General features: G+C 42.1%; 43 protein-coding genes and 1 tRNA gene. 35 read left to right on the top strand and 9 right to left on the bottom strand.

Annotated elements, in window-relative coordinates; all coding sequences use genetic code 11:
• Nucleotides 1–231: 231 nt before the first annotated feature.
• From rplJ to E5N72_RS00610, 16 genes are all read left to right on the top strand, one after another.
• A complete protein-coding gene (gene rplJ, locus E5N72_RS00685) occupies nt 232–726 on the top strand; it encodes a 50S ribosomal protein L10 (RefSeq protein WP_135922809.1) in 495 nt (164 codons plus the stop codon).
• 81 nt (nt 727–807) lie between these two features.
• A complete protein-coding gene (gene rplL / locus E5N72_RS00680) occupies nt 808–1,170 on the top strand; it encodes a 50S ribosomal protein L7/L12 (RefSeq protein ID WP_135922808.1) in 363 nt (120 codons plus the stop codon).
• 272 nt (nt 1,171–1,442) lie between these two features.
• Nucleotides 1,443–5,468, top strand: a complete 4,026-nt coding sequence (gene rpoB, locus E5N72_RS00675; RefSeq protein ID WP_135922807.1) for a DNA-directed RNA polymerase subunit beta — start codon at nt 1,443–1,445, stop codon at nt 5,466–5,468.
• Nucleotides 5,469–5,565: 97 nt separating this feature from the next.
• Nucleotides 5,566–9,738: a DNA-directed RNA polymerase subunit beta' gene (gene rpoC / locus E5N72_RS00670; RefSeq protein ID WP_135922806.1), complete on the top strand. Its 4,173-nt coding sequence runs from the start codon at nt 5,566–5,568 to the stop codon at nt 9,736–9,738.
• Nucleotides 9,739–9,931: 193 nt separating this feature from the next.
• A complete protein-coding gene (gene rpsL, locus E5N72_RS00665; protein ID WP_002958885.1) occupies nt 9,932–10,306 on the top strand; it encodes a 30S ribosomal protein S12 in 375 nt (124 codons plus the stop codon).
• A 97-nt stretch (nt 10,307–10,403) separates the two neighbouring features.
• A complete protein-coding gene (gene rpsG / locus E5N72_RS00660) occupies nt 10,404–10,874 on the top strand; it encodes a 30S ribosomal protein S7 (RefSeq protein ID WP_054554834.1) in 471 nt (156 codons plus the stop codon).
• Nucleotides 10,875–10,901: 27 nt separating this feature from the next.
• The gene (gene fusA, locus E5N72_RS00655; protein ID WP_135922805.1) at nt 10,902–13,016 is read left to right on the top strand and encodes an elongation factor G; all 2,115 of its coding nucleotides are present in this window, start codon (nt 10,902–10,904) and stop codon (nt 13,014–13,016) included.
• A 60-nt stretch (nt 13,017–13,076) separates the two neighbouring features.
• Entirely contained in the window at nt 13,077–14,261 is a 1,185-nt protein-coding gene (gene tuf, locus E5N72_RS00650) for an elongation factor Tu (RefSeq protein ID WP_135922804.1), read from the top strand.
• 478 nt (nt 14,262–14,739) lie between these two features.
• Nucleotides 14,740–16,329, top strand: coding sequence for an alkaline phosphatase (locus tag E5N72_RS00645; protein WP_135922803.1), 1,590 nt, complete (start codon nt 14,740–14,742; stop codon nt 16,327–16,329).
• 11 nt (nt 16,330–16,340) lie between these two features.
• The gene (locus E5N72_RS00640) at nt 16,341–18,140 is read left to right on the top strand and encodes an alkaline phosphatase (RefSeq protein ID WP_135922802.1); all 1,800 of its coding nucleotides are present in this window, start codon (nt 16,341–16,343) and stop codon (nt 18,138–18,140) included.
• Between the two features lie 71 nt (nt 18,141–18,211).
• The gene (locus tag E5N72_RS00635; RefSeq protein ID WP_135922801.1) at nt 18,212–18,928 is read left to right on the top strand and encodes a hypothetical protein; all 717 of its coding nucleotides are present in this window, start codon (nt 18,212–18,214) and stop codon (nt 18,926–18,928) included.
• 185 nt (nt 18,929–19,113) lie between these two features.
• Nucleotides 19,114–19,908, top strand: a complete 795-nt coding sequence (locus E5N72_RS00630; protein ID WP_135922800.1) for a VOC family protein — start codon at nt 19,114–19,116, stop codon at nt 19,906–19,908.
• A gap of 117 nt (nt 19,909–20,025) precedes the next feature.
• A complete protein-coding gene (locus tag E5N72_RS00625; protein WP_135922799.1) occupies nt 20,026–20,691 on the top strand; it encodes an SDR family oxidoreductase in 666 nt (221 codons plus the stop codon).
• Between the two features lie 138 nt (nt 20,692–20,829).
• Nucleotides 20,830–21,210 (top strand): hypothetical protein, encoded by a 381-nt coding sequence (locus tag E5N72_RS00620; protein WP_135922798.1) that lies wholly within the window; start codon nt 20,830–20,832, stop codon nt 21,208–21,210.
• Nucleotides 21,207–23,543, top strand: coding sequence for a fatty acid cis/trans isomerase (locus E5N72_RS00615; protein WP_135922797.1), 2,337 nt, complete (start codon nt 21,207–21,209; stop codon nt 23,541–23,543). Before E5N72_RS00620 ends, E5N72_RS00615 begins: the two co-directional genes overlap by 4 nt.
• A 97-nt stretch (nt 23,544–23,640) precedes the next feature.
• A complete protein-coding gene (locus E5N72_RS00610) occupies nt 23,641–25,392 on the top strand; it encodes a response regulator (protein WP_135922796.1) in 1,752 nt (583 codons plus the stop codon).
• Nucleotides 25,393–25,400: 8 nt separating this feature from the next.
• Here E5N72_RS00610 and E5N72_RS00605 read toward each other — a convergent pair whose 3' ends face one another.
• Nucleotides 25,401–26,024, bottom strand: coding sequence for a hypothetical protein (locus E5N72_RS00605; RefSeq protein ID WP_135922795.1), 624 nt, complete (start codon nt 26,022–26,024; stop codon nt 25,401–25,403).
• A 129-nt stretch (nt 26,025–26,153) separates the two neighbouring features.
• Between E5N72_RS00605 and E5N72_RS00600 the strand changes: the two genes are divergently transcribed.
• Complete coding sequence (locus E5N72_RS00600; protein WP_135922794.1) at nt 26,154–27,611, top strand: ATP-binding cassette domain-containing protein; 1,458 nt, start codon at nt 26,154–26,156, stop codon at nt 27,609–27,611.
• Nucleotides 27,612–27,636: 25 nt separating this feature from the next.
• On the opposite strand, the gene E5N72_RS00595 is transcribed toward E5N72_RS00600, so the two are convergent.
• Nucleotides 27,637–28,515 (bottom strand): TraB/GumN family protein, encoded by an 879-nt coding sequence (locus E5N72_RS00595; RefSeq protein ID WP_135922793.1) that lies wholly within the window; start codon nt 28,513–28,515, stop codon nt 27,637–27,639.
• A 535-nt stretch (nt 28,516–29,050) separates the two neighbouring features.
• On the opposite strand from E5N72_RS00595, the gene ilvG reads away from it, so the two are divergent.
• The 7 genes from ilvG (at nt 29,051) to can (ending at nt 37,504) form a co-directional block, all read left to right on the top strand.
• Entirely contained in the window at nt 29,051–30,700 is a 1,650-nt protein-coding gene (gene ilvG, locus E5N72_RS00590; protein ID WP_135922792.1) for an acetolactate synthase 2 catalytic subunit, read from the top strand.
• On the top strand, nt 30,697–30,942 hold the full coding sequence (gene ilvM, locus E5N72_RS00585) for an acetolactate synthase 2 small subunit (RefSeq protein ID WP_135922791.1): 246 nt from the start codon (nt 30,697–30,699) through the stop codon (nt 30,940–30,942). The genes ilvG and ilvM overlap by 4 nt, the downstream gene beginning before the upstream one ends.
• A gap of 115 nt (nt 30,943–31,057) precedes the next feature.
• The gene (gene ilvD / locus E5N72_RS00580) at nt 31,058–32,914 is read left to right on the top strand and encodes a dihydroxy-acid dehydratase (RefSeq protein ID WP_135922790.1); all 1,857 of its coding nucleotides are present in this window, start codon (nt 31,058–31,060) and stop codon (nt 32,912–32,914) included.
• A 2-nt stretch (nt 32,915–32,916) separates the two neighbouring features.
• Nucleotides 32,917–34,470, top strand: coding sequence for a threonine ammonia-lyase, biosynthetic (ilvA, locus tag E5N72_RS00575; RefSeq protein WP_135922789.1), 1,554 nt, complete (start codon nt 32,917–32,919; stop codon nt 34,468–34,470).
• Between the two features lie 124 nt (nt 34,471–34,594).
• On the top strand, nt 34,595–35,602 hold the full coding sequence (locus E5N72_RS00570; protein WP_135926197.1) for an ABC transporter substrate-binding protein: 1,008 nt from the start codon (nt 34,595–34,597) through the stop codon (nt 35,600–35,602).
• 41 nt (nt 35,603–35,643) lie between these two features.
• The gene (locus tag E5N72_RS00565) at nt 35,644–36,822 is read left to right on the top strand and encodes a methyltransferase (RefSeq protein ID WP_135922788.1); all 1,179 of its coding nucleotides are present in this window, start codon (nt 35,644–35,646) and stop codon (nt 36,820–36,822) included.
• A 19-nt stretch (nt 36,823–36,841) separates the two neighbouring features.
• Nucleotides 36,842–37,504 carry a carbonate dehydratase gene (can, locus tag E5N72_RS00560; RefSeq protein ID WP_135922787.1) on the top strand — a complete coding sequence of 221 codons (663 nt, stop codon included), beginning with the start codon at nt 36,842–36,844 and terminating at the stop codon, nt 37,502–37,504.
• 45 nt (nt 37,505–37,549) lie between these two features.
• On the opposite strand, the gene E5N72_RS00555 is transcribed toward can, so the two are convergent.
• A complete protein-coding gene (locus tag E5N72_RS00555) occupies nt 37,550–37,813 on the bottom strand; it encodes an accessory factor UbiK family protein (protein ID WP_054561163.1) in 264 nt (87 codons plus the stop codon).
• 111 nt (nt 37,814–37,924) lie between these two features.
• Here E5N72_RS00555 and rep point away from each other — a divergent pair, with 111 nt between their 5' ends.
• Entirely contained in the window at nt 37,925–39,937 is a 2,013-nt protein-coding gene (rep, locus tag E5N72_RS00550; protein ID WP_135922786.1) for a DNA helicase Rep, read from the top strand.
• Here the strand turns inward: rep and E5N72_RS00545 are convergent.
• The 3 genes from E5N72_RS00545 to elbB all read right to left on the bottom strand — a co-directional run bounded on the left by E5N72_RS00545 (nt 39,927) and on the right by elbB (nt 43,917).
• Nucleotides 39,927–42,491, bottom strand: coding sequence for a diguanylate cyclase (locus E5N72_RS00545; protein ID WP_135922785.1), 2,565 nt, complete (start codon nt 42,489–42,491; stop codon nt 39,927–39,929). The two genes, rep and E5N72_RS00545, sit on opposite strands and share 11 nt — an antisense overlap.
• Before the next feature lie 200 nt (nt 42,492–42,691).
• Entirely contained in the window at nt 42,692–43,084 is a 393-nt protein-coding gene (locus tag E5N72_RS00540; protein ID WP_062568504.1) for a cytochrome c5 family protein, read from the bottom strand.
• 182 nt (nt 43,085–43,266) lie between these two features.
• The gene (elbB, locus tag E5N72_RS00535) at nt 43,267–43,917 is read right to left on the bottom strand and encodes an isoprenoid biosynthesis glyoxalase ElbB (RefSeq protein ID WP_135922784.1); all 651 of its coding nucleotides are present in this window, start codon (nt 43,915–43,917) and stop codon (nt 43,267–43,269) included.
• Nucleotides 43,918–44,431: 514 nt separating this feature from the next.
• Between elbB and polA the strand changes: the two genes are divergently transcribed.
• Nucleotides 44,432–47,167 (top strand): DNA polymerase I, encoded by a 2,736-nt coding sequence (gene polA / locus E5N72_RS00530; RefSeq protein WP_135922783.1) that lies wholly within the window; start codon nt 44,432–44,434, stop codon nt 47,165–47,167.
• 323 nt (nt 47,168–47,490) lie between these two features.
• Here polA and E5N72_RS00525 read toward each other — a convergent pair whose 3' ends face one another.
• Nucleotides 47,491–48,411 carry a triacylglycerol lipase gene (locus E5N72_RS00525; RefSeq protein ID WP_135922782.1) on the bottom strand — a complete coding sequence of 307 codons (921 nt, stop codon included), beginning with the start codon at nt 48,409–48,411 and terminating at the stop codon, nt 47,491–47,493.
• A 421-nt stretch (nt 48,412–48,832) separates the two neighbouring features.
• On the opposite strand from E5N72_RS00525, the gene E5N72_RS00520 reads away from it, so the two are divergent.
• Nucleotides 48,833–49,420, top strand: coding sequence for a YceI family protein (locus tag E5N72_RS00520; RefSeq protein ID WP_135922781.1), 588 nt, complete (start codon nt 48,833–48,835; stop codon nt 49,418–49,420).
• On the top strand, nt 49,420–49,938 hold the full coding sequence (locus tag E5N72_RS00515; protein ID WP_135922780.1) for a DUF1285 domain-containing protein: 519 nt from the start codon (nt 49,420–49,422) through the stop codon (nt 49,936–49,938). The genes E5N72_RS00520 and E5N72_RS00515 overlap by 1 nt, the downstream gene beginning before the upstream one ends.
• Here the strand turns inward: E5N72_RS00515 and yihA are convergent.
• A complete protein-coding gene (gene yihA, locus E5N72_RS00510; protein ID WP_135922779.1) occupies nt 49,935–50,582 on the bottom strand; it encodes a ribosome biogenesis GTP-binding protein YihA/YsxC in 648 nt (215 codons plus the stop codon). The two genes, E5N72_RS00515 and yihA, sit on opposite strands and share 4 nt — an antisense overlap.
• Nucleotides 50,583–50,866: 284 nt before the next feature.
• On the opposite strand from yihA, the gene E5N72_RS00505 reads away from it, so the two are divergent.
• The 3 genes from E5N72_RS00505 (at nt 50,867) to E5N72_RS00495 (ending at nt 53,413) form a co-directional block, all read left to right on the top strand.
• Nucleotides 50,867–51,499, top strand: a complete 633-nt coding sequence (locus tag E5N72_RS00505) for a c-type cytochrome (RefSeq protein WP_135922778.1) — start codon at nt 50,867–50,869, stop codon at nt 51,497–51,499.
• Between the two features lie 802 nt (nt 51,500–52,301).
• Nucleotides 52,302–52,901 carry a Der GTPase-activating protein YihI gene (gene yihI / locus E5N72_RS00500; protein WP_135922777.1) on the top strand — a complete coding sequence of 200 codons (600 nt, stop codon included), beginning with the start codon at nt 52,302–52,304 and terminating at the stop codon, nt 52,899–52,901.
• Nucleotides 52,898–53,413 carry a DUF2489 domain-containing protein gene (locus E5N72_RS00495; RefSeq protein ID WP_135922776.1) on the top strand — a complete coding sequence of 172 codons (516 nt, stop codon included), beginning with the start codon at nt 52,898–52,900 and terminating at the stop codon, nt 53,411–53,413. Before yihI ends, E5N72_RS00495 begins: the two co-directional genes overlap by 4 nt.
• Before the next feature lie 60 nt (nt 53,414–53,473).
• On the opposite strand, the gene hemN is transcribed toward E5N72_RS00495, so the two are convergent.
• On the bottom strand, nt 53,474–54,847 hold the full coding sequence (gene hemN, locus E5N72_RS00490) for an oxygen-independent coproporphyrinogen III oxidase (protein ID WP_135922775.1): 1,374 nt from the start codon (nt 54,845–54,847) through the stop codon (nt 53,474–53,476).
• A gap of 272 nt (nt 54,848–55,119) precedes the next feature.
• Between hemN and E5N72_RS00485 the strand changes: the two genes are divergently transcribed.
• The 4 genes from E5N72_RS00485 to E5N72_RS00470 all read left to right on the top strand — a co-directional run bounded on the left by E5N72_RS00485 (nt 55,120) and on the right by E5N72_RS00470 (nt 57,256).
• A tRNA-Ile gene (locus E5N72_RS00485) sits at nt 55,120–55,196 on the top strand.
• Nucleotides 55,197–55,446: 250 nt separating this feature from the next.
• Complete coding sequence (locus tag E5N72_RS00480) at nt 55,447–56,154, top strand: hypothetical protein (protein ID WP_135922774.1); 708 nt, start codon at nt 55,447–55,449, stop codon at nt 56,152–56,154.
• Nucleotides 56,155–56,175: 21 nt separating this feature from the next.
• Nucleotides 56,176–56,679: a sigma-70 family RNA polymerase sigma factor gene (locus E5N72_RS00475; protein WP_135922773.1), complete on the top strand. Its 504-nt coding sequence runs from the start codon at nt 56,176–56,178 to the stop codon at nt 56,677–56,679.
• Nucleotides 56,680–56,683: 4 nt separating this feature from the next.
• Nucleotides 56,684–57,256: a hypothetical protein gene (locus tag E5N72_RS00470; RefSeq protein ID WP_135922772.1), complete on the top strand. Its 573-nt coding sequence runs from the start codon at nt 56,684–56,686 to the stop codon at nt 57,254–57,256.
• Nucleotides 57,257–57,671: the final 415 nt, after the last annotated feature.

Here is a 57,671-nt window from a genome sequence, read left to right as displayed (position 1 = left end):
GAAGTCCATAATTTCGTAATGCCTTCGGGTAAAAACGATAAATTGGGCTTCCGTCCAAGACCGTAGGCGGCCCTAGGCCTTAATCATTTTACCTACGTAGACGGTGTGAATCCCCAGATAGATTTTTCCTAATCTTCTGGCTCTCGCCGTAAAAAGCATCTCCATCATTGATGGGGAAGAGTAGAACAGGGAAGCCAATATCGGCGACCCATTAAACCAGGAGTAACACCCATGGCTTTAAATCTTCAAGGCAAAAAAGCAATTGTTGCTGAAGTCAACGAAGCAGCCACTGGTGCTCTTTCTGCAGTTGTTGCAGATTCTCGTGGTGTAACAGTTGGTGCTATCACTGCCCTTCGTAAAGAAGCTCGTGAAGCTGGTGTATGGATGAAAGTTGTTCGTAACACTCTAGCTAAACGTGCTGTTGAAGGTACAGATTTTGAGTGCCTTTCTGACTCATTTGTTGGTCCAAGCTTAATCGCTTTCTCTTCAGAGCACCCTGGTGCTGCTGCGCGTATCTTCTCAGATTTCGCGAAGAAGAACGAGAAATTCGAAGTTAAGACGGCTGCATTTGAAGGTAACGTAGTAGACGCAGCTATGCTAGCAACTCTACCTACTTACGACGAAGCTGTTGCACGCTTAATGAGCGCTATGAAAGAAGCGTCTGCAGGTAAATTGTGTAAAACAATTGAAGCAGTACGTGTACAGAAAGAAGAGCAAGCTGCTTAATTTTAAGCTGTTTTTTTGTTCACTTTCGGTGTAATATTTTTTTTGGACTAAAATTAGTCCGTAATAATTAGGAAATTTGTAATGTCTGTAACTAAAGACCAAATCCTTGATGCTATTGCTGAAATGTCAGTAATGGACGTTGTTGCTCTAGTTGAAGCAATGGAAGAAAAATTCGGTGTAACTGCAGCTGCTGCTGTTGTTGCTGGTCCAGCTGCTGAAGCTGCTGAAGAGAAGACTGAGTTCGACGTAATCCTTGCTGGCGCTGGCGCTAACAAGGTTGCAGCTATCAAAGCTGTACGTGGTGCAACTGGTCTTGGCCTTAAAGAAGCTAAAGCACTTGTTGAATCAGCTCCTGCACCTATCAAAGAAGGTGTATCTAAAGAAGAAGCTGAAGCACTTAAGAAAGATCTTGAAGAAGCTGGTGCTGAAGTTGAGATCAAGTAATCTAGCTTACGCTAGGTTCGCTGCCTGAGAAATCAGGCAAGGGCTGGTGATTATTTAATCACCGGCCTTTTTGCGCTATAGAGCGACACAATCCTGTAGCGCAAATAAAATCTAATTTTCTCTTTACTTTCAAGTTGTTACCTCTTTTGGTGTTGAAAGTGGCAGAGCAAAATAGAACAACAATTTAATGTTGTACATCTTGGCATAGATGCCAGTTAAGTCTGTTCTTACAAGAACAGGTCGGGTCAAAGATCAGCAAGCTGAGGAACCCCATGGCTTACTCTTATTCTGAAAAGAAACGTATCCGTAAGGATTTTGGTAAACGTCCACAAGTTTTGGATATACCTTTCTTACTGTCGACGCAGTTAGAATCGTTTAAAAAATTCTTAGTCCCTGACGCTGATGGCGATCACGGTTTGGAAGCTGCTTTCCGTTCTGTGTTTCCGATCAAAAGCTACTCGGGAAATTCTGAGCTTCAATACGTAAGTTATCGTATTGGTGAGCCAGTATTCGATGTAAAAGAATGTCAAATTCGCGGTGTGACTTATTCTGCTCCACTTCGCGTAAAATTGCGTCTTGTGGTGATGGACAAAGAAGCACCAGGCACAGTTAAAGACATTAAAGAGCAAGAAGTTTACATGGGCGAAATTCCGCTCATGACTGATACCGGTACCTTTGTAATTAATGGTACAGAGCGTGTTATCGTTTCTCAGCTACACCGTAGCCCTGGTGTATTCTTTGATAACGACCGCGGTAAAACTCACTCGTCAGGTAAAGTACTTTATAACGCGCGTGTAATTCCTTACCGTGGTTCATGGTTAGACTTCGAGTTTGATGCAAAAGATAACCTATATGTACGTATTGACCGTCGTCGTAAATTACCGGCGTCTATTATCTTACGTGCACTAGAGTTCTCTACAGAAGAAATCCTAGATATCTTCTTTGATACTACTGCGTTTGAAGTTACTGACGGTAAAGTTCTTATGGAACTTGTACCTTCACGTTTACGTGGTGAAACTGCCGCTTTTGATATCAAGAGCGATGACGGTGAAGTCCTTGTTGAAGCGGGTCGTCGTATTACTGCGCGTCACATCAAGAACATCGAGAAAAAAGGTATTAACCAATTAGAAGTACCTCATGAGTACATCATTGGTCGTGTTGTAGCTAGAAACTACGTTGACGAATCAACGGGTGAGATCATCGCAAATGCGAATGATGAGCTATCACTTGAGCTAATGGCTGAATTGGTTAAAGCAGGTCACACTAAGATTGATACACTATATATCAACGAAGTGGACAGCGGCGCCTACATGTCAGATACATTACGTATCGACACAACAAGCAACCGTTTAGAAGCATTAGTAGAAATTTATCGCATGATGCGCCCAGGCGAGCCACCGACGAAAGACGCGGCTGAAGCCTTATTTGATAACTTGTTCTTCTCTGAAGAACGTTACGATTTATCAACAGTTGGTCGTATGAAGTTCAATAGCCGTGTAGGTTATGACACTGATACAGGCCCTGGCACATTATCGAAAGAAGACATCGTAGCTGTTATGAAAGTGCTTATCGCTATTCGTAACGGTGTTGGCGATGTTGATGATATCGACCACTTAGGCAACCGTCGTATCCGTAGTGTTGGCGAAATGGCTGAGAACCAATTCCGCGTTGGTCTAGTACGTGTTGAGCGTGCTGTACGTGAGCGTTTAAGCTTAGGTGACCTTGACGCTGTAATGCCACAAGATCTAATTAACGCTAAGCCAATCTCGGCAGCGGTTAAAGAGTTCTTCGGTTCATCTCAGTTATCACAGTTCATGGACCAAAATAACCCGCTTTCAGAAGTAACGCACAAGCGTCGTATTTCTGCATTAGGCCCGGGTGGTTTAACACGTGAACGCGCTGGCTTCGAAGTTCGAGACGTTCACGTAACTCACTATGGTCGTGTATGTCCAATCGAAACGCCTGAGGGTCCAAACATCGGTCTAATTAACTCATTGTCTACGTACGCACGTACGAATGACTATGGTTTCTTAGAAACACCTTACCGTAAAGTGGTAAATGGTGTAGTTACTGATGAAGTAGATTACTTATCAGCCATTGAAGAAGGTCAGTTTGTTATCGCTCAGGCGAACTCAAACTTGAACGAAAACAATGAGTTTGTTGATGAACTAATTCCATGTCGTCACAAAGGTGAATCAACCTTTATGGGCAAAATGGATCAGCAATATATGGACGTATCACCACAACAGGTGATCTCTGTAGCGGCAGCACTTATCCCGTTCCTAGAACACGATGATGCTAACCGTGCATTGATGGGTTCAAACATGCAACGTCAAGCAGTACCAACACTTATCGCGGACAAGCCGCTGGTAGGTACAGGTATTGAGCTTACACTAGCAAAAGACTCTGGTGTAACTATCGTTGCTAAGCGTGGTGGTGAAGTAATGTATGCGGATGCAAGCCGCATCGTTGTAAATGTACATGAAGATGAGCGTATTCCAGGTGAAGCGGGCATCGATATTTACAACCTTACTAAGTACACACGCTCAAACCAAAATACATGTATTAACCAAAAGCCAACTTGTATGGTTGGTGAGCCGGTAACACGTGGTGACGTATTAGCAGATGGTCCTTCGACTGACTTAGGTGACTTAGCACTTGGTCAAAACCTTCGCGTGGCATTCATGCCATGGAACGGTTATAACTTCGAGGATTCAATCCTACTATCTGAGCGCGTAGTTCAAGAAGATCGTCTAACGACTATCCACATTCAAGAACTACAATGTATCGCACGTGATACTAAATTAGGTCCAGAAGAGATCACAGCAGATATCCCTAACGTAGGTGAATCTGCACTAGGCAAGCTTGATGAATCAGGCGTTGTTTATATCGGTGCTGAAGTTAAAGGCGGCGATATCCTAGTAGGTAAAGTGACTCCGAAAGGCGAAACGCAATTAACACCTGAAGAAAAGCTACTACGTGCTATCTTCGGTGAGAAAGCGTCAGACGTTAAAGACAGCTCTTTACGTGTACCAAACTCTGTAACTGGTACTGTAATCGACGTACAAGTTTTCACCCGTGACGGTGTTGAAAAAGATAAGCGTGCGTTAGAAGTTGAAGACATGCAGCTTCGCGAAGCGAAGAAAGACTTCAACGAAGAGTTCCGTATCTTAGAAGCTGGTGTATTAGACCGTGCTCGTAAGTTACTTATTGACGCAGGTCTGAGCGCAGATTCAATTGCATCACTAAATGCTGAAAAGCTGCTTACGCAAAGCCTTGCTGAAGAAGACAAGCAAGCTGAACTTGAGCAACTAGCTGCTCAGTACGATGAGCTTAAAGCTGAATACGATAAGAAGTTTGAAAACAAACGTCGTAAGATCACTCAAGGTGATGACTTAGCACCAGGCGTACTTAAGATTGTTAAAGTATACCTAGCTGTTAAACGTCGTATCCAACCGGGTGATAAGATGGCGGGTCGTCACGGTAACAAAGGTGTTATCTCGACTATCGTACCAGTAGAAGATATGCCATACGATGACAAAGGTCGTACGGTAGACATCGTTCTGAACCCGCTAGGTGTACCATCACGTATGAACATCGGTCAGATCCTAGAAACACATATGGGTCTTGCTGCACGTGGTGTGGGTGAGCGCTTAGAAGAAATGATGAAAGAGCAGCGTGAACTGCACGAAATCCGTAGCTTCGTTAAGAAAGTTTACGAATTAGGTGATTGTCGTCAGAAAGTTGATATCGACTCGTTCTCTGATGATGAAGTTCGTCGCTTAGCTGAAAACTTGAAAGGTGGTTTACCGATCGCAACTCCAGCCTTTGATGGTGCTCGTGAAAGCGAGATCAAAGACTTACTAGAGCTTGGTGGTTATCCAAGAAGCGGTCAAGTTACACTTTATGATGGCCGTACTGGCGATCAGTTTGAACGTCAAGTAACTGTTGGTTACATGTACATGCTGAAACTTAACCACTTGGTTGATGACAAGATGCACGCACGTTCAACTGGTTCTTATAGCCTTGTTACTCAGCAGCCGCTGGGTGGTAAAGCTCAGTTCGGTGGCCAGCGTTTCGGTGAGATGGAGGTGTGGGCACTAGAAGCATACGGTGCTGCATATACTCTACAAGAAATGCTAACAGTGAAATCGGATGACGTGAACGGTCGTACTAAGATGTATAAGAACATCGTAGATGGTAACCATAAGATGGAACCAGGTATGCCAGAATCGTTCAACGTATTGTTGAAAGAAATCCGCTCACTGGGTATCAACATCGAGTTGGAAGAAAATTAAGCCATTTAGGTGCGGCGTAAGCCGCACCTGTTAGGCCGAATAGAATGTAGGGGCGATTGGTTCGCCCTCAAGATTAACCTCCGACAGGAGAGCTAAGGTGAAAGACTTACTTAAGTTTCTGAAGCAACAAAATAAGACCGAAGAATTCGATGCAATTCGCATTGGTCTTGCTTCGCCAGATATGGTTCGTTCATGGTCATACGGTGAAGTAAAGAAACCTGAGACAATCAACTACCGTACTTTCAAGCCTGAGCGCGACGGCTTATTCTGTGCCCGTATCTTCGGCCCAGTGAAAGATTATGAGTGTTTATGTGGTAAATATAAGCGCCTTAAGCACCGTGGTGTTATTTGTGAAAAGTGTGGCGTTGAAGTAACGCTGACTAAAGTGCGTCGTGACCGTATGGGTCATATTGAGCTTGCTAGCCCAGTTGCGCACATTTGGTTCTTAAAATCATTACCGTCACGTATCGGCTTAATGCTAGACATGACACTTCGTGACATTGAGCGCGTACTTTACTTCGAATCATTCGTAGTAACTGAGCCTGGTATGACAACGCTTGAGCGTGGTCAGCTTTTAGGTGAAGAAGAGTACCTAGATGCACTTGAAGAGCACGGTGATGAGTTTGAAGCGAAGATGGGTGCTGAAGCAGTATTAGACTTGCTTCGTGAACTTGATCTTGGCCAATTAATTGCTGAAATGCGTGAAGAGTTACCAACAATTAACTCTGAAACTAAGCGTAAGAAGATCACTAAACGTCTTAAATTAATGGAATCTTTCCACCAATCAGGTAACAACCCTGAGTGGATGATCATGACTGTACTTCCAGTACTTCCACCTGATCTACGTCCATTAGTACCACTAGACGGTGGTCGTTTTGCGACTTCTGATCTGAATGACCTTTACCGTCGTGTTATTAACCGTAATAACCGTCTTAAGCGTCTATTAGATCTAGCAGCACCAGACATTATCGTACGCAACGAAAAACGTATGTTACAAGAAGCGGTAGATGCGCTACTTGATAACGGTCGTCGCGGTCGTGCGATCACAGGTTCTAACAAACGTCCTCTTAAATCGCTTGCTGATATGATCAAAGGTAAGCAAGGTCGTTTCCGTCAGAACTTACTTGGTAAACGTGTAGATTACTCTGGCCGTTCTGTAATCACAGTAGGTCCTACGCTTAAACTACACCAGTGTGGTCTTCCTAAGAAGATGGCACTTGAGCTATTCAAACCATTTATCTATGGCAAACTAGAGCGTCGCGGCATGGCTACGACTATCAAAGCAGCTAAGAAGATGGTTGAGCGTGAAGTGGCAGAAGTATGGGATGTATTAGACGAAGTAATTCGTGAACATCCAGTATTACTTAACCGTGCACCAACACTTCACCGTTTGGGTATCCAAGCGTTCGAACCTGTGCTTATCGAAGGTAAAGCGATCCATTTACACCCATTAGTTTGTGCGGCGTACAACGCTGACTTCGATGGTGACCAAATGGCGGTACACGTACCGTTAACGCTTGAAGCACAGTTAGAAGCACGTGCTCTAATGATGTCTACAAACAACATCCTATCTCCAGCGAATGGTGAGCCAATCATCGTTCCTTCACAGGACGTTGTATTAGGTCTTTACTACATGACGCGTGATCGCATCAATGCGAAAGGCGAAGGTACTGTATTTAAAGATCCTAAAGAAGCTGAAAAAGCATACCGCAGCGGTAACGCTGAGTTACATGCACGCGTAAAAGTACGTATCAGTGAGACTATTAGCTCTGAAGATGGTGATGCAGTTGAGCAAGTATCTATTGTTGAAACAACAGTAGGTCGTGCGATTCTTTCACTAATCCTACCTAAAGGCATGCCGTTTGAGTTAATCAACCAAGCCCTAGGTAAGAAACAAATTTCTGGCTTATTAAACGAGTGTTACCGTCGTCTAGGTCTTAAAGATACTGTTATCTTTGCTGACCAAGTAATGTACACCGGTTTCCACTACGCAATGAAGTCAGGTGTTTCAATCGGTATCGATGACTTAGTTATCCCACCGGTTAAAGCAGAAATCATTGAATCAGCGGAAGCTGAAGTAACTGAAATCAACCAACAATTCCAATCAGGTCTTGTAACGGCTGGTGAAAAGTACAATAAAGTTATCGATATCTGGTCACGTGTAAATGAAAACTTATCACGTGAGATGATGGCGAACTTATCAAAAGACACTGTAATCAACGCGAAAGGCGAAGAAGAAGAGCAATCTTCATTCAACTCAGTGTTTATGATGGCAGACTCAGGTGCACGTGGTAGCGCCGCTCAGATCCGTCAGTTAGCGGGTATGCGTGGTCTAATGGCACGTCCAGATGGTTCAATCATCGAGACACCAATCACGGCGAACTTCCGTGAAGGTCTAAACGTACTACAGTACTTCATCTCGACGCACGGTGCGCGTAAAGGTCTTGCCGATACAGCACTTAAAACAGCAAACTCGGGTTACTTAACGCGTCGTCTAGTAGACGTTGCACAAGACTTAGTAATCAACGAAGACGATTGTGGCACAGAAGATGGCTTAACAATGAAACCGCTTATCGAAGGTGGTGACGTTGTAGAAGCACTTCGCGAACGTGTTCTTGGTCGTGTTGTTGCTGAAGATGTATTAATCCCTGGTACAAACGAAGTACTTGTTGAGCGTAACATCATGCTTGACGAAAAACTGTGTGACCTTTTAGAAGAGCACTCAGTGGATGAAGTACGCGTTCGTTCAGTAATCACTTGTGATAATGACTTTGGTGTATGTGCTAAGTGTTACGGTCGTGACCTTGCGCGTGGCCACATCATCAACCCAGGTGAGTCAGTAGGTGTTATCGCGGCACAATCAATCGGTGAGCCGGGTACACAGCTTACGATGCGTACCTTCCACATCGGTGGTGCGGCATCTCGAGCGTCTGCTGAAAACAGTGTACAAGTTAAAACTAACGGTACATTGAAGTTACACAATGCGAAGTACGTATTAAACACAGACGGTAAGATTGTTATCACGTCTCGTTCAACAGAGATCACTATCATCGATAGCTTTGGTCGTGAGAAAGAGCGTTATAAAGTTCCTTACGGTGCGGTGTTAACGGTACAAGATAATGCAGAAGTTCAAGGTAACGATATCGTTGCAACTTGGGATCCGCATAGTCACCCAATCGTTCTTGAGCACAAGTCAAAAATCTCGTTCAGCGACATTGATGACTCAAATACCGAAGCACAAACAGACGAGTTAACTGGTTTAACACGTGTGGTTGTTAAAGACTTAGGTAAAGCGAATGCGAAAGAACCTAAACTAATCATCGAAAGCGATGAGCGTGGTCTGCAAGAAACACGTCTACCTTCATTCACAACGATTGAAGTAACAGACGGTGCAACTGCAAACCCAGGTGACGTACTTGCACGTATTCCGCAAGAAGGTTCGAAAACTCGTGACATCACGGGTGGTCTACCTCGCGTAGCTGACTTATTCGAAGCACGTAAACCGAAAGATCCTGCAATCCTTGCAGAAATCACAGGTACTATTAGCTTCGGTAAAGAAACTAAAGGTAAGAAGCGTCTTGTAATCACTCCAGCTGAGGGTGACGCATACGAAGAGATGATCCCTAAATGGCGTCAACTTAACGTGTTCGAAGGTGAGCAAGTGTCTAAAGGTGAGGTTATCGCCGATGGTCCAGAATCACCACATGACATCTTACGCCTACGTGGTGTAACTCATGTAGCTAACTACATCGTTAACGAAGTGCAAGAGGTTTACCGCTTGCAAGGCGTTAAGATCAATGACAAGCACATTGAGACAATTATTCGTCAGATGCTACGTAAATGTATCATCCTTGACGGCGGTGACACTGAGTTCTTAGCCGGTGAACAAGTTGAAGTGGCACGCGTAAATATCGCGAACCGTGAGCTTGAAAAGCAAGGCAAGATCCCAGCTAAATTTGAAATCCAATTAATGGGTATCACTAAAGCGTCACTTGCAACCGAATCTTTCATCTCAGCAGCGTCATTCCAGGAGACAACACGTGTCCTAACTGAAGCAGCTGTAAATGGTAAGAGCGATGAGCTTCGTGGTCTTAAAGAGAACGTAATCGTGGGTCGTCTGATCCCAGCTGGTACAGGCTTTGCGTATCACCAAGACCGTTTGAACCGTCGCAAGCAAGGTGAAATCGTTGAAGAGCAAACAGTAAGCGCTGAAGAGGCAACTCAAGCACTAACTGATGCACTTAACGCAGATATCTCTGGAAACCAATAATCTCAACTTAATCAATGGATTAAGAAATCGTAAGGCAGTTATCTGCTGCCTTACGATGAGTTAAGGTTGACAGGTTAAACTTTGCTCATTAAAATTCCGCCACCCATTTGCCTGCACGTTTAGTAACGAGCATGTAAACAGGGCGGATTTTTTTATTTTTTCAGTAGTAATTTTAATTTCAGGAGCTATTTAAATGGCAACTATTAACCAGCTAGTGCGTAAGCCACGTCGTAGCAAGGTTACTAAAAGTAACTCAGCTGCGCTTAAAGCGTGTCCGCAAAAGCGTGGTGTATGTACTCGTGTATATACAACTACACCTAAGAAACCAAACTCTGCATTACGTAAAGTAGCGCGTGTTCGTTTAACAAACGGTTTCGAAGTAACATCTTACATCGGTGGTGAAGGCCACAACCTACAAGAGCACAGTGTAATCCTTATCCGTGGTGGTCGTGTTAAAGACTTACCAGGTGTGCGTTTCCACACTGTACGTGGTGCACTTGACTGTGCAGGCGTTAGCGACCGTCGTCAAGCTCGCTCTAAATACGGTGCTAAACGCCCTAAGGGCTAATGGTTCTCCGTTAGTAAGGCCAAGCACTAAATTTTTAAATTAATTGTTTTGGGTATTGACTCTAAAAGAGCAAACCTGAAGATACCGGAGATACAAAATGCCTAGAAGACGCGTAATAGGTCAACGTAAAATTCTTCCAGATCCTAAGTTCGGATCGGAACTTCTTGCTAAATTCGTTAACGTAGTAATGTTAGACGGCAAGAAATCTACTGCTGAAAAAATCGTTTATGGTGCGTTAGACGTGGCTGCTGAGAAATCAGGCAAGTCGCACCTAGAAATCTTTGAAGCTGCACTTGAAAACGTTCGCCCACAGGTAGAGGTTAAATCTCGCCGTGTTGGTGGTTCAACGTACCAAGTACCAGTTGAAGTACGTCCAGTACGTCGCAACGCATTAGGTATGCGTTGGTTAGTAGACGCTGCACGTAAGCGTGGCGAAAAATCTATGGGCTTACGTTTAGCTCAAGAAATCGTTGACGCTGCTGACAACAAAGGCACTGCGGTTAAGAAACGTGAAGACGTTCACCGTATGGCTGAAGCGAATAAAGCATTCGCTCATTACCGTTGGTAATCTGTCCTTAACCTTTAAGAGGATCATATGGCACGTACAACTCCACTTGAGCGCTATCGCAATATCGGTATTTGCGCTCACGTAGATGCAGGTAAAACCACAACAACAGAACGTGTTCTGTTCTACACAGGTCTTTCTCATAAGATCGGTGAAGTACATGATGGTGCTGCAACTATGGATTGGATGGAGCAGGAACAAGAGCGTGGTATCACAATCACTTCTGCTGCAACAACGTGTTTCTGGAAAGGGATGGACGCTCAATTTGACGACCATCGTATCAATATCATTGATACTCCAGGACACGTAGATTTCACTATCGAAGTAGAGCGTTCTTTACGCGTACTAGATGGTGCGGTAGTTGTTCTTTGTGCTTCATCTGGTGTACAGCCGCAAACTGAGACAGTTTGGCGTCAAGCGAACAAATACGAAGTTCCTCGCATGATCTTCGTAAATAAAATGGATCGCACTGGCGCTGACTTCTTAACAGTGGTTAGCCAGGTGAAATCTCGTCTTGGAGCAACGCCTGTTCCAATTCAGCTACCAATTGGTGCTGAAGACGACTTTAAAGGTGTTATTGACCTTATTAAGATGAAAGCCATTAACTGGAATGCCGAAGATCAAGGCATGACTTTCTCTTATGAGGCAATTCCGGCAGAACTTCTTGAGCTTGCAGAAGAATGGCGTTCTCACTTAGTTGAGAGCGCTGCTGAAGCCTCAGAAGAACTAATGGATAAATATCTAGAAGGTGAAGAACTGACTGAAGCTGAAATTAAAGCAGCTTTACGTCAGCGTACATTAGCAAACGAAATTGTTCCAATGACGTGTGGTAGTGCATTTAAAAATAAAGGTGTTCAAGCTGTGCTTGATGCCGTTATTGAATATATGCCTGCACCAACACAAGTGAAACAAATCCAAGGTATCTTAGAAGATGGTACCGAGGATGAACGTCCTGCTGATGACAACGCACCGTTTGCCGCACTTGCTTTTAAGATTGCGACAGACCCGTTCGTTGGCACCTTGACCTTCTTCCGTGTTTACTCTGGTACTGTTAAACAGGGTGACGCGGTATACAACCCAGTTAAAAGTAAGCGTGAGCGACTTGGTCGTATCGTTCAGATGCATTCAAACTCACGTGAAGAGATCAAAGTAGTCTACGCAGGCGACATCGCAGCGGCTATTGGTCTTAAAGACGTAACAACAGGTGAAACACTGTGTGATCCGAACTCAATCATTACGCTTGAGCGTATGGAGTTCCCAGAACCAGTTATCTCTGTTGCGGTTGAGCCTCGCACAATCGCTGACCAAGATAAGATGGGTATCGCGTTAGGTAAACTAGCGGCAGAAGATCCGTCTTTCAGAGTACAAACTGACGAAGAATCAGGCCAGACTATTATTTCTGGTATGGGTGAACTTCACCTTGATATCATTGTCGACCGTATGAAACGTGAATTCAGTGTTGAATGTAACGTTGGTAAGCCGCAGGTAGCATACCGTGAAGCTATCCGTTCAGCTGTTGAAGTTGAAGGGAAGTTCGTACGTCAATCAGGTGGTCGTGGTCAATATGGTCACGTCTGGCTTAAACTTGAACCGATGGATATTTCGGAAAATGATGCGCCAATTTACGAGTTCGTTAACGAAGTTGTTGGTGGTGCGGTTCCTAAAGAATACATCCCTGCGGTAGATAAAGGCATCCAAGAGCAAATGGCTCAAGGTGTGCTGGCAGGCTACCCATTACTTGGCGTTAAAGCGACTCTATTTGATGGTTCATTCCATGATGTAGACTCGAATGAGATGGCATTTAAGATTGCAGGTTCAATGGCGATGAAGAAAGGTGCGCTTGAAGCAAACCCAGCTCTTCTAGAACCAGTAATGAAGGTTGAAGTTATCACTCCTGAAGAAAACATGGGTGATGTAGTTGGTGACTTAAATCGTCGCCGCGGCATGATCGAAGGCATGGAAGAAGCATTCGGTGGTCTTAAGCAAATTAATGCGCAAGTCCCACTTTCTGAAATGTTTGGTTATGCAACTGATCTGCGATCTGCAACACAAGGCCGTGCATCTTACTCTATGGAGTTTTTGAAGTATGCAGAAGCCGCTAAGAACGTTGCAGATGCAATAATTGCAGCTCGCGCTGTTATATGATTTAGCTTGTCTGGCCCAATAGTGGGTCAGGCGTTAATTTCTTTATAGGAATTTTTTAAGATGGCAAAAGAAAAGTTTGAACGCGTAAAACCGCACGTAAACGTTGGTACAATCGGCCACGTTGACCACGGTAAAACAACTCTAACAGCAGCAATCACTAACGTACTTGCAAAAGTATACGGTGGTGTAGCTAAAGACTTCGCATCAATCGATAACGCTCCAGAAGAGCGTGAGCGTGGTATCACAATCTCAACTTCACACGTTGAGTACGATACTCCAACTCGTCACTACGCACACGTAGACTGTCCAGGACACGCCGATTATGTTAAAAACATGATCACTGGTGCTGCTCAAATGGACGGCGCAATCCTAGTAGTTGCTGCGACTGACGGTCCTATGCCACAAACTCGTGAGCACATCCTACTTTCTCGTCAGGTTGGTGTACCTTACATCATCGTATTCATGAACAAATGTGACATGGTTGACGACGAAGAGCTACTTGAGCTAGTTGAGATGGAAGTTCGTGAACTTCTTTCTGAGTACGACTTCCCAGGTGATGACTTACCACTAATCCAAGGTTCTGCGCTTAAAGCGTTAGAAGGCGAGAAAGAGTGGGAAGACAAGATCGTTGAACTAGCAGACGCGCTAGATTCATACATCCCAGAGCCAGAGCGTGACATCGATAAGCCATTCATCATGCCTATCGAAGACGTATTCTCAATCCAAGGTCGTGGTACTGTTGTAACTGGCCGTGTTGAAGCTGGTATCATCAACGTGAATGACGAAGTTGAAATCGTAGGTATCAAAGAAACTACGAAGACAACTTGTACAGGTGTTGAGATGTTCCGTAAGCTTCTAGACGAAGGTCGTGCGGGTGAGAACATCGGTGCACTACTACGTGGTACTAAGCGTGAAGACGTTGAGCGTGGTCAAGTACTTTGTAAGCCTGGTTCAATCAAGCCACACACTAAATTCACTTCAGAAGTATACGTACTTTCTAAAGATGAAGGTGGTCGTCACACTCCTTTCTTCAAAGGTTACCGTCCACAGTTCTACTTCCGTACAACTGACGTAACAGGTGACGTACAGTTACCAGAAGGCGTAGAAATGGTAATGCCTGGTGACAACATCAAGATGACTGTAGAGTTAATCTGCCCAATCGCGATGGACGAAGGTTTACGCTTCGCTATCCGTGAAGGTGGCCGTACAGTTGGTGCTGGTGTTGTTGCATCTATCGTTGAGTAATATCAACAGATAGAGCTTCACAGCTCATAAAAAGGTCGCCCTAGGCGGCCTTTTTTAATGCCTGTAGAAAAGCTATCAGCCGTCAGATTAGATCGATATGGTTGTTTAGTTGAGTGCATTCACTCGGATTTACCCTGTTCATTGTTCGGGTAGGTTGGTTTGAGCGAAGCGAAACCCAACACAATCCATATAAACCTGCTCTTTTTCAACTCAAATAACCTTTCCTCTGATTAGGCTTGACCTCGCCCCTTTAAATTTACCCTCGCAAATTCGCTAACTCATATCTAGCAACTAGCCTATTTATTTCCACTAAAACTAATTACTTACCTTCTTGCGCTGCTTTTTTTGGTTTCATCATTTTGTCATGAAAAGTCACTTTTTCAGTAATAAAACACTCATAGGATGGCTGCGCTAATTAACCAAGCGCAGCTTAATTAGCTCCAAACTCTTAAAAATAACGTACTAACGGAACGTAACGATGAAAATTAATAAAATTGCGACTGCAATTGGTTTAACGTTGGCATTGTCAGCGACGGCCAATGCAGGTGTGTTACCAGACAGTCAAAAACAAAATGATTGGTATAGTGCCGCTGAAGCTACATTAACAAAAAAAGAAGCGGCAGCTCAGGCTGAGCAAACGTTTAAAGCTAAAAATGTCATTCTATTTGTTGGCGATGGTATGGGTATCTCAACGCTAACTGCGTCACGTATCATGGCAGGTCAAATGGAAGGTAAGTCGGGTGAAGAAGGCTTATTAAGCTTTGAAGAGTTCCCTTACTCGGCGCAAATCAAAACCTACAACGTTGATGCGCAAACACCTGACTCTGCAGGCACAATGACAGCGATTATTTCTGGCGTTAAAACTGATGTAGGTGTAATTGGTGTTAACGAAAACATTGAGCGTGGCAAGTGTGCAACAGTTGCAGGTAATGAATTAATCACTGCTACGGAACTTGCAGAAATCAAAGGTCTAGCAACAGGCGTTATTTCAACAGCCCGTATCACCCACGCAACACCAGCTGCAACCTATGCAAAATCAGCTGACCGTAACTGGGAAGACGTATCTGATATGCCTGCTGATGCAGTAGAAGCAGGTTGTGAAGATATTGCCTCACAACTTGTTAATTTCGAGAAGAACCTTGAAGCACGCTTCGTAGGTACTGATGTAGACGGCCTTGAAGTGGTGATGGGCGGTGGTCGTCGTCACTTCTTACCGAAAGATGCGGCATTCAACTCAGCTGATGCTGTCAGTGAAGTCGAAGGTGACCGTACGGATGAGCGTGATCTAACTGCTGAATGGCAAGAAATGTATCCTGATGGCAAGTACGTAATGGACCAAGCTGGCTTCGATACGCTCAATGCTGATACCAAGCGTGTATTTGCATTATTCAATGAATCACACATGCAATACGAAGCAGACCGCGCTAACGATGTAGCGGGGGAGCCGTCATTATCTGCAATGACTGGCAAAGCAATTGATATCTTAAAGAACAACGAAAAAGGCTTTTTCTTAACGGTTGAGTCGGGTCGTATCGACCATGGTCACCATGCGGGCAACGCTTTTAATGCATTAAGCGATACTGTTGAATTTGCTAAAGCGGTGCAAACAGCAGTTGAAAATACTAACCCTGAAGAAACACTTATCCTAGTAACAGCTGACCACAGTCACGTATTCACTATTGCAGGCTATCCAAAACGTGGTAACCCAATTTTAGGTAAAGTAGTAGCCGTTGGCAGTGAAGAACCAAGCCTAGCAGCAGATGGTATGCCATACACCACCGTTGGTTACGCCAATGGTTTAGGCTTTCGCGATTTAGGTGATGAAACCAATGCGGAAGTATCTTACAACGAGGCTCCATTTGCAGGTCGTGTTGATTTAACGGGTGTTGATACGACTACGCCTGGTTATCACCAAGAAGCAACAGTGCCATTAGGTTCAGAGACCCACGCAGGTGAAGATATTTCACTGCATGCAAAAGGTCCCGGTGCGCAACTAGCACAAGGCGTTGTGGAGCAAAACGTAATTTTCCACATCATTAACCAAGCTCTAGAACTAATTGAAGAATAATGGCGACGACGATGAAAAAACTAAATTTAATTTCTCTTGCTGTAGTAGTGGCATTAGCAGGCTGCTCTGATGATGACGATAAAAGCTCAACAAAAACACTGACTGTTGAAAATACTCTAGCGGTTGGTTCTGAGCAGTGTGTAAACGGTGGTACAGAAACCCTAACAGGTGCAGATAGCAACGATAATGGTGAGCTAGACTCAGCAGAAGTAACTGATACAACAGTGTCATGTAATGCACCGGCAACCTCGTTAACTGCATCGCAATTAGCGCCACTGACTGACAATGACTGGTTTAAGTCAGCACAAGTTAAAGTTGCTACTAGCGAAGAAAATATTGCTGCAGTTGTAAAAGAGTCAGGTAAAGCGAAAAACGTGATTCTATTTGTTGGTGACGGCATGGGTATTTCGACCGTAACAGCTGCGCGTATTATGGCAGGTCAGCTAGAAGGTAAGTTGGGTGAAGAGCACCAACTTAGCTTTGAAAAACTACCATTCTCTGGTTTTGCTAAAACTTATAACGTTGACGCACAAACACCAGATTCAGCGGGTACGATGACGGCAATGGCGTCGGGCGTAAAAACGGATGCTGGCGTTATCGGTGTTGATGAAGACATCGAGCGTGGTAACTGTGCAACGGTTGCAGGTAATGAACTAGTCACAGCCACTGAGCTTGCTGAGATTGCCGGTAAGTCGACAGGTATTGTATCTACAGCGCGTATCACTCACGCAACGCCTGCAGCAACGTATGCAAAATCGGCTGACCGTAACTGGGAAGACGTATCTGATATGCCAGAAGCAGCAGTGGCAGCAGGTTGTGAAGATATTGCATCGCAATTAGTTAACTTTGAAGCAAACCTCGAAGCTCGTTACGAAGGCCTAGATGTTGATGGCTTAGAAGTTGTGATGGGCGGCGGTCGTCGTCATTTCTTACCTAAAGATGCAGCTTATAACTCAGCCGATGCAGTGAGCTCGGTAGAAGGTGACCGTACAGATGGTCGCGACCTAACAGCTGAGTGGAAAGCTAAATATCCTGCAGGTCAGTATGTGATGGACCAAGCCGGTTTTGATGCAATCAATGCTGATACGACTGAACGTGTATTTGGTTTATTTAATGAAACTCACATGCAATACGAAGCAGATCGCGCGAACGACGTAGCGGGTGAGCCGTCACTTTCTGAAATGACAGCAAAAGCAATTGATGTATTAGATAACAACGACAAAGGCTTCTTCTTAACTGTTGAAGCAGGACGTATTGACCATGCTCACCACGCAGGTAATGCCTATAATGCATTGAGCGATACTGTTGAGTTATCAAAAGCTGTGCAAGTTGCTCTTGATAAAACCAGCATCGAAGACACGTTAATCATCGTAACAGCTGACCACAGCCACGTATTTACCATTGCGGGCTACCCAAAACGTGGTAACCCAATCTTAGGTAAAGTGGTACCAGTTGGTAGTGATGAGCCATCACTTGCCGCAGATAACATGCCATACACAACCGTTGGGTATACCAATGGTGGCGGTTTCCGCGACTTAGGTGACGAAACAGATGCTGATGTAGGTTATGACTTTGCGCCAGTGACCGGTCGTGTTGATTTAACTGATGTTGACACAACCACACCTGGCTTCCATCAAGAAGCTGTTGTACCGCTTGGTTCTGAAACACATGCAGCAGAAGATGTGGGTGTGTATGCAGTGGGCCCAGGTGCACATTTAGTAACAGGTACTAATGAGCAAAGCCTTATTTTCCACGTGATGGATTATGCAGCCGACCTTGTTAAGCAAGCCGATGCTAAATTAGCACAGTAATGAGTTATTGGGAGGCTTTGAGCCTCCCTGACTTAATTAGTTAATTAAAAATCAAATATAAAGAGAACCCCGTGAAAGTAGCTATCTTAATTGCCTCATTACTAAGCCCATTAGCCGTTGCTGGGCAATGCGATATGAACACAGGTTACACGCAAGCTGACTACAAAGTCACTACAGCTATTGTTGCTAATAAGCAGCAGACTGAAAATACTTTTACACTTTGGCGTACACCACATCAGGTGGCTAAGCAAAATCCACAGTTTATTGAGCTGTGGCAACAGTTACGTAATCAACAAGTTCGCCCAATCCGTTACTTCCAAGACGCACAGCGTGGTATTGAGTATCAACCATCTGAAGTTCAAGGTGAGCAAGATTGGAGTAGCAAATATCAGTTAGTAAGCGATAAATTTTTAGCCTCTATGACGCACCAAAAAAGCACCGGTGAAGGTTGTGAGCTAACAGAGTATTACACCCAGCAGCAAGGCCAAAGCAAAGTAGAGCTAAGCTGGCTTGCCAATCAAAAATTACTAAAATCACTTCGAATTTCAACACCCAGCTATAGCCGAGAGATTGTGTTAACAGCCAGCAATCATAATCAACAAGATGTGCAGGCAGAGTTTGCGAAATGGGATAACTATCAAACGACCGATTACGCAGATATCGGTGATAATGAAAGCGATCCATTTTTAGCTAAAATGATAAACCAAGGTTTTGTTGAACATGGTGCGAGCGGTTTTTATGATGCGCAAGGTAATCAGCTCAAAGGTGAGCATGGCCATCATCACTAATTAATTATTGCAATGCCGCTTTTTTAGCGGCATTTTTGTCTCTGTAGCTTCGCGTTGCTAGCGCTGTTCATTGTCTGTTTTAGCTAAGGCAAAATTACGTACTTCAACGAAATACCACAACTATTGTTTGGTTTGATTGGTAAATTTTGCGATTGTTGCTTAAGTTTAACCAAGGAGGAACAGCCATGACAAAAATAAATACAAAACACCCAGCAGGTACTTTCTGTTGGGCCGAGTTATGCGCGAAAGACTGGCAAGCTGCAAAGCAATTTTATACGCAACTTTTTGACTGGGGTTTTGACGATCAGCCAATAGGCGAAGATATGTATTACACCATGCTGCAAAAGCAAGGTGATGATATTGCCGCTATGTATCAACTGCCAGCAAGTATGAGCGAGATGCCAACCCATTGGTTATTATATATTGCTGTTGATGATGTTGATCAAAGCACAGAGCTTGCAAAATCATTAGGTGCAACGGTTTTGGCAGGGCCACATGATGTAATGACAGCGGGTCGCATGGTGATGCTGCAAGAACCGGGCGGTGCAACATTTGCCTTATGGCAAGCGGGTGAGCATATCGGGGCTAAACGAGTACAAGAGCTAAACTTGCCTTACTGGTTTGAGCTTGTGTCGAAAGACATGCAAAAAAGTCGCGACTATTATTGTCAGTTGTTCGGATGGCAGTTTGAGGTGAAACCCATGGAGGGCATGGACTACACCTTATTTACCATCGATGAGCAACCGATTGCAGGCATGCTTGAAATGACCAACGAATGGCCCGATGACATTCCATCTCATTGGATGCCGTATTTTGCGGTAGCAGATTGCGATCAGGCAGTTGCCAAAGCAACGCAGCTTAATGGGGCTATTTGTGTGCCAGCAACAGACATCCCAGATGTTGGACGCTTTAGTGTTATTACCGATCCCCAAGGGGCCGTATTTTCCATTCTTAAGTCAACCATTGATGAATTAACTTAAGCCCTTGGTTTTTGCCAATCTGTCCCAAGGTATATATATACCCAAACCACCTGAAGATGCAGAAACTCGCACCTTGAGGTGACTTGGGTATAAAAAAGCCAACTAAGGAGCAGATTGATGACTAAGCATGTGGTGGTTACAGGGGCCAATAAAGGTATTGGCCTTAATTTTTGTAAACAGTATTTAGCTCAAGGTTACCGTGTTAGTGCAGTAGTTCGCACTCCAAGCGAAGAGTTACAAGCACTCGATGTAAAAATTATTAGCGACATTGATGTATCTAACGCCGATGATGTTGCAACACTTGCCAACTACTTACACGGCGACAAAATTGATATTTTGGTTAATAACGCCGGTATTTTTCATAACGAAACATTAGCTGACATGGACTTTGCTACCATCGAAAAGCAAATCAGCGTTAACAGTATCGCACCAATTCGCATTACTCATGCATTACTGCAAAGCTTAGGTATTGATGCCAAAGTGGCGATGATCACATCTCGTATGGGCTCAATTGCAGATAATAGCTCGGGCGGTTACATTGGCTATCGGATGTCAAAAGCAGCACTTAATGCCGCCAGTGTTAGTTTGGCCCATGAGCTAAAAGAGAAAGAAATTGCAGTAGGGTTATTTCATCCAGGCTTTGTACAAACGCAAATGGTTAATTTTGCCGGCGACATAAGCCCCGAAACTGCGGCAGAGCGGCTCATTAAGCGTATTGATGAATTAAACCTAAGCAACACTGGTGGGTTTTGGCATTCAAATGGCGAAACGCTACCTTGGTAGTTGTTTTTTCTGCTTTTTTTATCTTCAGCTAGTTAGTAGTGATTAAGCTGCTAACGGCTGATAACTTTCGCTAATTATTGAACTTATAGTTTGCTATACTCGTACAATTGAAAGTCATTTTGATGTAGAGAAAAGCACATGGAATTAGAGCAAAATAGCGATTTAACCCTTCCACTTTTTTATTTCGATGAAAATCTTCACAGCCGCGATATCGAATCTCCAGATTTATTATTACATGTAACACTTAGCGAAGAGTTACTCGCACAGCTTTGCCAAAACCCAGCTGTTGATAGCAGTGTCGCAATTGCCATTAATGAATATCGTCTTGAAGCGTTAAATGATGATTATCAAGTATTAATTGATGGTGAGCACAGCGCGCAACTGAGTTTAGTTCGTGGGCCACTATTAAGCGCTATGCTTAGCTGCGACAACGACCAAACCTTTGTGTCGCCGCAAGTAGATATGATGCCAACCTTCGATTTAGGTGATGACATTGAAGATATCGAGGAGGAAGGATGAGAAAGCTCCTCACTACCGTATTTGGCCTCATTCTGTTAAGTGGCTGTGCTTATTTAGGTGCAGCACACTATGATAAATTGTTTGGTGAAGAGCAACCAAGAGAGCGTGTTGTTGCTGCATCAACCTTAGAAGGGGCTGAGTTTTTAAATGATGTAAAGCCTGTTCTTGATACTCGTTGTGTGGTGTGTCATGGCTGTTATGACGCACCATGTCAGCTCAAGCTATCTTCTGTAGAAGGTATCGACCGTGGTTTAAGTAAAGAGCGTGTTTATGACGGCACACGATTATTAGCGCAAGAGCCAAGTCGCTTACTATTTGATGCGACAACGGCCGCTCAGTGGCGGGAGAAAGGTTTCACTCCAGTACTCAATGAAAGAATCCAAACAGCAGAGGCAAACCTTACCGGAAGCGTGCTTTACAATGCCTTAGTGCTTAAGCAAAGTAGCCCATTGCCTAAGCAAGCTATTTTAGGCGATGAGTTTGATTTTTCACTCGATCGTGAGCAAACATGTACCACAATGAGTGAGTTTGACTCATTTGCTAAGGATAACCCGCACAGCGGTATGCCTTATGGGTTGCCTGGTATTTCAACTGAAGAGTTTCAGCATCTGGCTAAGTGGCTTAGAAAAGGCGGCTATCTTGCTCATATAGATCCTCCTGAAAAGGACGTACTAAAACAAGTTGAACGCTGGGAAGCATTCTTAAATCAAGATGGTTTAAAGCATCAGCTTGCCGCTCGCTATATTTATGAACACTGGTACTTAGCGCATATTTATTTCCCTGAGCATGGCGATAAACATAGCTACTTTAAGTTGGTGCGCTCTTCGACGCCGCCGGGTGAAGAGATCAAACACATTAGCACCCGTCGCCCATATGAAGACCCTAAAGTTGAGCGAGTTTATTATCGTTTAATGCATGACCGTTCGACTATTTTAGCGAAAACACATTTACCTTTAGCATTAAATGACGAAAAGCTTGCACGCTTACATTCACAATTTATTGAAGCTGATTATCAAGTAAATAAACTGCCAAGTTATAAGCCTGAAGTGGCATCAAACCCGTTTAAAGCCTTTGCTGCAATTCCAGTAAACTCGCGTTATCAATTTATGCTTGATGAAGCTGAGCTTATTATTATGGGCTTTATTAAAGGGCCTGTTTGTCGTGGTCAAATTGCGTTAAACGTGATTAACGATCAGTTCTGGGTAGGTTTTGCGAAGCCTGAAATGGCGGCGACACCGAAAGTCGGTGAAATGTTGTTACAACATGAAGATGCGCTAGCCTTGCCTGCAGAAGAAGAAAGTAATGCTTTGCCGATTTCTAGCTGGGTGAAGTATTCAAAACGCCAAAACAAATACTTGTCTGCCAAAGTTGCACTGGCAAATAAGATGTTTGCCAACGGTCAGCACCTCACAACCGATTTACTTTGGCAAGGTGATGGTCATAACCAAAATGCAGCGCTGACGGTATTTCGTCATTTCGATAGCGCAACGGTTGTTAAAGGCTGGATAGGTCAAGAGCCAAAGACCACTTGGATACTCGACTACGCGTTATTTGAACGTATTCATTACTTGCTGGTGGCGGGTTTTGATGTGTATGGCAACATTGGTCATCAGTTATTAACTCGTTTGTATATGGACTTTTTACGCTTAGAAGGTGAAGCAAACTACCTTGCATTATTACCAGAAGCTAAACGTAAAGAAATTAAAGCACAGTGGTATCGTAAATCGCCACCTAGCCTAACGAGTTTCTTTGAAGATGAGTTGTCGTTTAGTCAGCCTACAGGCATAGAATATAAAACCGCAGATCAACAGTCTGAACTTTATAATATGCTCAAAGAGAAACTCAAACCAATTTTGAGTCCTCGCTATGATTATACGAAAGTGCCTGAACCACTGGCGAAAATTAACGATCTTCCTGTTAAAGCAGTTAACTTGCTGCCACAAATTTCGTTTGTGTTGGTCAAAGACAGCGATGATAAACATAAAGCCTACACCTTGATCCACCATAATGCTCATTACAATATCTCGAGCTTATTGAATGAAGAAGGTCAGCGTGCTTATGATGAAGATACCGTAACAATTGTGCCTGGATTTATAGGTGATTACCCAGAAGCAATTTGGTATTTACACAATGAACAACAGGTTGCAGCTTTTGCATCTGGGCTTGCAAAATTAACAGATGAAGCAGCCTACAGAGAGCTAAAAAGTGAGTTTGCTATTCGTCGCACGCATCCACAGTTTTGGCAATACAGCGATATTTTACACCGTGTAGCGAAAGAGTATCGCGGCGTCGAATTTGGTTTGTTTGATTATAACCGACTTGAAAATAGGTAAATTAATTTACCTATTTAGCTGATATTTAAAGCCCACCTCGAGTGGGCTTTATTGCATTATATGATCTACAATTACTCTAAAAATAAACGAGTAAAACATGTTTAAGTTAGTCACAGATATACGCAGAAGATATCGCTTCGGATTGTTAGCGATAGCAATTTTGATATCAACTTCAGCGGCGTTGATCCAAACCCTTTTGTATGTGCAAAAGGGAGATGCGAAAGTGATTAACATTGCAGGTAAACAGCGCATGCTTTCGCAAAAGATAGCTCTTTACGGTAATGCGTTAATTTATCATGAAGCTGATAGCTTTCAGCAACAACATCGTCGATTGCTAGAGCAGGCGGTCGATCAGTTTATTGCAGGTCACCAGTTTTTAATTCAGCAAGATAGTGAAGGTGATTATATTTATCTAAACGAATCATTACAGGCTCACTACTTCTTACCGCCCACAGCTCTTGATGCCCACGTTAAACGCTACATCAGTAAAGCCCAGTTACTTCTCAATAGCCGCGAAAATTATTTAGAAATAGACAGCTCACTATTTGCCAGTAATCAGCTTGAAGCCTTACTTACAAAATTAGATCAAGCCGTAAAGCTCTTGGAGCAAAAGTCAGTGCATAAGGTCACACTACTTGCCGTTCTCGAAATGATGTTTTGGGTTATTGCAATGGTATTACTACTCATTGAGTTACTATTTGTTTTTAAACCAATGGAGAATCTAATCACAAAAGCACTTACAAGTTATAAAGAACAAAAAGATTATGCAGAACAGGTAAATAAAACGAGAGAGCGTTTTATTGCTCGCACTAGTCATGAATTTAGAACACCTTTACAAGGATTAACAGCATCCATAGAGTCTCTTGATATTAAAGAAGAGCAAAAGCTGGCTCAGCAACAAGCACTATATTGTGCTAACCGCTTGGTGGTGATGTTAGATGAGTTGCTTGATTTACAAGAAATGACCACAGGCCAGTGGCAACCTAAACTTGACCAAGGCAACTTGTTAGAAACATTAAAACAAGCGATTGCACCCTATGAATACGCTTGTCACGAGAAAAAGATTACTCTTAGCGTCAGTTTATCTGATTCGCTTAACAGCGATTTCATCACTGATCATCCGCGGTTACAACAAGTCGTTGCTGAATTGATAAATAACGCGGTTAAATTTACGCCGGTGCAAGGGCGAATAGCAATTACAGCGACTAATCAAGGTAAGCAACGCCTGCTATTAGAAGTGCAAGATAATGGTAAGGGGTTTGACGAATTACCCTCAGATATACAAGATAATGAAAATAGAACTGAGCAACATTTTCAAGGCTTAAAAACAGGGCTACTGCGAGTAAAGCACATTGTTAAAGCATTAAATGGCGACATTCAATTTTTTAATGCGCAGCCACAAGGCGCCAAAGTGGTTATAAATCTTAACTTCGTAAGTTCACCGGGCATAGAACAGTCTGCAAAGTTGCCAGGTGCTTTGAACTGCTTAATTGTTGAGGATAATCCTCTTAATGCCACGATACTAGGTCGCATACTTAAGCATTTTAACTACAGTTTTGACGTTGCTGAAAATGGTTTAATCGCCACAGATATGGCCTTGCATACTCAGTATGATGTAATTTTTATGGACCTAAATATGCCCGTAATGGATGGTTTTAAAGCGATAGATATCATTCGTAATGAGCAAGGGCAGCAAACCCCAATCTTGGTTGTGACAGCGAACACCTCTAATGATGATTTACAACGAGTATATGAACTAGGGGCTAATTTACACGTATATAAACCGATTTCTGCTGACTCGGTCGAAAAAGCCCTCAGTATTTTATTTACCGAGAGCTCACAGGGATAAACCAGTATTTAGTTATTTACTTTGATGTCGCCGACACCCACTTCAACGTCAATAGCATATTGACCATTACCACGGTAGCTTGAGTGAGAGCTAACAACTTTACGACTAGTGTTTGCATCATTTTTTAAGCCACGAATTTTGGTATCGCCAACGCCCGTATCGAGTTCAATACGTTTATAGTCGTAAAGCGCACTATCAATTCGAACGGCACCTACGCCTAGCTCAATATCTACCGAGTTGCTAGCGTCGTTAATTTCAATATCACCAACACCCAGCTCAACATCAATGGCCATAGACTTCGGCATTTTTACATACCAGCTTTGTTGAATGTCATCGTTATCTAGTTTTAAGTTCAACGACCCTGCGCTTTGCGAATGGCTTAATTCGATATCAGATAAATCAACCTCAGATCCAAACCAACCTTTATCATTTTTAGGCTCAATACGGACAGTAACGACCACTTCGCTGCCGTCATAGTTTTCTACTTCTAAGCTGCCTACTGGAAAATCAATTTCAAGTTGGCTTGCACCACTCACTGCGAAGTTATGATTTAGTTCACGTGAATCTTTCGCCATTGCGTATGTTGTTGTTAGTGCTAAGCCAATAGCGGCTACATAAAGTAATTTTTTCATTGTCTGTTTCCTGTTGATAACCTTTTATACCTTAGTCGCAGCTATGTTCAAAAAAGGTTTAAACGATTTTTATTTTTTTGTTGAATGTTGTAACGTCAGGCTAGTAATAAGCCGGAATGAGGATTCATAGTGCAATATGTTCAGTTGGTTAATGTTAATGCCAGCCTTAAGGGGCAGGGTAATGAAGAGTATCGTTTACGTGATTTAAGTTTAACTGTATCAGCAGCGCAGCAATGGGTATTACTGGGTGAAAATGGTGCAGGAAAATCAGCTGTAGCAGCTGTAATTGCAGGTTGCTCGCGTATTGAACAAGGCCAGTTTACCAATAACTTTGCACGAATTGCTGTGGTGTCACCTGATAGACAAAAGCAATTATTGGCCGATGAGCTAAATAAAGATCAGGATGATATTATTGATGGTCTTACGCCGCTAAGCACAGTTAAAGACATTATTTTGGCCGCCAGAAGCGACCATGACATTGACAGTGAGTTACTTGAGCTACTCATAAAAACATTTGATTTTGATAGTAAAATGAATAATGCATTTCGTGACCTATCAACCGGTGAAACGCGAAAGCTGATGCTGATCCAAGCGCTAATTGGACGCCCTGAGTTACTTATTTTGGATGAACCGTTTGATGGTTTAGATGTAACAGCACTGCAAACTCTTAATCAGTTATTAGCTGAATTAAGCAAACACACGACGATGATTTTTGTTCTTAACAGGTTGAGTGAAATCCCTGACTTTGTTGATCATTATGCGTTTATAAAACATGCTCAGATCACTCACCAATTAGCGCAGCCAACGAAAGAGCAACGCCAAGATCTTTTTAAATTGCTACATTTAGCGCAAACCGAATTAAACGTGCCCGAGGCAGATAACGACCATCAAGCGCCAGCCTTAACTGATCCCATATTAGTAAAACTTAAAGATGCCTCTGTAAGTTTTGGCGGAACCGTTATTTTTGAAAAGCTAAACTGGCAAATTAATCAAGGTGAACATTGGCAGTTAACGGGTAAAAACGGCTCGGGTAAAACTTGCTTACTTAATCTAATTACAGGCGATAACCCGCAGTGTTATAACAACGATATTAAGGTGTTTGGCTATCAGCGCGGTAGTGGCGAGAGTATCTGGCAAATTAAACAGCATATTGGTTATATTTCAAATGCCTTGCATATGGATTATCGCGTTAATATAACAGCGCTCAATACCATTGTATCGGGTTTTTATGACAGCATTGGTCTTTATCAAAAAGCCACTGAAACACAGCTATCAATCGCTAAAAAATGGTTAGCCTTACTAGGGTTAAACGACAAACAAAATAGCTCATTTAGCCAGCTTTCTTTTGGCGACCAACGCTTATTATTGATAGCGCGAGCTATGGTAAAACATCCTAGTTTATTGATTTTAGATGAACCATGCCTAGGTCTTGATGAAGCGAATAGGCAACGCGTGTTGTTACTAATAGAAAAAATCTGCGCCGCGGGTACCAGTACTGTGGTTTACGTTAACCATCATGCCAGTGATAAAATTGCAGGCATCGACAACTATTTAGAGATGGCTGATTTCACAAAAAAAGCGCCATAAGGCGCTTTTTCTGATGTTTATATATTTAGATACGGGTAATGGTGAAACCTTTATCTGTTAATTGTTTTAATAAACCATGTTGCTCAGGTAAGTGTAAAGCACCTACAGCTATGAACAGTTTTTCTTTACCAATGCGAGTCGATAGTTGCTCAACCCAGTCATTATTGCGATCAATCAGCATAACCTGCTCACTTAATTCACCGTATTGTGAGTCGTCAAAACTTTCATTATAAAAAGAGGTTAACGTTTTCATATCGCCTGACTTCCACGCCTTAATCAGACCTAAAAAGTAGGTATCGACATCAGCGAGTTGCTCAAAGGTTTCCTCAATCATTTTGTCGTTCATGATCGCTAGGTGTTCAAACATTTCCATTTGTCGTTCTAGAGTTTCTAACTCACCTACGGCAATGTTATTTTCTTTAGCGTAAGCAAGAACCTGTTTGTCTATCCCATATTGATCTGAAAATCCAACGCGTTGAAATTCCATTTGCATCATCGTAATCATAACCGCCCAAGGCGCTAAGTTCTTAAACATTGCGATATCAATTGATTTGTCAGCAAAGTACTTTTGCAGTTTCGCATAGTTAGCTGGCGATAATTCTGACTGTAAGGTTTTACCATCTTTTAGCATCATAAATGGCAATGAGCGACGTTGCATCTCCATAGGAGATATTGAGCTAATATCCACTTCAACAATCACTTTATCACTATTATCAAGGGCCTGAGTTACTTTGTTTGGCAAGACTTTCATGCTGGTATCACCCACATGAACAGTGCCAAATAAATAAGAGGCAACGCCGTTTTTTTCTACCTTCCATAAGCCAGGTTCTGCAAAAACATGCTGACTAAAGCCAAGCACTAAAACAAGACAAAACAAAACCTTGATATGCTGAATGAGTTTCATAACTTTCCTTTTAAGCTGTCGTTATTTTCAATACTAAACTAATTTTTTGTTGGTCGTTAAATTAAATCGCTCTCAAATAGAAATTCAGCAATATCCTAGATAAAAATTAATCAATCATTTAATGGCTTATTACTAGGTATGAAATTTCAAAAAACGAACGATATAGAAAAATAAATCCGTAATAATTGTTTTTGTGCATATATTTTTCTTTAAATTCGCGTTTGCCTTGTTTTTTTGAATTGATTTTTATGTTGACTTAACGGGCTTGTCGCGGTACTAATAGAAAAAGGCAGCGGGATGGCTAGATTTCCGCTACAAATGAACAGAATTTGGTTACAGATAATGCTTACTAACAAACTCACTCTTATTCTAATTAACGTCGTGGTGATTATTATTACCGCGGGGGCTAGTTAGTGCTTGGAGAAAAGTAAAGCATTTAAAAAGCCCCCCGCACTTAATAGTCCGGGGGGCTTTTTCGTTTAAAGGGTTTGAATCGCAGCAAATACACAATGTCACTGAGGAATGAGGATTTACGATGACAGGCGCAGAGTTAACAATCGATTTATTAGCCAAACATGGCGTTAAGGATGTTTTTGGATACCCAGGTGGTGCCATCATGCCTATTTACGACGCTTTGTACGGTGCGCCAGTCAAGCATTACCTGACACGCCATGAGCAAGGTGCTGGTTTTGCGGCCGTAGGCTTTGCACGTAGCACGGGTAAGTTAGGTGTGTGTTTTGCAACATCGGGCCCAGGTGCAACTAACTTAATCACTGCACTTGCCGATGCCATGATGGATTCAGTGCCATTACTTGCTATAACAGGGCAAGTGCCAACCGCTGCGATAGGCTCAGATGCTTTTCAAGAAGTGGATGTGTTGGGTATGTCATTATCATGCACAAAGCACAGCTACATGGTTGAACGTGCAGAAGACCTTGCCGAAATCCTGCAAGAAGCCATCCACCTAGCACAAAGCGGTCGCCCTGGCCCTGTGTTAGTTGATATCCCCAAAGACATTCAAATGGCGCAAGTGCCATTCCACCCTTGGCTAGCTGCAGAAGATTATTTACCTAAACTAGATCCGAACCAAGTTGCTATAGCAAATCAAATCTTAAGCGAAGCACAGCGCCCAGTAGCCTACGTGGGCGGTGGCGTACAAGCCGCTGATGCGCAAAACGAGCTTATGCAGTTTTTAGAAAAAACACATATGCCTGCGGTTTCAACCTTAAAAGCGTTAGGTAGTGTGTTACCTGATTACGATTATGACTTAGGTATGCTAGGTATGCATGGCGGTAAAGCGGCTAACTTAGCGGTGCAAGAATGTGATGTATTAGTTTGTATCGGCGCCCGTTTTGACGACCGAGTAACTGGCAACTTGAGTAAGTTTGCGGCAAAAGCAAAGGTGATCCACTTAGATATCGATGCTGCTGAAGTAGGTAAACGCAAGCCTGTAAAAGCGTCGTTAGTGGCAGATTTAAAAACCTCATTACCGCAACTTGATTGTTTTGTGACACCTGACGAGTGGTTGACTCATATCGAAAGTATGATGAAAGAGCATGCTTGGCGTTACGACTACCCGGGCGAAAAAGTATTTGCTCCTTATTTGTTAAACCAACTAAGTCAAAAAATGCCATCAACCGGCGTAGTGTGTTGTGATGTTGGCCAGCACCAAATGTGGGTTGCGCAGCATATGAAATTTAGCCACCCAAGCAATCATTTAAGTAGTGGTGGTGCAGGTACTATGGGCTTTGGTTTACCGGCAGCGATCGGTGCCCAAGTTGCTCGCCCAAATGATTTTGTGATCACCGTGTCAGGTGATGGCTCAATCATGATGAACATTCAAGAGCTGGCAACGATTCGTCGTAACAACTTACCAGTTAAAATTTTAATCTTAGATAACCAGCGTTTAGGCATGGTACGTCAATGGCAACAGCTATTTTTTGAGGGTCGTTATTCTGAAACCAATCTTTCGGATAATCCTGATTTTGTAGCACTTGCGGCAGTATTTGGTATTCCAGGTCAAACCATCACTAAAGCAGAAGAGGTCGATGCTGCGGTTGATGCGTTAGTGAAAAGTGAAGGTCCTTACATTTTACATGCTTGTATTGATGATAAAGAAAATGTATGGCCGCTCGTACCACCAGGTGCAGCCAATGATGAAATGATGACGGAGACAGTAAAATGAAACACACCCTAACGATTACATTAAAAAATCAAAGTGTCGCAGTTGAGCGCTTTTTACGCGTTGTTCGTCATCGCGGTTTTGATTTAACAACAATGAACCTAGAAATGGCTGATGGAACTTTTCATGTCACCATGACAGTCGACAGCGATAAGCCAATTTATTTACTAACATCACAGTTAAATAAATTGGTTGATGTAAGACAGGTCAGCATTGAAAACCAGTTTCACCAACAGGCAATGTAACAACGAATAAACTAATTCAACAGGTCGCTTAAGCGCTAAAACGACGGTTAAGCGAATAAATAAATTTTTGGAATGAGGAAGTCAGTGGCATGCCACTGCAACAACTGAGGTAATTATGGCTAAATTAAGAAGTGCAACAACAACAGAAGGTCGCAAACGTGCAGGTGCGCGCGCACTATGGCGTGCAACGGGGATGACAGATAAAGACTTTGGTAAGCCGATTATCGCAGTTGTTAACTCATACACTCAGTTCGTTCCTGGTCACGTTCACCTTAATCAGTTAAGTGAACTAATGGCCGAAACCATCACCGAAGCAGGTGGTGTACCAAAAGAGTTTAATACCATTGCAATCGATGATGGCATCGCAATGGGTCACGGCGGTATGCTTTATTCACTGCCATCGCGTGATTTAATTGCTGACTCAGTTGAATACATGGTTAATGCACACTGTGCCGATGCTATGATCTGTATTTCTAACTGCGACAAAATCACCCCAGGAATGATGCTGGCAGCGCTTCGTTTAAATATTCCGGTTATTTTCGTATCAGGTGGGCCAATGGAAGCGGGTAAAACACGCCTTGCTGATATCGATATCAAGCTCGACTTGGTTGATGCCATGGTTAAAGGGGCTGATACCTCTGTGAGCGATGAAGATTCAGAAAAAGTAGAGCGCTCAGCGTGCCCTACTTGTGGCTCGTGTTCAGGTATGTTTACTGCCAACTCAATGAACTGTTTATTAGAAGCGATTGGTCTGGCACTACCGGGTAACGGAACCACACTTGCAACGCACAAAGACCGTAAGCAGCTGTATGTTGAAGCGGGCGCACGCATTGTTGATTTATGCCGTGAATATTATCAAAAAGATAATGCAGCGGTATTACCACGTGCTATTGCAAATCGCACCGCTTTTATGAATGCGATGGTGGTTGATATTGCCATGGGTGGTTCATCAAATACGGTGCTTCACTTATTAGCTGCGGCGCAAGAAGCAGGTGTAGACTTTGATATGTCGCACATCGATGAGCTGTCTCGCAAAACACCATTCCTATGTAAAGTGGCACCCGCGACAAACAAATACCACATTGAAGATGTTCACCGTGCTGGTGGCATGATGGCCATCATCCGAGAGCTAGGCAAAGCTGGATTAGTTGATTTATCAGTTGATCACGTAGCAGGTCATACTATGGCTGAGATGGTTGCTAAATGGGACGCGACCGATCCAAGTAACGAAGTGGCGCAAAAATTCTATAAAGCGGGCCCTGCTGGTATTCGAACTACAAAAGCAATGAGCCAAGAATGCCGCTGGCCAGAACTTGATAATGACCGAGAAAACGGTTGTATCCGCAGTGTTGAAAATGCCTTTCGTCAAGATGGTGGCTTAGCTGTGTTATCGGGCAACCTTGCCCTTGATGGCTGTATTGTTAAAAGTGCCGGTGTTGTTGAAGAGATGCTACATTTTGAAGGCCCTGCCGTTGTTTATGAATCACAAGATGATTCGGTAGAAGGAATTTTAAATGGCGAAGTAAAAGCGGGTGATGTGGTTGTTATTCGCTACGAGGGGCCAAAAGGTGGTCCGGGCATGCAAGAAATGCTGTACCCAACAAGTTACTTAAAATCGGTTGGTTTAGGCGAAAAATGTGCGCTTATCACAGATGGTCGTTTCTCAGGTGGAACGTCGGGTTTATCAATTGGTCACGTTTCACCAGAAGCAGCAAGCGGCGGTGCAATAGCCTATGTTGAAAATGGCGATAAAATAATCATTGATATCGCAACCCGTGAAATCACTTTGGCGTTGTCTGATGAAGAGCTTGAAGCGCGTAAGCAAAAACAATTAGCGCGTGGTAAAGATGCATATAAACCATTAAATCGTGAACGCTATGTATCGCCTGCACTTAAAGCCTATGCGTTACTTGCAACCAGCGCAGATAAAGGAGCTGTGCGCGATTTAGCTAAACTTGAGGAGCTAAGTTAATTATGGTGTCCCAAGAGCTCGATTATTTTCGCGCTATCATCCAAGCGAACATGGAGCCGCTTGCAAAAGTCACTGAGGTCAGCGAAATGGCTGAACTCAGTGCGCGATTAGGCAATCATGTGTGGTTAAAGCGTGAGGACCAACAACCGGTTTATTCATTTAAGTTACGTGGTGCTTTTCATAAGCTGGGCAAGCTGCCAAAAGGGTCTGATGTGATCACGGCTTCAGCTGGCAACCATGCACAAGGCGTAGCACTGAGTGCCTCTTTTTTAGGGCATAAAGCAACTATTGTGATGCCAGTTACAACACCCGAAATTAAAGTCAATGCAGTGCGTGCTTTAGGTGGTGAAGTGGTATTACACGGCCATCATTTTGATGCGGCTAAAGCCCATGCTTTAGAGCTCACAGAGCAGCGCAATGGGGTATTTGTACCACCGTTTGATGATCCTGATGTGATTGTTGGCCAAGGTACGGTTGCCCGTGAATTAATGCAACAGCTTAATGAGCTTGATGCAGTCTTTATTCCTGTGGGGGGCGGTGGCTTACTTGCAGGCATGGCGGTGTACATTAAATCTTTACGTCCCGATATCAAAGTTATTGGTGTTGAAGCCGACGAGAGTGCTTGTTTAAAAGCTGCGCTTGAGGCTGGCAAACCCGTTGAGCTTGACCGCGTTGGCAGCTTTGCGGATGGCGTAGCAGTAAAAATCATCGGTACAGAAACCTTTCGTTTAGCGCAAAAGTTTTGTGATGAAGTTGTCACTGTAACGGGCGATGAAATCTGCGCAGCAATGCAAGATATCTTTGTTTCAACCCGTGCTATAGCGGAGCCTTCAGGAGCACTATCAACAGCGGGTTTAAAGAAGTGGTGCCAACAAAATGGTGTGAAAGGCTTAAACGTAGCTGCGATTTTATCGGGTGCAAACTTAAACTTTGACCGCTTACGTTATGTTGCTGAGCGAACCGCGCTTGGTGAAAAGAACGAGGCACTTCTTGCCGTAACTATCAAAGAAGAAAAGGGCAGCTTCAAGCAGTTTTGCGCTTCTTTAGGTGGGCGTGCAATCACCGAATTTAACTATCGTTATGCAGGACCAGGCGAAGCACAAATTTTTGTTGGTATTGCTTTGAGACAAGGCCAACAAGAGCTTGATGAGCTGAAAGGCGCACTGACTGAAAATGGTTATACGTTTTGCGATCTATCAGATAACGAGCTGGCTAAATTGCATATTCGTTATATGGTGGGTGGTAAAGCACCGGCTCAGTTGCATGAACGTCTGTTACGTTTTGAGTTTCCTGAATACCCAGGTGCACTAGCGCGCTTCTTAGATACACTAGGTAGCAATTGGAGTATCACTTTATTCCACTATCGCAATCATGGTGGGTCAATTGGTAATGTTTTGGCTGCCTTTGCTATTGAGCCGAGTGATTATGAGGTATTTAACGAGCACTTGAACCGGTTGGGTTATAACGTTCAAGATGAAACAAATAACCCATGTTTTACGCAATTTTTAACCACTCAAGGCCAAGAGTTAGCTGATGTAAAAGCGGCTAATCAATAAAACCGATTTAAGGCTCCTTTTGGAGCCTTGATTTTTTATTGGCTTTTCCTATAGTTAATGGATGGTTTTCAAGCAAGGATGATGCGTGCGTGGAACTCGCTATTACATAGGGTTACTTTGTTTAATGTGCAGCTTGAGTGCATTGAGTAAGGATAAGGTTACCCTACAATTAAAATGGACTCATCAATTCCAATTTGCTGGCTATTATGTGGCATCACAGAAAGGCTTTTATAAAGAAGCAGGCCTTGATGTAACAATTTTACCCGCCGATCCAAACGACCCTGATACCTTCCCTAAAGTGTTAAGTGGCAAAGCTGACTTTGCAATTACTCACTCAGGCATATTGCAAAAGCGCCAACAAGGAGCGCCAGTTGTTGCCTTAGGAGCCATACTGCAGTTTTCACCTTATTGTTGGATGGTGAAAAATAACTCAGATATTTTTCAGCCTCGAGACTTTGTAGGCAAGAAGATCAGTAAAGTAAGCTCGTTGGAAAACGCCGAATTACTAGTCATGCTTCGTAAAGCTGGATTAGATTATCAACATTTAATAGAGGCAAGCACCGAAGGAGGAATTGAGCAGTGGCTTAATGGTGAGCTTGATGCGGTGCAAGTGTATGTTACCAATGAACCTTATACAATGACGCTACGTGGTGTGGGGCACCGATTAATCTGCCCACAAAAGTTTGGTCTAAATGTGTATAGCGATATTTTATATACTTCAGAGTCGATGCTCAAAGCTAATCCTGATGTTGTTAACCGCTTTTATCAAGCAAGTATTAAAGGCTGGCGATATGCATTACACAACATGAATGAGACAATTGCATTGACCAAAAAGCACTATGCGGTTCATAAGAGTATTCAAGAACTTGCCCATGAAGCTGATGTATTGGTCAATTATATTCAGCCGCCAGGAATTAACATCGGCAATATGTCGATGGCTAAATGGCGATTGATTGCGGACTTATATGGACTCAGCCAAGACGAGTTTGATCAAACGTTTGCCGGTTTTATGTATCAACACCAGCAAGATGAGGGAACAGAATTATCGTGGATGCTGATTTTAGCAATTTTATTAAGCATTGCCTGCATTCCATTATATATCCACTTGAACAGAAGTAATCTGCGCTTGTAAAAACTGTTATACTGCATTTTATTTGTTGTCGTTTTGTAGTTATGACCCTTGCTCAGCAGTTTGCTGCCTTAGATACTTTGCTTTTTTCAACCCGCCAGTACTGGCAATGTACCGCATTTGATTATGATGCAATCCCTTGGCCTGAACTTTCGTCTTTATTATGGGCGCTTGACGATCAACAAGTTAGTGAACTAGATAGTGACCAAAATGCGTTGTATGCCTATTTTGCAAAGGCAATTAAGGGGCTCGATGAGCTTCAATCGTTATGCGAACTTCCCACAACCCAACAAACCCGAGATGAGTTTCCATTTTGGATCAGTAACGGTATTAAAGGACGTAAGTTCGAACAACTACAGGACTTTGTTGCAGCGATTAGCCAGCAGAAGTCACAGTATCCAGTACTTGAATGGTGTGCTGGAAAAGGGCATTTAGGGCGCATGCTCGCTTTTAATGGAGCACCGAGTATTCATAGCATAGAACTACAAGCGCATTTGTGTGAACAAGGTCAACACAGTGCTAATCAACAACAATTACCTATGCAGTTTTCGCAAGCTAATGTACTTACAGATGATGTTACTGAGTATTTTAAAGAGCAACAGCATGCCGTTGCGTTGCACGCCTGTGGTCGATTGCATCAAACATTTTTGCAGCAAGCAAGTGATGCTAAAACTCAGCAAATAAGCTTTTCTCCATGTTGTTATCATTTATTCACGGATAACGATTATCAAGCAATGAGCGAGCCTGCAAAGCAAAGCCTGCTTGCGTTGACTCATCGCGATTTAAAATTGGCACTACAAGAAACCGTCACTGCTCCGAGTCGTGTTGATAAGGTACGAAAAACTGAAGTCGAATGGCGGCTTGGCTTTGATGCGTTGCGTAAATCAATCACGGCAGAGCAGCACTATGTTAGTGTCCCGTCGGTGAACAAAGCGATCTTTTCTGATTCTTTTAAATCATTTTGTTTATGGGCTGCTGAGAAAAAATCATTATCACTGCCAGAAGATATTGATTACCATGATTTTTTAGCAATAGGAAAACAACGAAAACGAGTAACTGAGCGTGTTGAACTCGTCCGACATGTGTTCAGAAGGGCAATTGAAGTTTGGCTCGTGCTCGATCGTGCTTTATATTTGCAACAACAAGGGTATCAAGTAACGGTTAGTACGTTTTGTGAAAAGCAGCTCACCCCAAGGAATATCTTGATCCAAGCTAATTATTAAAACATCGTAAAGAGGCGCAATGAGAAAGTTAAAAAATTTATTCGAAAATAATAGACGTTGGGCAGCGCGTACGAGTGAAAATGATCCTGAGTTTTTTAAAATTCTATCAATGCAGCAAAATCCAGAGTACTTGTGGATCGGTTGTTCAGATTCGCGTGTACCGGCTAATGAAATCGTTGACTTGTTACCGGGTGAATTATTTGTTCACCGTAATGTAGCAAATGTCGTTGTTCACACTGATCATAACTGTTTATCAGTAATGCAGTATGCTGTTGAAGTGCTTAAAGTAAAACACATCATGGTGGTCGGTCACTATGGTTGTGGTGGTGTGCAAGCGGTATTAAATGAAGCGAGCTTTGGTTTAATTGATAACTGGCTTCGTCATGTAGGTGATGTAAAAGAAAAACACATCGAACAACTTAACGCATTACCTGAAAAAGAGCGTTTAAATAGTCTGATAGAATTAAACGTTATTGAACAAGTACGTAACGTGTGCCGTACTAACATAGTGCAAGATGCGTGGGCGAAAGGCCAAGAGTTAACAATTCATGGTTGGGTTTATGGCTTAGCGAATGGTCACCTCAATGACTTAGAGTCGGTAGTGACCTGTGCTGAAGAAGCTAATGAGACCTATGGAATTGCGGTTAAGCGTGTATTTGAACGAGTGGCTGAAAAAAGCTAATACCGAATAAAGTAGAAAAAAGGAGAGCTAATTCGCTCTCCTTTTTTATTGTTCGTCTTGTTTGCTAGCAAGTTGCTGCTCAAGTAATGCAACTTTCTCTTCAAGCTCAGTGAGTTTTTCACGAGTACGAATAAGTACTTGGCTTTGAATATCAAACTCGTCACGGCTTACAAAGTCCATCTCAGCAAGTTTGTTTTGAATAGCTTGCTTTGTTTTGCCTTCAACTGTTTCGGCAAGGTTTTTCACACCTTGCGGCATGTTATCAGTAATTTGCTTAGCGATTTCTTCAAGTTTTGCTGGGTTGATCATGTTCGTCCCTTGAGTCACGTAAAAAAACAATCTTACCTTATTGGCTAGGCGTAGTGTAGTGATTACGGTAAAATTGCCCGTCCTGTCTTTGGATAATTTCTTTAGGGGCTTATGAAACTCAACCCAAAACAAGATGAAGCGGTAAAGTATATTAGTGGGCCGTGTCTGGTATTAGCCGGTGCGGGCTCTGGTAAAACGCGTGTTATTACTAATAAAATCGCTTACTTGGTGCAAAAGTGTGAGTATCAAGCACGCAATATTGCTGCGGTAACCTTTACCAACAAAGCAGCAAAAGAGATGCGTGAGCGTGTCACGCAAACACTCGGCAAGCAAGAGTCGAAAGGCTTATGGGTTTCAACGTTTCATACCCTCGGGCTTGAGATCATCAAAAAAGAGCTAACCACTTTAGGCTTTAAGCCCGGATTTTCGTTGTTTGATGATCAAGATACCAATCAGCTATTAGCTGAGCTGACCGAAGAAGAGCTTAAAAAAGACAAAGACTTACTCAACCTGCTTAAGATGCAAATAGGCAACTGGAAGAACGAATTAATTCTACCTGAGCGTGCCATTCGCGAAGCCAGAGAGCCGCAAAAAGCTTTATTTGCCCAGCTGTATGCGCGTTATCAAAATCAACTGAGGGCTTATAATGCGCTTGATTTTGATGATCTGATAATGATCCCCACTTTATTACTTAGCCAAAACGCCACTTCTCGTGAGCGTTGGCAACAGCGTTTTCGTTACTTGCTGGTGGATGAGTATCAAGATACTAATACTAGTCAGTATCAACTGGTTAAATTATTAGTGGGTGAGCGAGCTCGTTTTACCGTGGTAGGCGATGACGACCAATCAATTTACTCATGGCGCGGTGCCAGACCACAAAACCTTGTGTTATTGAGTAAAGACTTTCCGGGCTTACGTTTGATTAAGCTTGAACAAAACTACCGAAGTGCTGGGCGAATTCTTAAAGCGGCGAATATTTTGATTGCCAATAACCCTCATGAGTTTGATAAAAAGCTATTTAGTGAGCTTGGTTATGGTGAGCCTATCAAGGTCATTGGTTGTCGTGATGAAGAGCATGAATCAGAGCGAGTGGTGGCAGAGATCATTTCTCATAAATTTATGAAACGCACCAGCTATAAAGATTACGCAATTTTATACCGTGGTAACCACCAAGCGAGAGTGTTTGAAAAAGCACTCATGAGCAACCGCATTCCTTATAAGATCAGCGGTGGTATGTCGTTTTTCTCTCGCTCAGAAATTAAAGACATCATGGCTTACTTACGTCTATTGGTGAACCAAGATGACGACAACGCATTTTTACGAATCGTTAATACGCCACGCCGTGAGATTGGTACGGTCACTTTGGAAAAGCTAGGTACGCTTGCTAATGAAAAACATATCAGCTTATTTGCTGCCTGTTTTGAGCCTGAGCTTGCGCATCGACTAAAAGGCCGTGGTTTTAATGCTTTAGCTGGTTTTGCCCGTTGGGTGGTTGAGCTATCTGATAACGCTGTACGTGGTGACACTCTTGAAGCAGTTAAAGAATTAGTTAGGCAAATTAATTACGAAGCATATCTGTACGAGTCATCACCGAGTGCAAAAGCCGCTGAAATGCGCATGAAAAATGTCTCAGAGCTTTATCGTTGGATCACTGATATGCTCACCGGTGATGCAGACAATCCACCACTGAACCTCGCTGAAGTGGTCAGTAAACTGACCCTGCGCGATATGCTTGAACGTAACGAAGAAGAAGATGAATCTGACGCAGTACAATTACTGACACTGCATGCTTCAAAAGGTTTGGAGTATCCGTATGTGTTCATGGTTGGCATGGAAGAAGGCTTATTACCGCACCAAGTGAGCATTGATGAAGATAACGTCGAAGAAGAGCGTCGCCTTGCTTATGTAGGTATTACGCGTGCTCAGCAAGAGCTGGTAATGACCTATGCTAAGTTACGCCGTCAATTTGGTGAAACCTCAGAGACTGAGTTGAGCCGTTTTGTACAGGAATTACCGCAAGATGACCTAGCCTTTGAATCTAAAAAGCCACCGTCATCGCAAGCAGAGCGTATGGAAAAAGGACAGGCTCGTGTGGCTAATCTAAGAGCAATGCTTAAGAAGTAATCGACTTTGCGTTTGGCACGACTTGATCAAAGGGTGCCAGCGCACGTTGTTTTCCAATAAACAAAGACAAGCCATGCTTTTCTAGCAAGGTGCGGTAATTGAAAATAGACGGCCCTTTAGCGATTACTTGGATATTTTGCAGTTTAGTAATCGCCAGCACACCTTGCAGTTGTAAATGATAATTTTCTTGCTGTAATACTCGTTTGCTGAAGGTTGAGCTTAACAGTAAGTAATCGAACTCGAACTCAGTAAGCAGGTTTAGTTCACAGCGATCTTTAGCAAATTCGTTCAAGCCGATAGATACCCCCAAAGAAATAAGCTCTTTTAAGTTCTCTATTTGCACTGCTGATGCATAACGGATCTCTTGCTCATTAAATAGCAAACAGATTTTGCTCGCATGATTTACTTGTAATAGCTTAGTCAATACTTTGAAATTAATGCGTTCAAGTACTAAGCCTGAGCATGGGAATAATACTTTTTTAAGATTATTCGTATTGATTAACGTAAAAGCTTGTTCAATGAGCTTTAGCTCAACTTCAAAGTGCTGCACGCGATCAGTCGCAAACTTCTTCAAAACTTCAAAGCTAGTACTGCCAAGTACAGGGTGTTCACCAAATGCTTCGAGTAAAGACTCTGGGTGAGGTTGCTCATCAAGGGTAATGATTTCTGCACTTCTAAAGTGCATTGGCAAATCATCCAAGTGATGCATTGATTCTGATTCGTGATGAGATAGCGACGTATTAAGCAATGGATGAAAAGATTCAAATCGATTACGACCTGCATTTTTAGCGTAATACATAGCAGCATCAGCATCGCGAATAATTTCATCAGTGTGCTTATAACTCGGTTGAGAGTAAGTAATACCAATACTCGCACCGCTTTGAATACATTGACCTTTTAAACAAAACGGCTTTTTCATTATCTCAATAATTCGCTTAGCAACATCTTGTGCTTGCTGCTGCTCTGTTAGATGAGTCAACAACACAACAAATTCATCGCCGCCTAAGCGCGCTAATAAATCATGCTCACGAATACAGTGCGAAAAGGATTCTGCAACACTAATTAAAAACTGATCTCCGGCTTGATGACCAAGCTGATCATTAATGTCTTTAAATTTATCTAAATCGATAAATAACACTGCAAATTGTTGTTCTGGATAGCGCTGGTAGTGCTGAAGTGTTTTCTCAAGCTGAGTTAAGAATAAACTGCGATTTGGTAAACTAGTGAGAGAATCATGATGGGCATCATGATAAAGCTGTTGCTCTATTTTTTTACGTTCTTCCATCTGCATTTGCAAGTGCATATTAGCTTGGCGTAATTCTTTGGTTTTTTCGGCCACTCTATGTTCAAGCTTTTGATGGCTTTGTTTAAGCGCTTGATTGGCTAAATGTGCTTGGATAACGTTGGCAATTTGATGTGAAACAAAGGTAATGAGCTCACAGTCATCTTGGCTAAATTCATGTTTGTTATTATATGCTTGGCAGACTATTAAACCGATAACACCTTGCGATGTTTTAAGAGGGGCACCTAACCAGCTCGTGGCTGTTTGTTCTCGGGGAACATTAACAGGCTTTTCAACTATGCCAAGTTTAACCAGTTCTTGCTCTCTTTTACTATCAATAAGCTGGCATTTTTCGGTACTTAGCACTAATTCACTGTAGCCTTTAGCAAACGGACGCGGCTTAGCATTGTTATTATATTCATCAACACAATACGGAAAGCTTAACCAGTTTGTGTTTTCATCATACAGTGCAATGTATAAATTATCTGCGTATGTAATTGTTTTAATAATTTCATGCACATGTAGATAAACATCCTCTAAGTTTTCACTGAGCGTAGCTAGCTCTGAGATTTTAAACAGGATCTGTTGTCGCTCGAGGGCATTTTTCCGATGTTGAATTTCTTCGTTGAGGGCTTGGTTACTTTGCGTTAGTGCACGAGTACGAATTTTTACTTCTGATTCTAGTAATTCACGTTTTTTGACCCGCTCAATCGCTGTTGCTAAGTACATCGACATCGCTTCGAGTAGTTCAATTTGCTGCTCGGTGTAGCCATTTTGTTCATCGTAACTTTGTGCAACCATTACACCAATGATTGTTTTATCTCGGTATACAGGTACACCCACCCAGTGCTCCGCTGGGGTTCCAAATACTTTAAACAGACCTTGCTGCTCGGCTAGCTCTGTTTGTTGTTTAGTAAAGTAACTGGTTTCTCCGTGTTTAAACACATACCCCGTTAATCCTTCCTTAAAGTACTGCTCATACTTTAAAGGCACCGATAAACCATCTTTTTCATCGGCAAAATAAGACAGTTCGAGGTTATCGTATACAGGATTGTGTAAAACGACGAAAAAATTCTTACTAGGAATAAAATCTTGTAAAATTTCGTGAATAGCTGGATAGAGTAGGGTTAATTCGGCAACAGTGCTGGCCTGCTCTGATAATTGTAAGAGAGCATTTTGCAGGTGATGTGATTGCTTATACTGTTGTAAAAGCGATTTTAAACGAGCATTTTTACGGGCTAGTTTATCAATGTGTGTTGCTGAATCTTCCAATGATTTAGAACCAGATCTTATTATTGTTTAAATATCGTCCTATATAGTTCCACTTTTTTATTAGATCGTCAAGTAACAGTTGTTAACAAAATACTAATTAATTGTGGGGCTAATTCGGCGACAGAGCTAGCCTGGCGAGCAAAAATGGGCACAAAAAAAGGGCTTAAAAATTTAAGCCCTTAGTATTAGTTTTTGAATTGTTACTTGCTAGTCATAAAGTCGATAGCAGCACTGATTTCTTCATCAGAACAATCCATACATGTACCTTTTGGTGGCATCGCATTAAAGCCATTGATAGCATGATCTAATAGTGTATCTTTACCTTTAGCAATACGAGGAGCCCAATCATCAGCTGATTTAGGAGCACCTAATGCACCAGTACCATGGCATGCAAAACATGCTGCTTGATAAACTTGTTCACCAGAACGAGGGCCAGTAGGCTCAGCAGCGGCCGCAGCTTTATCACCTTCTAGATATACAGAACCAATTGGCGCTAGACGCTTTTTAATAGCATCTTCAGTCAAAGAGTTGTCATACGCTTGTGCATATGCCGTTGTTGCTAGCAGTAATAATGCAGCTGATAGTTTTTTCATTTTGCCTTGCTCACTTCGATTTGAACGTGATCAATCACGATATCTGACGGAAATTAGAACGATTATAACGCTAAGCCACAATTTATAAAATGATCTAAAAGGCTTTTTCTTGATAAAAAACGTCATTTTTTTGCGTTAGCGCAAGAAAAGCCAGCATTAGATGCTGGCCTTAACATAAATAATTAAACGAGTTCTAAGACCTTATTTACTAATTTTTCGATACCTGCATCTGCATCTAAAATGCTTTGCGCCAGCATATATGCAGGAGTCGTGACCACTTTGTGTTGCTCATCAACAACGATATCATTAACTGCACAGCTTTGGTGTGAACCACCAAGTTGTTCAATGGCCGCTGCTGTATCTGCATCATTACCAATGGTTGTTTTGACTCCTTTACCATAGATCATTGGTAACATTGCCGGTGCAATACACATATATCCAGCTGCTTTGTTTGCATCAACAAAGGCCTTTGCTGTTGTAAGTACATCATTTTGCACTTGGGCATCAGCACCTTTCACTGCAAAGTCAGATAAATTTTTCGCGGCACCAAAACCACCTGGTACGATTAAGGCATCAAACTCATTCACATTAAGCTCGGTTAATGCTTTTATTTCACCACGTGCGATACGTGCCGCTTCTACTAATACATTACGGTTTGGAGTCATTTCTTCGCCCGTTAGATGATTAATAGTGTGCATTTGCTCAATATCAGGAGCGAAACATTGATAGCTTGCACCTGCTTTAGCAATGTGTAGTAAAGTTAGGACGGCTTCGTTGATTTCTGCACCATCATAAACACCGCAACCCGCTAAAATTACAGCAACTTTTTTCATTTTTTGTCTCTCCTTAATGTGACTAACGCTAGTGTAACAATTATGCGAGTCAGGCGACAAAATAAAAAATTTTTGATGCTCAGTTACTCGCAAAGCATGATGAATGGCTGTTTATGCCATTTCATAAATAGCTAACGAAAAAAAAAGTATAAAGGATCGCTATGATCTTTGATCCATTATGCTAAAATACTCCTCCGGTTATGAAAAGGGATGTTAATTCGGTATCGAATAAGCACAAGGTAAATCGCTGCTAAAACCGTTTTCCACATCGGATAAAAATAATAAAAAAAGAACCACGCATTATCTTTTTTAAATAAAAACATAGTCTTAATAAAATTTTCCTAAGTGTTTTTACATTTTGGGAGGATTAACTGTGTCCGTTATCTACATAGTTATCCACAGGTTGCTATTGAGTTAAACGCTTGTTGGTTAATAATTCACAGTCGTTTTCTTCATAGCCTTATGGCATGCTTACAAACAATTTAATGTTATTCAATTAGGATCCAATTTCACCATGGCTCAGATCCCTGAAAATCCACTAATTCTTGTTGATGGTTCTTCTTATTTATTCCGTGCATATCATTCGCCACCGCACCTTACTAATTCTAAAGGTGAAGCTACAGGTGCTATATACGGTGTTGTAAATATGCTGAAGAGTTTGATCAAACAATATGATCCATCACATATGGTTGTAGTGTTTGATGCGAAGGGAAAAACCTTTAGAAATGATATGTACAGCGAATATAAAGCTAATCGTCCACCTATGCCGGATGACTTACGCACACAAATTGCGCCATTACATAACATTATTAAAGCAATGGGTTTTCCGCTTATCAGTATTGAAGGTGTTGAAGCCGATGATGTGATTGGTACTTTTGCACGTATTGCCTCTGAGCAACAGCGCCATGTGCTGATCTCTACCGGCGATAAAGATATGGCGCAGCTAGTAAATGAACATGTAACGCTTATCAACACAATGACCGATAGCATCTCAGATCCAGAAACTGTGGTTGAAAAGTTTGGTGTTGGACCTGAGCTGATCATTGATTACCTTGCCTTAATGGGTGACAAAGTCGATAACATTCCGGGTGTTGATGGCTGTGGTCCAAAAACGGCGGTGAAATGGTTACAAAAATACGGATCATTACAAGGTGTTATTGATCACGCTAGTGAGATCAAAGGCAAGATTGGTGAAAAGCTTGCTGCAGCACTTGATCATTTGCCACTTAGCTATGAGCTGGCAACCATAAAATGTGATGTTGAAGTTGAAACGGACCTTGAAAGTTTCAAACTACAAGAGCCAAACCGTGATGAACTGATTGCACTTTATGGTGAATGTGAGTTCCGCCGTTGGTTAGCAGAGCTACTTGATAACCCTAAAGATGCTGACACTCATTTAGATGTACCAACAGAAGCCAACGAACTACCTAAAGTGGCTGATGCGCACTACGAAACAATCTTAACTGAAGAGCAGCTTGATACCTTAGTTGCGCAGTTAAATGACGCCGAGCTTTTTGCCTTTGATACTGAAACAACCAGCCTTGATTACATGCAGGCCCAATTGGTTGGTATGAGCTTTGCGGTTAAAGCCGGTGAAGCGGCTTACCTTCCGGTTGCTCACGATTACCCAGATGCGCCAGAGCAATTAAGCTTAGACACAGTTATGGCAAAAATTGGCCCAATCTTAGCTGACGAAAACAAGGCAAAAGTAGGCCAGAATCTAAAATACGATAAAAGTGTATTAGCGAATGCAGGCTTTGAGTTAAAGGGTATTAAGTACGACACTATGTTGGAGTCGTATGTATTTAATAGTGTAGGCAGCCGTCATGATATGGATTCGCTGGCACTTAAATACCTAGGCCACAAAAATATCAGTTTCGAAGATATTGCTGGTAAAGGTAAAAAGCAGCTGACATTTAATCAAATTGAGCTCGAAAAAGCCGCACCATACGCTGCTGAAGATGCAGATATAACGCTTCGTCTTCATCAAGTGTTATGGCCAAAAATTGATGCTGATAGCCAATTAAAATCGGTATTCGAAGACATTGAATTACCACTTGTGTCGGTGCTTTCTGATATTGAACGTACCGGTGTTGCAATTGATAGCAACATGCTGGCAGCTCACAGCCAGCGTTTAGGCGAACGTTTATTAGAGCTTGAGCAAGAAGCCTATGATATGGCTGGTGAAAAGTTTAACTTAGGTTCACCTAAGCAGCTACAAGCAATCTTGTTTGAAAAGCTAGAGCTTCCGGTTATCAAGAAAACACCAAAAGGTGCACCGTCGACGGCAGAAGAAGTATTGCAAGAACTTGCTCATGATTACCCGCTACCTAAGGTAATTATTGAACACCGTGGTTTATCGAAACTGAAATCAACGTACACAGATAAACTACCGTTAATGGTGAATGAGCGCACTAAGCGTGTGCATACTTCTTACCATCAAGCGGTAACAGCAACGGGGCGTTTAAGTTCAACGGATCCAAACTTACAGAATATTCCAATTCGTTCGGAAGAGGGTCGTCGTATTCGTGAAGCCTTTATTGCTGCACCTGGCCATAAAATTGTCGCTGCCGATTACAGCCAAATTGAATTGCGTATCATGGCGCACTTATCACAAGATAAAGGCCTACTTACCGCGTTTGCTAATGGCTTAGATGTTCATAGCGCCACCGCAGCAGAAGTATTCGGCGTTAGCCTTGAAGAGGTTACCAGCGATATGCGCCGTAAAGCCAAAGCGGTTAACTTTGGTTTAATTTATGGCATGTCAGCGTTTGGTTTATCGCGTCAGTTAGATGTACCACGTCATGAAGCACAGCATTATATTGATAAATATTTCGAGCGTTTCCCGGGCGTACTTGAGTACATGGAAACTACCCGTGAAAAAGCGGCTGATAAAGGTTATGTAGAGACTATTTTTGGTCGTCGCTTACATTTACCAGAAATCAACGCCCGTAACGGTGCTCGCCGCAAAGCCGCTGAGCGTGCAGCTATCAATGCGCCAATGCAAGGTACTGCTGCTGATATCATCAAAAAAGCGATGCTTAAAGTTCATCAGTGGGTAAACGCACAAGCTGAAGGGTCAGTGAAGCTTCTAATGCAAGTGCACGATGAATTAGTGTTCGAAATTAAAGAAGAGTGTGTTGACGACTATAAAGCTGAAATCTGTAAGCTAATGTCAGAAGCTGCCACTCTTGATGTGCCACTGATTGTTGAAGCCGACAGCGGTGACAACTGGCAACAAGCACACTAATAGTCGCAATAAATGAGAGCTGTCAGCTATCAGCCGTCAGCTTTCAGACTGAAAGTTAGCGAGTTTCTAGGGGAAAGTTAGAGCTGTCAGCTATCAGCCGTCAGCTTTCAGACTAAAAGTTAGCGATTTGCTTGACCGTTATACCGTATTTATCTCGAATCTAGCTTCCAATTTAAGGGTCGCGGCATAAAGGCGCTGCTACAGGTAGGCGTGAAACTTGTTTCGCGCGTCTGACCGCTGAAGGCTGAAAGCTGATCGCTTCTGTATATAGAACATCACTTCTAGCGACCCGACTTAACCAAAAATAAATCATTACTCGTTAACTATAACCCCAACTCTTGTAACCTTTTTACATGTTGACGATAAAGCTCAACAGGGTCGACTTCGCGTAAATGATGCAAACCTATAAATTGATTGATTTCGTCTAAATGATTCATTTTATAATCATCTTTAATGACATGACCTAAGTGACTACTACAGCGTGAAATCAGGCCATCATCTTGACCTACGATCAATATTGATCCAAGCAGCATAGATAAGTCGGTTGGATCAAGAATATTGGTAAGCGCTGCTGTGCCACTCCACGAAAAATAATACACCCCATTACTGGCAAGCATTTGTCCTTGCTCGCATGCCGTTGGCGGTAAACCTTCTGGGTACTTTTGATTGAATACAGAGGCTCCTTGGCTGGTTAAGCTATGTAATGCTGCTAACGGATCTTGCGGTAAATCACTGTGACCTGATAGTAACGAAATCATGCTGCCTAGTGCTGCAAATACTAGCTTAAACGAATGTTCAGATGGTGAGTTTGGTTTTATTTCTTCGCGAATAAGATCAGCAAGTGTACTGCCATAGTTTGCCCCCCCGATACTGGTCACAGAGGCAACTAAGTTAGGCGAGATCGAAGCGACATAGCGAACAGTTTGCGCTCCTTGACTATGACCAATTAAGTTAACCTTTTCTGCGCCCGTGAGTGTCAAAATATGATTAACCTGAGCCAGTAATTGTTGACCACGAAACTCTGAACTGTGAACAGCTGACACAGCAGCAACAAAAACCTGGTGGCCATCAAGCGATAAAGTGCTGGGGATATTATAAAAATAGTCAACGCCTAATAGGCTATCAAAACCTAACAGCCCATGTACCAAAACAATCGGGTATTGAGTGTTATTATTTTTCGCGTGACAGGGCAAGCTCAGCGAAATGAGTAAGATGGTAGCTAGTGCTAGGAGGCATTTTTTCATTCCTTTTTACTCTTGTGCTAAGTTTTTGCCATCAACATGTATTAATAATGCTGCTATTTTCTCTTATTAATTTAACGATACCTTAAATAACCACTTGATGTAATGTTAATTATAGGTAAACAAGAAAAGATAGTTTTAGAGTTTCGTTATATGTTTATCAAATCGAGCGTTTTCTTTGCGGATGCAATTTCTTTTTAACGCGGACTTTGTTAAAGTCCGCGCCGTCCTCATCCTGTAGGACATCCTGTTGATGATGCATCTGAAAAGATGCAACGTATTGATAGCTTCTCCCCAGTTTGCTATACCGGCTCGCTTGTTATTGAGCGAGCCGTTTTTTCTCTTCTTATCATACAATTCATTGCACAAATTAACGCAGGTGATACCATCTAATAGATTGTTATTATCTTCGAAGGAATGCGTTATGTTTAAATCTGTGGCCTTTGCCGCCTTATCATTATCAAGTTTATTAGTTGCTCCTTTTGCTAGTGCAAACTGGCAGGTTAACAATGAGCAAAGCAAGGTTAGCTTTGTATCTATCAAAAAGAATTCAATTGCTGAAGCGCATCATTTCAAAAAAGTATCAGGTACGTTGAATGAGCAAGGTCAATTCAAGTTAATGATCGATCTTAGCTCTGTTGAAACGCTAATTCCTATCCGTAATGAGCGCATGACTAAATTGTTGTTCGAAACAGCTGAGTTTCCTCATGCAGTTTTAACTGCTGATTTAAGTAAATCATTATTAGCACTGAAGCCAGGACAACATGTATTAACTGGTTTGAAAGCCGAGCTTGACTTCCATGGCAATAAAAAAGAGTTAACGATTGATGTACTGGCAAACATGTCACCCAATGGTGATGTGACAGTTTCTTCGTTCTCACCAGTGATTATTAATGCAGATGATTTCAAAGTAACAGAAGGCATTGCACAGCTACAAAAGCTTGCTGGTTTACCATCTATTGCAACAGCTGTTCCTGTAACTTTTTCTTTGACGCTCGATAAAGATAAGTAATGCAGTCGCTTGCCGAGCTAGAAGCTGCACTTGCAGAGCCTGATAAACCTTTTGATCAATGGCAACCAGACAATTGTGGTCAGTTGCCTATTGAGATCAATGGTCAAGGAGTGTGGTTTTATGCTGGCAGCGAAATTCAACGGGAGGCAATGGTCAAACTATTTGCCTCCGTACTTTGTAAAGAAGCCAATACTTACTATTTAAAAACGCCAGTAGAGAAAATGGCGATTACAGTCATTGATGTGCCTTTTGTTATTGTTGATTGGTATTTTGAAGAGACCGAGCAAGGGCAGGCTTTATGCTGTGTTGATAATCTACAACGCACTTGGTTAGTGACATCATCGCAACCACTACAATTACGCAAATTTGAAAATCTGCAGGTACCTTATTTACAGTTAGCACATGGGTTAGCGGCAAGAGTATCGAGAAATGTTTATTATCAATGGGCTGAAATAGCCTGCTCAGACGAGCAGGGCTACTTTATAGAGTCATTAGGTAAGCGTTATTACTTGGCCTAAGCTTCTGGTTCTTCTTCAGATTCAGGAGTTTGAACTTCAATTGGCCCTAAGAACCATTCATCTAGCTTTTTAGCAACTTCTGGTAAGCCTGTTCCTTTTAATGATGAAAATGCATGAACAGTAATATCACCTTCCAAGCTACTTAGCTCACGGCGAACTTGTAAAACTTGTGCTTTACGTGCGCCCTGTTTTAATTTGTCGGCTTTAGTTAAAAGTGCAAGTACTGGGATCTCACTGCCAACGGCCCAGTCAATTAAGTCACGATCAAGATCTTTTAGTGGATGACGAATATCCATCAAAATAACAATCCCTTTTAAACTTTGGCGCTTTTGTAAGTACTCACCTAACGATTTTTGCCATTTCTTCTTCATTTCGATTGGCACTTTCGCAAAGCCATAACCAGGTAAGTCGATAAGGCGTTTATCAGCATCAAGCTCAAAAGTATTGATCAACTGAGTACGACCCGGCGTTTTAGAGGTACGTGCTAACTTTTGATCCGTTAGCGTATTAAGGGCACTTGATTTACCCGCATTAGAGCGACCAGCAAACGCGACTTCAATCCCCGTATCAGCAGGCAAGCGTGAGATGTCAGGTGCGCTAGTAACAAAGGACGCAGTATTGTATTTGATACGAGATTTGAGCACAGGCTCTCCTAATCTTTTATAAATAATGTTGAACAGTGACTAAAATTCACTTAAGACGCGTATTTTATACTATTAAAGCAGCATTCAAAAGCGTATTTAAGCGTGCTAAATTTAGTTACATAGTGGGAAAATTTCTAGATAGAAACTTAATCTAAGTCAAATCCCTATAAATTATGAGCTTAAAGTGGGCAGAAAACGTGCCAGAGAATTTATTATCGTGTAGAATATAGAAATCACAACATCCATATTGTAGATGATACAGGGTCGGAAACAGAGAATTCACCATGAAAAAAATAGCACTATCTTTAACTATATTGCTTGGAACGTTGTCAGCAAGCAACGCAACAGCATTTGATGGCGATGTAAACGCAGGTAAAGAGAAATCGGCAACGTGTGCGGCCTGTCACGGCCCAGACGGTAATGCACCGGTTAATATCTACCCTAAAATTGCAGGCCAACACGCAGATTATATCTATAAACAATTACAAGAGTTTAAATTAGGTATGACGTCTGGCGGCAAAGAAGGCCGTATGGATCCAGTAATGAGTGGTATGGCTATGCCGCTTAGCGATCAAGACATGAAAGACCTAGCAGCTTACTTCTCTTCTTTAAATATGTCTGAAGGTTCAACACCTAAAGATGTAGTAGAAGTGGGTCAGCAGCTTTATAAAGCCGGTGATGCAGAGCGTGGTATTCCAGCATGTGCTGCGTGTCACGGTCCTCGTGGTAACGGTACATCACTTGCTAAATTCCCGAAAATTTCGTTCCAACACCCAGAATACATCAAGTCTCAACTTGAAAAATTCCGTGATGGTACACGCAATAATGACCTAAACGGCATGATGCAAGACATCGCTAAAAAATTAACAGACAAAGACATCGAAGTTCTATCAAAATACTTAGGTGGCTTACACTAAAGTCTGATTGCCGAATGTAAATATTGGCATTAAAGTGTACAAATTGTAAAAAAAGCAGCGCAAGCTGCTTTTTTTTCATATTTATCTCATCGAAATTTCTTACTTCCTTGTGAGACATTGCCCACATTTCAATGTGAGCTAAATCTTATTTTTATTTTTTTTTATAATATAACAAATTGTTTTAAAAGGTAATTGTCGTTTTTTAATCTTTTGACTGTAAGAAAAGTTATATAAATTAGTTGTAACAAAATTATTAATGAGTAAATTAACCACTGTCGCTGAGACAATAAAAACAACAAGGACAAAGCAATAAGGAAAGTGATTGCGGCAAATCTTTAGGGGGTTACATCGTTTGATGTACTAAAGGAAATAACAAAAAAGTGTCAGGATTGACCGAGAATAATAAAAGCTCACGGAAGTTTAATAATAAAAACAAAATGGAATGCTACACGGAAGGTTTAAAAATAACAAAATGGATAAAAAATAATAATAAAAATAATAAAGACTAAAAGTCGAAGGGAGAAGTGTCCAAATTATTGGCGCTCAGATTAGTAGGCGGTAGAGATGTTTTCTCTACCGCCTTTTTATTTGTCCTGTTACAATAGCCACCGTTTGTACTAATACCAATCGACTTAAATATTTAGCTGCTAAATAACTTAACACGATTGATATGAGAGTATGAAAAGTGCGCAGTTCGTCATGTTGACAAACCACATCCGCACACCGAATTCTTCTGGTTATGCCAGCATTACAATGCCGCTAAAGGTGTTGTGCACAACCTCTTAAGTGAGACGATCAAGATATGAGTAGAAAGAAAAAGTCGCGTAAAATTCCATCAAATGGCCCGGTACGTCTGAGTAAAGAAAAACTTAGAGAGATGCGAGCGTTGAAGGAGCAGCGAGTTAAAAAGACCAAAGGTGCTAAACCAGGTTCTCGAAACGCCCCTGACGTGCAAAAGGGAGAGAACACAAAGGCTAATAACCAACCGAAAGATAAACGTGTTGGTAGCAAAAAGCCAGTTTCATTAGTTGCGCCTAAAGCTGAACCAAAAGTTGAAATGAAACGTAACTTAAAACCAATGGTTGAGCTTAAGAAAGTTAATGAGCCAGAGCTAACACCAGAGCAAGAGCTAGAAGCATTAGAAAATGATGAGCGCTTATTAAAGCTTGTTGAGCGTCACGAACGTGGTGAGTTGTTAACAGGTAAAGATGCTAAGTACTTCAATAGTCGTATCGCACGTCACCAAGAGTTATGTGAACTGCTAGGTATTGAAGACGAAGACGAGTACGAAGATGACTTTGAAGATGATTCATACGATGAAGGTGAATCTGACTTCGATAAGTACTTATCTGATGACCTAGCAAACGAATGGTTAGATGACGAAGATGAGGATGAACGATGAGCATACCCTTGATTATTGCCATAGTTATTGGTGCGGCAATTATCGCAGGACTTGCGTTTTATGCAGGACAACTTCTGTATAAACTAAAAGAGCAAAATAAGCTTATCGCTAAGAAAAAAGCTGAGTATGCGCTAAAGCTTGCTGACTCAAAAGCAAAGCGTAATGCAAAGTTAGCCGACAGCATTCATTTAATAGCCCGTGCGATGAATGAAGAGCAATGTGAGTTCTCAGAAGGCTGTCTACGCATTTGGGTGCTGATCTCTCAATACAGCTTTGCAGAAGAGTTTGAGTTAAGTGAGCGCTACCCAGGCATATTCAAAATGTACGAAGTTGTAAAAGACATGCCAACGCACGATGCCCGTAAAAAGTACTCTAAAAAAGAGATCTTTAAAATGGACACCACTCGTTGGCGTGCTGAAGAGCAGCATAGCGATGAGATTAAAGCCGATTGCGCACGTATCATTGAAGAGTTTAAAGCAGCTCCAGGCAGCGAAAACGTAGTATTTAATTAAGCCGACGTATCGTTGAATTAAGCTAATTAAAGAGCAGAGCCTAGGCTCTGCTTTTTGTTGTTAAATTACTCGTGAGAAACGAGTTTGCTTGATTTGTTGTTGTAGGTGCGCATCAAAGCACATACAAATAATACGAATAAATAAATTACCGCGGGCTGTTACTGTGATCTTATCTTGGCTAACAGACACCAAGCCATCAGCTAGTAATGGGTCCAGTGCTTGCAATGCCTCACAGAAATAGCTGGCAAAGTTGATATTAAACTGTTTTTCGATTGAGGGAATATCCAGCTCAAACTGGCAGATCAATTGTTTGATCACCGCTGCACGTAACGTATCGTCATCAGTGAGAGCGACACCTTTACATACTGCATTGCCAAAGCCTTCTTGCACGGCTTTGTAATAGTGCTTTAACTCTTTTTCGTTTTGTAAAATGGCATTGCCTATTTGCGAAATAGATGACACACCCAAACCTAATAAGTCACATTGGCCATGCGTTGTGTAACCTTGGAAATTACGGTGTAATTGACCTGCGTTTTGGGCAATCGCTAGTTCATTATCCTTACGAGCAAAGTGATCCATACCGATAAACTGATAGCCCGCCGCTAACATTTGCTCAAGTGTATTTTTGAACATAGTAAGTTTATCGCCAGCAGAAGGTAAGTCAGCGTCTTTAATTTTACGTTGCGCTGCAAATCTATCTGGTAAATGAGCGTAATTAAACACAGACACTCGGTCAGGATTTAGCTCAATCAGCTGTGCAATCGTCTCTTTAAAGCTTTCAGGTGTCTGTAATGGCAAACCGTAAATCATATCGGCATTAATTGATTTAAAGCCAAGCTCACGAGCCTCGCTAATTAAACCTTTTACTGACTGCACGCTTTGCGGACGATTAACCGCCAGCTGTACAGCATCATTAAAATCTTGAATACCAAACGAGACACGATTGAAGCCAAGCTTACGTAGATGTACTAACATGCCATCAGCTAAAGAGCGAGGGTCAATCTCAATTCCGCGCTCGGCATCATCAGCAAAATTAAAATGCTGCTCAACTAACGTCATTAAGCGGCTCATTTGCTCTGCAGATAAAAACGTTGGCGTACCACCCCCTAAATGCAGTTGCTCAACGTTATAATCAGCAAAAAGCGTTGCCTGCTCAGCAATCTCAAGCGCTAAATTATCGAGGTATAAATCGGCTTTAGACTGATGACGAGTGATCACCTTATTACAACCACAGTAATAACAAAGCTGACTGCAAAAAGGGATATGGATATACAACGATAAAGAACGGCTTTTCGATGCCGCAATCGCGTTAATCATATCTTGTTGGTTATAACCATCAGCTAGAGACAACGCAGTGGGGTAAGATGTATATCTTGGCCCTGAAATATTGTATTTATTGATCAAAGATTGATCCCAGCTTGGTAAATTTATCACAGTCAGCACTCCGCAATTGATTGAGCGGTTATTTTAACGAGTTTAGTGATTTAGCTATTTGATCTAGAACAATGTCGGAGGCTAGAAATCAATCGACATGCTTTAAGGTCGTTGAAAAAACAAAGAGTTTACTATTTGAGCAAATAGTTTAAGGATTTTTAAAATAAAGAGTTTTGCTAGTGACAAGGTTACAAAAACTTTTTATACTGCAACCCGCTTTAGTGAGTTAACCCTCCTAAACGCATCTCACAATTAGCAAAAGCTAATACAATGGCCCCTTAGCTCAGTTGGTTAGAGCACACGACTCATAATCGTTAGGTCCCCAGTTCAAGTCTGGGAGGGGCCACCATTTTCTTACTGTAAAAATCCAAAAATCAAAAGCTTATATCTATTTTTAGCAATTGTGTTCCACTTTTGTTCCACCTCTTTTTTATCCTTAAAATTCAACGAAATAAAAAATATTTTTATTTTTTTAAAAATATTTTGTCAGGTTTTTAGAGTTTGTCTCGTCTATAGCTGCAAATGACACGAAGTTGTTCTATTTGGTGGTAGCGATAGGCAGTGTCTTGTGTATCTATTTTTACGAAAAGGACAAACTCATGACGATTACAACCTCAACTGTGAATACGCTAAAACTTGATTCAATGAACGCACCATTTAGTGATGCTACTCTTTGGTTAAAAGAAGGGTGGCGGCTATTTAAAAAAGCACCGTTTAAACTTTTCTTACTTATGACGCTGTTCGCTATTGTACCTGGTGTGGTGCAACTATTGCCTGCACCTACTGGTTTAACCGTATCAAAATGGTTAGCGCCTATGCTTATGGCAACGGTATGGCCTTTGTTGTTTAACCTGAATAATCAGCAAAGCTTTTCATTTAGGCACAATGCAACATGGGTGAAGTGGGGCAGGGTTGCGATTTGGTCTGTTGTGGGTATTTTACTGGCGCTGGTGCAATTTGCTGTTGGCAGTGCTTTGATCGGTAGTGAGCAGTTATCGGCATTATTGTCTGGTCAGTTTGTTGATGTTGAGCGCTGGCGCGTAGGGGTTATGTTTGTATCAATTGTCCCTATAAATATGCTGCTTATGTTTGTGGTGCCCCTGTTACTTTTAAATAATGCTTCGCTTATTTCAGCTGTAAAAGAAAGCATTACAACCGCATTAACGGTGATTAAACCATTAAGCATACTTTGTTTGATTAATATGCTCGTTACCTTTACTGCCCCTTATAGTCTTTTACCTATGTTGTTGGTAGGGCCGGTATTAGCATGTACCTACTTTTGTGCCTATAATCGTTTGTTCAAATAATAATAAAAACATGGAAGTACAGTGAAAGCTGATGTTCAAATAAACACATTGCTGAATGAATACGCGCCGCTGTTGGCGCGTGTTGCTGCAACCTACGAGATCAATCAAGCGCTACAAGATGAGCTAATTCAAGAGATGTCGCTGGCTGTTTGGCGCGCTTTTGAAAGTAATGACTCATCACCCGATGTTGCCTTTCGTGGCGATGCCAGCATAAAAACCTATATTGCCCGAATAGCTCACAATAAAGCGGTTGATCATGTGATTAAAGAGCAAAACTGCAAAGAGGTGGCCAGCTCTGAAAGTATTAATTACACCCACGCCTTAAGTGCACATAAATCACCAGACGACAGTTTAGATTTAATGGCTGCCCTTCGTAAATTAGCGCTGAAATACCGGCAGGTGCTTGCTTTACAGCTTGAAGGGTTTAATCAAAATGAGATAGCTCAAACGCTGGGATTGTCTGAAGATGCAGTTGCTAAACGTGCAAGTAGAGCAAGACAGCAACTTGCGAGCCTAATGGAGTAATAAAGTGGATAAATTCGAAGCAGATGATCAATTAGCTAAGTGGCAGCAGGCATTCGTGCAAGCAACCCCGAAGGTGGATAGCGCGGCGTTAATTGCGCAAACACAAAAGTCGCGAACTAAGTTAAAGCTAAAAGGTTTAATCGACTCTTTATTAGGTGTTGTGGTAACCGTGTTTTGTATTTACGCCATGTTGTTTGAGGCAAAAAATACCTATGAAACCATTATGTTTGCGCTATTAGCGCCTATTCCTTTAGGTTTTGGGATTTGGTCATACCGTTTAAGACGAAAGCTTTGGCGAGCAGAAACGCTAGATGTCAATGCAATGCTTAATTTTAAAGAAAACCAGCTGAAGCACCAAGTTCATTACTGGCAAGTGAGTTTTATTGGCTGTGTCGTTCTTTGGTGCGCTTTGCTAATCGTTGCTTTGTTTAACATGGTAATGTTTAAAACATACAGCCTATGGCTTATCCAGCTTGGCATTAATGGCATTATCGTACTGGCTGTTTATATACGTTATAAAAAACTAAGAGCACAGCTTGCTAAAGCGCTAGAGAGTATTCAAGCAATGCGTGGATAATGCTTCTTGACGAGCCGTTCCTAAAACTTATATAACGTGTTATTCAAATAATAATAAAGGATATATAGATGGAAGTTTTATACAGTATTTTGTTTTGGGGATCGCCTGTCGGCTTGGGTTTGTTCTTTTTCTTATCATGCACGGGGGCTGGGGTGCTTTTTTGGGGGATTGCACAGCTTAAGAAAGCTTCATCTAATTAAAAAGCTGATGTGTGAAAACATCGGCTCATAACGACTTCGACTTGCGAAATATACGCTAATGAGTTGTTAGGAATACCATTACGGTCTTCACCTTATCGCTTTTTCCCCCCTCACCGCTCAGATATGCCGCTTATCTTTTTTTGATAAGAATTGTTACATATTCGGTTTTATTGTTTTGCTTGAGAGGTTTATTATGGAGAAAGCGAAAAACTAAT

The organism is Pseudoalteromonas sp. MEBiC 03607, from assembly GCF_004792295.1.
GTDB lineage: Bacteria > Pseudomonadota > Gammaproteobacteria > Enterobacterales > Alteromonadaceae > Pseudoalteromonas > Pseudoalteromonas lipolytica_C.
This window is presented reverse-complemented; position numbering and strand designations above follow the sequence as displayed.

Coding starts and splice junctions, on each gene's coding strand:
- rplJ (WP_135922809.1), top strand. CDS start 232: ATGGCTTTAAATCTTCAAGGCAAAAAAGCAATTGTTGCTGAAGTCAAC.
- rplL (WP_135922808.1), top strand. CDS start 808: ATGTCTGTAACTAAAGACCAAATCCTTGATGCTATTGCTGAAATGTCA.
- rpoB (WP_135922807.1), top strand. CDS start 1,443: ATGGCTTACTCTTATTCTGAAAAGAAACGTATCCGTAAGGATTTTGGT.
- rpsL (WP_002958885.1), top strand. CDS start 9,932: ATGGCAACTATTAACCAGCTAGTGCGTAAGCCACGTCGTAGCAAGGTT.
- rpsG (WP_054554834.1), top strand. CDS start 10,404: ATGCCTAGAAGACGCGTAATAGGTCAACGTAAAATTCTTCCAGATCCT.
- fusA (WP_135922805.1), top strand. CDS start 10,902: ATGGCACGTACAACTCCACTTGAGCGCTATCGCAATATCGGTATTTGC.
- tuf (WP_135922804.1), top strand. CDS start 13,077: ATGGCAAAAGAAAAGTTTGAACGCGTAAAACCGCACGTAAACGTTGGT.
- E5N72_RS00645 (WP_135922803.1), top strand. CDS start 14,740: ATGAAAATTAATAAAATTGCGACTGCAATTGGTTTAACGTTGGCATTG.
- E5N72_RS00640 (WP_135922802.1), top strand. CDS start 16,341: ATGAAAAAACTAAATTTAATTTCTCTTGCTGTAGTAGTGGCATTAGCA.
- E5N72_RS00630 (WP_135922800.1), top strand. CDS start 19,114: ATGACAAAAATAAATACAAAACACCCAGCAGGTACTTTCTGTTGGGCC.
- E5N72_RS00625 (WP_135922799.1), top strand. CDS start 20,026: ATGACTAAGCATGTGGTGGTTACAGGGGCCAATAAAGGTATTGGCCTT.
- E5N72_RS00620 (WP_135922798.1), top strand. CDS start 20,830: ATGGAATTAGAGCAAAATAGCGATTTAACCCTTCCACTTTTTTATTTC.
- E5N72_RS00615 (WP_135922797.1), top strand. CDS start 21,207: ATGAGAAAGCTCCTCACTACCGTATTTGGCCTCATTCTGTTAAGTGGC.
- E5N72_RS00610 (WP_135922796.1), top strand. CDS start 23,641: ATGTTTAAGTTAGTCACAGATATACGCAGAAGATATCGCTTCGGATTG.
- E5N72_RS00605 (WP_135922795.1), bottom strand. CDS start 26,024: ATGAAAAAATTACTTTATGTAGCCGCTATTGGCTTAGCACTAACAACA.
- E5N72_RS00595 (WP_135922793.1), bottom strand. CDS start 28,515: ATGAAACTCATTCAGCATATCAAGGTTTTGTTTTGTCTTGTTTTAGTG.
- ilvG (WP_135922792.1), top strand. CDS start 29,051: ATGACAGGCGCAGAGTTAACAATCGATTTATTAGCCAAACATGGCGTT.
- ilvM (WP_135922791.1), top strand. CDS start 30,697: ATGAAACACACCCTAACGATTACATTAAAAAATCAAAGTGTCGCAGTT.
- ilvD (WP_135922790.1), top strand. CDS start 31,058: ATGGCTAAATTAAGAAGTGCAACAACAACAGAAGGTCGCAAACGTGCA.
- ilvA (WP_135922789.1), top strand. CDS start 32,917: ATGGTGTCCCAAGAGCTCGATTATTTTCGCGCTATCATCCAAGCGAAC.
- E5N72_RS00570 (WP_135926197.1), top strand. CDS start 34,595: ATGTGCAGCTTGAGTGCATTGAGTAAGGATAAGGTTACCCTACAATTA.
- E5N72_RS00565 (WP_135922788.1), top strand. CDS start 35,644: ATGACCCTTGCTCAGCAGTTTGCTGCCTTAGATACTTTGCTTTTTTCA.
- can (WP_135922787.1), top strand. CDS start 36,842: ATGAGAAAGTTAAAAAATTTATTCGAAAATAATAGACGTTGGGCAGCG.
- E5N72_RS00555 (WP_054561163.1), bottom strand. CDS start 37,813: ATGATCAACCCAGCAAAACTTGAAGAAATCGCTAAGCAAATTACTGAT.
- rep (WP_135922786.1), top strand. CDS start 37,925: ATGAAACTCAACCCAAAACAAGATGAAGCGGTAAAGTATATTAGTGGG.
- E5N72_RS00540 (WP_062568504.1), bottom strand. CDS start 43,084: ATGAAAAAACTATCAGCTGCATTATTACTGCTAGCAACAACGGCATAT.
- elbB (WP_135922784.1), bottom strand. CDS start 43,917: ATGAAAAAAGTTGCTGTAATTTTAGCGGGTTGCGGTGTTTATGATGGT.
- polA (WP_135922783.1), top strand. CDS start 44,432: ATGGCTCAGATCCCTGAAAATCCACTAATTCTTGTTGATGGTTCTTCT.
- E5N72_RS00525 (WP_135922782.1), bottom strand. CDS start 48,411: ATGAAAAAATGCCTCCTAGCACTAGCTACCATCTTACTCATTTCGCTG.
- E5N72_RS00520 (WP_135922781.1), top strand. CDS start 48,833: ATGTTTAAATCTGTGGCCTTTGCCGCCTTATCATTATCAAGTTTATTA.
- E5N72_RS00515 (WP_135922780.1), top strand. CDS start 49,420: ATGCAGTCGCTTGCCGAGCTAGAAGCTGCACTTGCAGAGCCTGATAAA.
- E5N72_RS00505 (WP_135922778.1), top strand. CDS start 50,867: ATGAAAAAAATAGCACTATCTTTAACTATATTGCTTGGAACGTTGTCA.
- yihI (WP_135922777.1), top strand. CDS start 52,302: ATGAGTAGAAAGAAAAAGTCGCGTAAAATTCCATCAAATGGCCCGGTA.
- E5N72_RS00495 (WP_135922776.1), top strand. CDS start 52,898: ATGAGCATACCCTTGATTATTGCCATAGTTATTGGTGCGGCAATTATC.
- E5N72_RS00480 (WP_135922774.1), top strand. CDS start 55,447: ATGACGATTACAACCTCAACTGTGAATACGCTAAAACTTGATTCAATG.